The organism is Aliiglaciecola aliphaticivorans (assembly GCF_054782055.1).
In genome coordinates, this window is record NZ_BAAGTF010000002.1 from 57,672 (window position 1) to 115,342 (window position 57,671).

Annotated in this window: 45 protein-coding genes (2 of these 45 cut by a window edge); 5 read left to right on the forward strand and 40 right to left on the reverse strand. The window is 40.2% G+C overall.

Features of this window, described 5'->3' with window-relative positions:
* Positions 1–257 carry the 3' portion of a Cd(II)/Pb(II)-responsive transcriptional regulator gene (gene cadR / locus ACYVIL_RS00705; protein WP_460311215.1) on the forward strand. 169 nt of this gene lie to the left of the window's left edge, so 257 of the gene's 426 nt are visible here — the last part of the coding sequence; its start codon lies off the left edge, out of view; its stop codon occupies positions 255–257.
* An 83-nt stretch (positions 258–340) separates the two neighbouring features.
* Here the strand turns inward: cadR and ACYVIL_RS00710 are convergent, their stop codons facing one another.
* From ACYVIL_RS00710 to ACYVIL_RS00750, 9 genes are all read right to left on the reverse strand, one after another.
* Positions 341–775, reverse strand: a complete 435-nt coding sequence (locus tag ACYVIL_RS00710; protein ID WP_460311216.1) for a hypothetical protein — start codon at positions 773–775, stop codon at positions 341–343.
* Between the two features lie 83 nt (positions 776–858).
* On the reverse strand, positions 859–1,194 hold the full coding sequence (locus ACYVIL_RS00715; RefSeq protein WP_460311217.1) for a DUF6488 family protein: 336 nt from the start codon (positions 1,192–1,194) through the stop codon (positions 859–861).
* A 22-nt stretch (positions 1,195–1,216) separates the two neighbouring features.
* Entirely contained in the window at positions 1,217–1,744 is a 528-nt protein-coding gene (locus ACYVIL_RS00720) for a hypothetical protein (protein ID WP_460311218.1), read from the reverse strand.
* A gap of 18 nt (positions 1,745–1,762) precedes the next feature.
* Positions 1,763–2,458 (reverse strand): HupE/UreJ family protein, encoded by a 696-nt coding sequence (locus ACYVIL_RS00725; protein WP_460311219.1) that lies wholly within the window; start codon positions 2,456–2,458, stop codon positions 1,763–1,765.
* Positions 2,448–5,585 carry an efflux RND transporter permease subunit gene (locus ACYVIL_RS00730; protein WP_460311220.1) on the reverse strand — a complete coding sequence of 1,046 codons (3,138 nt, stop codon included), beginning with the start codon at positions 5,583–5,585 and terminating at the stop codon, positions 2,448–2,450. The genes ACYVIL_RS00725 and ACYVIL_RS00730 overlap by 11 nt, the downstream gene beginning before the upstream one ends.
* 9 nt (positions 5,586–5,594) lie before the next feature.
* Positions 5,595–6,830, reverse strand: coding sequence for an efflux RND transporter periplasmic adaptor subunit (locus tag ACYVIL_RS00735; protein WP_460311221.1), 1,236 nt, complete (start codon positions 6,828–6,830; stop codon positions 5,595–5,597).
* Between the two features lie 11 nt (positions 6,831–6,841).
* Positions 6,842–8,155: a TolC family protein gene (locus ACYVIL_RS00740; protein WP_460311222.1), complete on the reverse strand. Its 1,314-nt coding sequence runs from the start codon at positions 8,153–8,155 to the stop codon at positions 6,842–6,844.
* Between the two features lie 9 nt (positions 8,156–8,164).
* Positions 8,165–9,139 (reverse strand): M56 family metallopeptidase, encoded by a 975-nt coding sequence (locus tag ACYVIL_RS00745; protein ID WP_460311223.1) that lies wholly within the window; start codon positions 9,137–9,139, stop codon positions 8,165–8,167.
* Positions 9,126–9,524, reverse strand: coding sequence for a BlaI/MecI/CopY family transcriptional regulator (locus ACYVIL_RS00750; RefSeq protein WP_303457512.1), 399 nt, complete (start codon positions 9,522–9,524; stop codon positions 9,126–9,128). The genes ACYVIL_RS00745 and ACYVIL_RS00750 overlap by 14 nt, the downstream gene beginning before the upstream one ends.
* Before the next feature lie 87 nt (positions 9,525–9,611).
* Here ACYVIL_RS00750 and ACYVIL_RS00755 point away from each other — a divergent pair, with 87 nt between their 5' ends.
* Together ACYVIL_RS00755 and ACYVIL_RS00760 are read left to right on the forward strand one after the other, a co-directional pair.
* The gene (locus ACYVIL_RS00755; RefSeq protein ID WP_460311224.1) at positions 9,612–9,971 is read left to right on the forward strand and encodes a DUF3147 family protein; all 360 of its coding nucleotides are present in this window, start codon (positions 9,612–9,614) and stop codon (positions 9,969–9,971) included.
* A gap of 40 nt (positions 9,972–10,011) precedes the next feature.
* The gene (locus ACYVIL_RS00760; RefSeq protein ID WP_460311225.1) at positions 10,012–10,584 is read left to right on the forward strand and encodes a manganese efflux pump MntP; all 573 of its coding nucleotides are present in this window, start codon (positions 10,012–10,014) and stop codon (positions 10,582–10,584) included.
* 953 nt (positions 10,585–11,537) lie between these two features.
* Here ACYVIL_RS00760 and ACYVIL_RS00765 read toward each other — a convergent pair.
* Positions 11,538–12,335 carry a SprT-like domain-containing protein gene (locus ACYVIL_RS00765; protein WP_460311226.1) on the reverse strand — a complete coding sequence of 266 codons (798 nt, stop codon included), beginning with the start codon at positions 12,333–12,335 and terminating at the stop codon, positions 11,538–11,540.
* 198 nt (positions 12,336–12,533) lie between these two features.
* Between ACYVIL_RS00765 and ACYVIL_RS00770 the strand changes: the two genes are divergently transcribed.
* Positions 12,534–15,593: a Tn3 family transposase gene (locus tag ACYVIL_RS00770; protein ID WP_460311227.1), complete on the forward strand. Its 3,060-nt coding sequence runs from the start codon at positions 12,534–12,536 to the stop codon at positions 15,591–15,593.
* Positions 15,594–15,671: 78 nt separating this feature from the next.
* Here the strand turns inward: ACYVIL_RS00770 and ACYVIL_RS00775 are convergent, their stop codons facing one another.
* From ACYVIL_RS00775 to ACYVIL_RS00790, 4 genes are all read right to left on the reverse strand, one after another.
* A complete protein-coding gene (locus ACYVIL_RS00775; protein ID WP_460311228.1) occupies positions 15,672–17,066 on the reverse strand; it encodes a metallophosphoesterase family protein in 1,395 nt (464 codons plus the stop codon).
* Positions 17,067–17,677: 611 nt separating this feature from the next.
* Entirely contained in the window at positions 17,678–20,407 is a 2,730-nt protein-coding gene (gene acnA, locus ACYVIL_RS00780; protein ID WP_460311229.1) for an aconitate hydratase AcnA, read from the reverse strand.
* A gap of 311 nt (positions 20,408–20,718) precedes the next feature.
* A complete protein-coding gene (locus ACYVIL_RS00785) occupies positions 20,719–21,360 on the reverse strand; it encodes a substrate-binding periplasmic protein (protein ID WP_303472044.1) in 642 nt (213 codons plus the stop codon).
* Positions 21,361–21,545: 185 nt separating this feature from the next.
* Positions 21,546–21,800, reverse strand: a complete 255-nt coding sequence (locus ACYVIL_RS00790; protein WP_303472042.1) for a hypothetical protein — start codon at positions 21,798–21,800, stop codon at positions 21,546–21,548.
* Between the two features lie 136 nt (positions 21,801–21,936).
* On the opposite strand from ACYVIL_RS00790, the gene fabA reads away from it, so the two are divergent.
* Complete coding sequence (fabA, locus tag ACYVIL_RS00795) at positions 21,937–22,455, forward strand: 3-hydroxyacyl-[acyl-carrier-protein] dehydratase FabA (RefSeq protein ID WP_460311230.1); 519 nt, start codon at positions 21,937–21,939, stop codon at positions 22,453–22,455.
* A gap of 68 nt (positions 22,456–22,523) precedes the next feature.
* Here the strand turns inward: fabA and rmf are convergent, their stop codons facing one another.
* The 26 genes from rmf to tesB form a co-directional block, all read right to left on the reverse strand.
* Complete coding sequence (rmf, locus tag ACYVIL_RS00800) at positions 22,524–22,700, reverse strand: ribosome modulation factor (protein ID WP_303472038.1); 177 nt, start codon at positions 22,698–22,700, stop codon at positions 22,524–22,526.
* A 311-nt stretch (positions 22,701–23,011) separates the two neighbouring features.
* A complete protein-coding gene (locus ACYVIL_RS00805) occupies positions 23,012–24,766 on the reverse strand; it encodes a DUF3466 family protein (RefSeq protein ID WP_460311231.1) in 1,755 nt (584 codons plus the stop codon).
* A 68-nt stretch (positions 24,767–24,834) separates the two neighbouring features.
* Positions 24,835–26,724, reverse strand: a complete 1,890-nt coding sequence (uup, locus tag ACYVIL_RS00810; protein WP_303472035.1) for an ATP-binding cassette ATPase Uup — start codon at positions 26,722–26,724, stop codon at positions 24,835–24,837.
* Complete coding sequence (locus ACYVIL_RS00815) at positions 26,721–26,954, reverse strand: glutaredoxin family protein (protein ID WP_303472034.1); 234 nt, start codon at positions 26,952–26,954, stop codon at positions 26,721–26,723. Before ACYVIL_RS00815 ends, uup begins: the two co-directional genes overlap by 4 nt.
* A 19-nt stretch (positions 26,955–26,973) precedes the next feature.
* Complete coding sequence (rlmKL, locus tag ACYVIL_RS00820; RefSeq protein WP_460311232.1) at positions 26,974–29,073, reverse strand: bifunctional 23S rRNA (guanine(2069)-N(7))-methyltransferase RlmK/23S rRNA (guanine(2445)-N(2))-methyltransferase RlmL; 2,100 nt, start codon at positions 29,071–29,073, stop codon at positions 26,974–26,976.
* Between the two features lie 112 nt (positions 29,074–29,185).
* Positions 29,186–29,740, reverse strand: coding sequence for a cell division protein ZapC domain-containing protein (locus tag ACYVIL_RS00825; RefSeq protein ID WP_460311233.1), 555 nt, complete (start codon positions 29,738–29,740; stop codon positions 29,186–29,188).
* Between the two features lie 58 nt (positions 29,741–29,798).
* Positions 29,799–30,809, reverse strand: a complete 1,011-nt coding sequence (gene pyrD, locus ACYVIL_RS00830) for a quinone-dependent dihydroorotate dehydrogenase (protein ID WP_460311234.1) — start codon at positions 30,807–30,809, stop codon at positions 29,799–29,801.
* A gap of 82 nt (positions 30,810–30,891) precedes the next feature.
* Entirely contained in the window at positions 30,892–35,730 is a 4,839-nt protein-coding gene (locus ACYVIL_RS00835; RefSeq protein WP_460311235.1) for an NAD-glutamate dehydrogenase, read from the reverse strand.
* 252 nt (positions 35,731–35,982) lie between these two features.
* On the reverse strand, positions 35,983–38,298 hold the full coding sequence (locus ACYVIL_RS00840) for an efflux RND transporter permease subunit (protein WP_303472022.1): 2,316 nt from the start codon (positions 38,296–38,298) through the stop codon (positions 35,983–35,985).
* Positions 38,295–39,326: a YCF48-related protein gene (locus ACYVIL_RS00845; RefSeq protein ID WP_460311236.1), complete on the reverse strand. Its 1,032-nt coding sequence runs from the start codon at positions 39,324–39,326 to the stop codon at positions 38,295–38,297. Before ACYVIL_RS00845 ends, ACYVIL_RS00840 begins: the two co-directional genes overlap by 4 nt.
* A 60-nt stretch (positions 39,327–39,386) precedes the next feature.
* Positions 39,387–40,754: a DUF1329 domain-containing protein gene (locus ACYVIL_RS00850; RefSeq protein WP_460311237.1), complete on the reverse strand. Its 1,368-nt coding sequence runs from the start codon at positions 40,752–40,754 to the stop codon at positions 39,387–39,389.
* A gap of 12 nt (positions 40,755–40,766) precedes the next feature.
* Positions 40,767–42,845: a DUF1302 domain-containing protein gene (locus ACYVIL_RS00855; protein WP_460311238.1), complete on the reverse strand. Its 2,079-nt coding sequence runs from the start codon at positions 42,843–42,845 to the stop codon at positions 40,767–40,769.
* A 179-nt stretch (positions 42,846–43,024) separates the two neighbouring features.
* Positions 43,025–43,246 carry a DUF2835 family protein gene (locus ACYVIL_RS00860; RefSeq protein ID WP_303472014.1) on the reverse strand — a complete coding sequence of 74 codons (222 nt, stop codon included), beginning with the start codon at positions 43,244–43,246 and terminating at the stop codon, positions 43,025–43,027.
* Between the two features lie 6 nt (positions 43,247–43,252).
* Positions 43,253–45,841 (reverse strand): aminopeptidase N, encoded by a 2,589-nt coding sequence (gene pepN, locus ACYVIL_RS00865; RefSeq protein ID WP_460311239.1) that lies wholly within the window; start codon positions 45,839–45,841, stop codon positions 43,253–43,255.
* 51 nt (positions 45,842–45,892) lie between these two features.
* Positions 45,893–47,380: a Na+/H+ antiporter NhaC gene (gene nhaC / locus ACYVIL_RS00870; RefSeq protein ID WP_460311240.1), complete on the reverse strand. Its 1,488-nt coding sequence runs from the start codon at positions 47,378–47,380 to the stop codon at positions 45,893–45,895.
* Positions 47,381–47,393: 13 nt separating this feature from the next.
* On the reverse strand, positions 47,394–48,731 hold the full coding sequence (locus ACYVIL_RS00875) for a sodium-dependent transporter (RefSeq protein WP_303472009.1): 1,338 nt from the start codon (positions 48,729–48,731) through the stop codon (positions 47,394–47,396).
* A gap of 257 nt (positions 48,732–48,988) precedes the next feature.
* Complete coding sequence (prc, locus tag ACYVIL_RS00880) at positions 48,989–51,034, reverse strand: carboxy terminal-processing peptidase (RefSeq protein ID WP_460311241.1); 2,046 nt, start codon at positions 51,032–51,034, stop codon at positions 48,989–48,991.
* Positions 51,035–51,038: 4 nt separating this feature from the next.
* A complete protein-coding gene (proQ, locus tag ACYVIL_RS00885) occupies positions 51,039–51,689 on the reverse strand; it encodes an RNA chaperone ProQ (RefSeq protein WP_303472005.1) in 651 nt (216 codons plus the stop codon).
* A gap of 12 nt (positions 51,690–51,701) precedes the next feature.
* On the reverse strand, positions 51,702–52,004 hold the full coding sequence (locus tag ACYVIL_RS00890) for a hypothetical protein (RefSeq protein WP_303472003.1): 303 nt from the start codon (positions 52,002–52,004) through the stop codon (positions 51,702–51,704).
* Positions 52,001–52,471, reverse strand: coding sequence for a GAF domain-containing protein (locus ACYVIL_RS00895; protein ID WP_460311242.1), 471 nt, complete (start codon positions 52,469–52,471; stop codon positions 52,001–52,003). The genes ACYVIL_RS00890 and ACYVIL_RS00895 overlap by 4 nt, the downstream gene beginning before the upstream one ends.
* A gap of 210 nt (positions 52,472–52,681) precedes the next feature.
* Complete coding sequence (locus ACYVIL_RS00900) at positions 52,682–53,365, reverse strand: SIMPL domain-containing protein (protein WP_303471999.1); 684 nt, start codon at positions 53,363–53,365, stop codon at positions 52,682–52,684.
* 1 nt (position 53,366) lies between these two features.
* Positions 53,367–53,624, reverse strand: a complete 258-nt coding sequence (locus ACYVIL_RS00905) for a DUF3862 domain-containing protein (protein WP_460311243.1) — start codon at positions 53,622–53,624, stop codon at positions 53,367–53,369.
* A 39-nt stretch (positions 53,625–53,663) separates the two neighbouring features.
* Positions 53,664–54,893: a nucleoside recognition domain-containing protein gene (locus tag ACYVIL_RS00910; protein WP_460311244.1), complete on the reverse strand. Its 1,230-nt coding sequence runs from the start codon at positions 54,891–54,893 to the stop codon at positions 53,664–53,666.
* A 133-nt stretch (positions 54,894–55,026) separates the two neighbouring features.
* Positions 55,027–56,160 (reverse strand): pyridoxal-phosphate-dependent aminotransferase family protein, encoded by a 1,134-nt coding sequence (locus tag ACYVIL_RS00915; RefSeq protein ID WP_303471993.1) that lies wholly within the window; start codon positions 56,158–56,160, stop codon positions 55,027–55,029.
* 466 nt (positions 56,161–56,626) lie between these two features.
* On the reverse strand, positions 56,627–57,145 hold the full coding sequence (locus tag ACYVIL_RS00920; RefSeq protein ID WP_460311245.1) for a gamma carbonic anhydrase family protein: 519 nt from the start codon (positions 57,143–57,145) through the stop codon (positions 56,627–56,629).
* 21 nt (positions 57,146–57,166) lie between these two features.
* Positions 57,167–57,671, reverse strand: partial view of an acyl-CoA thioesterase II gene (tesB, locus tag ACYVIL_RS00925; protein WP_460311246.1) — the 3' portion only. Its footprint extends 356 nt past the window's final position; only the last 505 of its 861 coding nucleotides appear in the window; its start codon lies beyond the right edge, outside the window; its stop codon occupies positions 57,167–57,169.

The window sequence follows — 57,671 nt, forward strand, 5'->3', positions numbered from 1 at the left end:
ATATGACGATTGAAGAGATTAGCTTAGTTCTTGAAACACGAGCGAAACCGGACAGTAGTTGTGGAACCGTCAATGCTACGATTGACAAACACATTGACGATATCGAACAACGGATAACGGAGTTAAACGCACTGCGTCAATCTCTCGTTACCATTCGCTCGGCATGTACTGATAATAAAAAAGTCAAAGAATGCGGCGTTTTACATCAACTAGAAATCATTGCTGAAACCCGTACAACACCTAAAAATATCATTTAATAAGATTAGATGGAGATGTTCGGAACAAAAAATGTTTGCTACTTGGTCACTATTTTATCTGTTTAAATTTCATCTTGGTAAAATCATAAGTCTTTCTCAGGTTCGATGACAACTATCGTGTTCTTGGGTATCGACTGAAAAAAACAAGTAAAATAAGCAACATCAGGATGGCGGCTGCGATGAAATCTAGTTGTGCCCTTTCGCTTCTTATAGACTGCAGTTTTTTGTTCTAATAAATTTCCGTCTTCAGTCACAATCGAGATAAGTATTTGTCCGTTGGCGTCTACGTTGTGGTATTTTGAGCGCATTTCCCCCCAAACGCGCCATAACCCATTTTGTTTATTTATTGATACCCAATCAACAGACCATTGTTGGTTTGACATATCTTTTATGGTCGTCATTCTAGTAGAACTACTGCAAGAAGCGAGTACGATAGAGAGCATTAAAATAATAAATAGCATACTTATTTTAGGCTTTTCTAAATTACTAAATGGATTTATTGAGATACTCGTTTGCATATCTGCTCCTTAAAATCTAGATGAATTGAAAAAGCATTGTGATTTCATCAAGTTTGGATGTAGACATCTCTAAAGTTGTGTAGTCACGGATTAATTACATCATTTGTAACCGTTCTTATTTTGCCATTTTTTTCAATATGAAAATAAATGACGGTATCGCTAGTGATATTGGTTGCACTAATAATAAAGCTTTTATCTACTTTTTTAACCGTCTTTAAATTATGTCTTGTAACAGATTTCCAACTAGCATCGAGCTTTCCTACTTCATAACCAAAGTCCTTAAATGTATGCTGTTTGACTGATTTATTAACTATGTTAAGCGCGGTTTCTTCAGTAATATCATTGTGTCCTTCATGTGCAAATGCAGCACAGTGCCCAATCAATGTCATTATTAATATTATGTTTACAATCACTTTCATTCCGTAGGCCTCTCTTTGATTTCTATTTAAGTCCGATAACAGTGAATTGCCCTTTAACAATCATTTGGATTGCTACAGGCTTGTCAGTTGTATTCTTCCAATACCAGCCATGTGAGCCAGTAAAGGGTGCTGTGAAACTACCTTTCATCTCAGATAAAGTCGCTATTGCGTAGCTCTCAAAATATCCTGTTGCGTCGTTTTCAGGCTCACCGTGCAAATCAAAATAAAGTGGTTCACCATCAGTTAGCCACTCGTATGTCATCTTGTGGTGTTGCAACATCTTAAATTTATATTCGATGCCTTTCCCAGCAGGGACGATTACTTCAATCACCTCCTGCCCTTGTTCAGTAGCGACAGAGCTTGATCCTGTGTCTGTTAATTCATCGTCATGATGCGCTAGAGCGGTTAAACCTAGTCTATGACCGATATGTGTCGGATCGATGTTGTATTCTGCTGGCAGAATAAAACACACAAACACCACAGCTGCGATGATGGTGGCGAAAATAGTCGACTTTACTAATGTTTTTGTACTTACTACATGTTGTGTCATTTCAATCTCTCGTTCAAATTAGTATAAATAATAACCGGTTAATTGAAGCCCCATCAGCATCAATCCAGCGCTCATTAACATCGTGTTTGTAAGCGTTGAAAAGCGCTCGAATGAAGGGAGCTTTCGCCAGAAGTTAATTGCGATAACAATGAAAGCCAATGCCATGAATTGTCCTAATTCGACACCAATATTAAAGGCAATCATATTGGCAACTAGGCCCTCAGAAGGCAGTTCAAATTCTTGCAATTTGCTTGCTAAACCAAAGCCATGGAACAAGCCAAATATAAGCACCGCCAATTTAGTGCTCGGCTGCTTGCCAAATAAACGTTTAAACCCACCCAAATTATCGAAGCCTTTGTACACCACCGAGAATCCAATAATGGCATCGATTAAATAGGGATTAACTTGTATATCACCCAGCACTCCCCAAAGTAAGGTAATGCTGTGGCCTATCGTAAACATACTGACATACAGCAGTACATCGCGGCTTCGGTATAGGAAAAATATGACGCCGACCAAAAATAGAATGTGATCATAGCCTGTGAACATGTGTTTGGCACCGATATAAATAAACGGGAAAAATTGCGTCCCGGTATTTTGTTCCAAGAACAAACGGGTATCGTCATCAACGCCATGCGCTAAAGCGCCTAGTGACATACTCAACAACAGCAGCCCTAAAAACAGCGCGAAGATATACCTGATACTAGTTCGCATGAGATGGCTCCTTTTCCTCGGTTGGTATGTTGTCTTTATGTAATATTCGATAAAGGGCGGGAATGACAAATAATGTCAATAGCGTTGAGGATATGATGCCTCCGATAACAACCGAGGCTAATGGACGCTGAACTTCTGAGCCCATTCCCGTGTTTAGCGCCATGGGCACAAATCCTAATGACGCAACGAGCGCAGTCGTAATAACTGGTCGTAAACGCGTGATTGCGCCGTCAAATATCGCCTGCTCTAAGGACATATTTTGTTTTCTCAGATCGCGAATAAACGAAACCATGACCAAGCCATTCAGGATAGCTATGCCTGACAGTGCAATAAAACCGACTGCGGCTGATATTGAGAATGGAATATCTCTAAGCATTAACGCCGCTATACCGCCGGTCAGTGCAAGAGGTACGCCCGTGAATATGATCATGGCATCTTTAAATGAGCCCAGCGCTAATATTAGCAAGCCAAGGATCAATACTAGTGTAACCGGAACCACTATAGATAGACGCTGTGAGGCCGATTGTAATTTTTGATACGTGCCACCATACTCAAGCCAATAGCCTGCTGGAATGTCTACATTACTCTGAATTTGCGTTTTTATATCCGCAACAAAACTGCCTAGGTCTCTACCGCGAACGTTTGCTGTTACTACAACACGGCGTTTACCATTCTCCCTGTTAACCTGATTTGCACCTAACACCATGTCAATATTTGCTAATTCTTGCAAAGGTACATAGTGCCCATCGGGTAAGTGAATAGGTAAGCGATACAGGGCATCAACGTCGCTGCGCATAGTCTCGTGCAAACGGACCACAATATCTGCTCTAGCATCGCCTTCGTAAAATTTACCCGCTACTCGTCCGCCCAATGACGTTGCTAACTGTTCTTGAATCAACGCTTTTGAAATACCGTATTGTGCCAATTTTTCCAGCTTTGGAACAATAGTAAGCATAGGCAATCCTGTAGTTTGCTCCATCTGAATATCGGCAATACCTTCTACGCTGCCGATAGCACTTTGGATATCATTGCCTACCGAATCCAATATCTCAAAATCATCACCGAACACTTTGATTGCTAATTCTGCTCTCACCCCCGACAACAACTCATTAAAGCGCATTTGTATGGGTTGTAAGAATTCATAGCGATTACCTGGAATGGGTTCCACCAATGCTGCCAGATCTTCAACAATTTGCGCTTTTGTTTTCTTTGGATTTGGCCACTGCTCGCGTGGTTTCATAATAATGAAATTATCGGCAACACTGGGCGGAACAGCGTCTGTAGCAACATCGGCGGTACCTATTTTTGCGAACACTCTTTCAACTTCAGGCATTTCCATAATGCGCGCTTCTAAACTTTCTTGCAGGGCAACTGCTTGGCTTAAAGATGTACCGGGAATGCGAAGTGCGTGCATTGCAATATCCCCTTCATCCAAATTGGGCACAAATTCACTGCCTAGTTTGGTGGCTTGGTAACCCATTATGCTCACTAGCGTGACAGCAAAAAGCACAATAAACCATCTCGCTTTCATAACCCACTGAAGAGAAGGCCGGTAAAGAAAAGTAGCTCCCATCATGATGAAATTACGTCTTTCTTTGACCGGTTTTTTAAACAACAAAGCAGTTGCAGCAGGTACAAATGTAATGGATAACACCATGGCACATAACAAAGCGATAACGACAGTCAGTGCCATTGGGTGAAACATCTTCCCTTCCACACCTTCAAGCGCGAAAATAGGTAGATATACGGCGGTGATAATAAAAACGCCAAATAATGCAGGGCGTATTACTTCTTTCGTTACAGTAAAGACAATTTCCAATCGGTGCTTTAAAGCTAATTGTTGACCACTTGGACTGGCTTGACTTAACCTACGCAAGCAGTTCTCAACAATAATGATTGCACCATCCACAAGCAGACCAAAATCGAGTGCGCCTAAACTCATTAAATTTGCACTAACCTTAGTTTGTACCATGCCGGTGATGGTCATTAACATAGCAAAGGGGATCACCAAGGCCGTTAAAAGCGCAGCTCTAAAGTTTCCTAGCAGTAAAAACAAAATGACGATGACAAGCAAAGCACCTTCGACTAAGTTGGTCTTAACGGTGTTAAGCGTTTGGTCAACAAGCTTTGTCCGATCGTAAACAGCCGTGGCTACGATACCTTCTGGGAGTGACGTATTGATTTCTTTGAGCTTCTCACCAACCGCAAATGCGACTGTTCGGCTGTTCTCGCCAATCAACATAAACACCGTGCTCATCACTACTTCGCGGCCATCTTGCGTTGCAGCACCTGTGCGTAGTCCATGGCCTTCGACCACGCTTGCAACATCACTGATGCGCACACTCGCACCGTCTGTAGTTTTCACTACGGTATTAGCAAGCGCTTCAAGGTTTTCAATCTGACCTGGGATCCGAATTAACCATTGTGCACCGCTCTTTTCGATAAAACCGGCACCTTGGTTTATATTATTGTTTTCAATAGCGTTGACTAAATCAGCTTGCGTAACGCCGTATGTCAGCAGTTTTTCAGGGTCGAAGGCGACAACCAACTCGCGCTCAAAACCACCAATCGGGTTGACCTCAACCACCCCCGGCACACGCATTAACTGAGGGCGAATAACCCAATCGTGAACTGAGCGCAGCTCCATGGGCGTTATCAAGTTTCCATCTTTATCTGTCGCACCAGGCTTAGCATCAACAGTAAACATAAATATTTCGCCAAGTCCGGTGGCAATAGGACCCAATTGTGGCTCAAGGCCAACGGGTAGCTCTGATTTGGCACCAGAGAGTCTTTCATTTACCAGTTGACGCGCAAAGTACACATCCGTGCTGTCACTGAATACGGCCACTACTTGTGATAATCCGTATCGAGAAACTGACCGAGTGCCCTCTAAATTTGGCAAGCCTGCTAGTGCGGTTTCCAACGGATATGAAATACGCTGCTCAACTTCCAGCGGCGTATAACCTGGCGCATCAGTATTGATCATTACCTGCACGTTGGTAATGTCTGGAACAGCATCAATCGGTAACTTGGTGAAATTCCATAAGCCAAGCGCTGACACTGCCAGTACCAGCACCATAACAAGCATGCTGCGCTTAATGGAAAAGCGTAGTATAAAATCTAACATATGGCGCTCCTAGTGGTCGTGTGATGCGCCGGATTTTTCAATATCGGCTTTGATGATGTAACTATTGTTGGTGACGTATTCAGTGCCGGCATCAATGCCGCTAAGTACCTCAATCCATTCACCAGCCTCACGACCTAGCTCCAACATTCTGACTTCGTATTGCTCCCCTACTTTGGCGTAAACTACCGTAAAGTCTCTGAAAGCCTGAAGGCCAACTCGCTTAACGGCTAAGGGAACCTCAAAAGTTTCGATTTCTATTAGCGCGGTAACGAACATACCTTCTGTTAATAGCCCGCTAGAGTTGTCTACATCTGCAAGAAATAGGCGAGCTTGATCATCTCTCATTCCTAGACGATTTCCACTGATAGCAGTGTCAATTGTCGCATTGTGACCATTAACCATAACTGTAACGGGTGGCGATTGTCTTATGGAAGCCACATCCATTGGGAATACAGCAAGCTCTGCAAGCAATTTATTAGACTGAGTGATTTCAAGCAGCACTCGCTGACCCGACTGTTCGCCGGTATTCGCTTTTTGCTCGGTTATTACCCCTGCGATTGGCGCTTTAATTCGATTAGATTGTAAGCTCTCGTTACTTTCGATAGTAATTAACAATTGTCCCTTTTTGACAACATCTCCAAGAGCAACATGCACTTGTTTGATTTCCCCTTCAAAACGCGCTTGGATTCGACGCTTAGCATTAGCTGGTAATACAAGCTTGCCATACACTTTGATGGTTTTATGTAATGTTGCTGCACCGACAAATTCCGTATCAATCTCCATCGCTTCTGCTACTTTTTCTTCAATCAACGTGCGGCCTTCAAAATTGTCATATTCCCACGTATAGGTTTTTCCCCGATAACGAGCGGCCACAGAAACCACAAAAGAATGAGGTTCATAAATAACGGTATCTCCGCGCAAATAGTCACCTTCCGCTTTAAAGTTAATGTCGTCTATTTGCTCTCCTAAGCGAATTAATTTGATGTTTAATTCCACTTGCTCAGGAGGCACGGGTTTTTCTTCATTAGTTACCCACACCCTAAACTCTGGTGGAACGCCTGTTTCAAAGATGGAGAGCTCAATAGCAAAGTCATTGTCTCGCAACATTCTACCGCGATGTGGGCCTTTCTCAGGCTCGACCTCTACAGTTGTTTCAGTAGACTCAGCGAGAGCGCTGCTAGGCATTAATACACTTGCTACTCCAAGCTGACATAACAATAAAAAAATAAAGAGTCGGTTATTCATTCGTTTCTCACTTAATTAGAAAGGCTTGCACCGGTAAGGCGCTGAATTTCGATATGTTGAAGATGTATCGCCTGATAGGCATCCAGCAACTGTGCTTGTGTACTGAGTAACTCTTGTCGAATTGACGTCCATTCTAAATAACCGAGGCGACCAATATCGTATGCCTTACTGGCCTCCTCAGTTGCTTTTTCGAGCAAGGGGATCACTTGCTCGGTGAGCGTATCAATAACATGCTTGCTGTGTTTCATGTTTTGCAGCAACACAAACAGCTGCGTGTTGAGCTTTCTGGCCAAAACATCAGCTTGGCTTTGATATTCGGCTTGCTGAGCTTGAATAACTTGTACTTCGCCCAAGCTTCGTGAGTCATTGCCAAACGGAATAGAGATACCTGCGACTAATCCGTAATCATCGGTAGCTTCGTAGCGTCTTATGCCTGCTGATACTTGCCACTTGGGGCGCGCTTCAATGCGTGCTAGCTCAATCTGTGACTGGGCAATACGTTGTTTGTTAGCAAACGCTAAAAGCGCAGGATGAGCTTGTAGTTTTGCTAATTGCGAGGGTAAATCTTTGACGACAGGGACATTAAGCAATTCACCTTGAGGAACATAATCATTAACCTCACCGCCCCACTGAGCCACCAACTGATAACGACTCGCTTCTAGCTCATGCTGCAAGTCTTCTACCTCCAGACTTCGACGTACTAACTCTGCTTTTGATTGCAATTGTTCAATCGACAAGCTTTTTCCTGCTTCAACCCTACGTCTTATCGCAGATAACGCACTATCAGCCTGTTGTTCTGCCAGTTCCGCAAGTTGTAAGCGCTGCTCTAATATCAAGGATTCAATAAACAGCTTCGCCGTATATGCAGAGATATCAAGTGCCTTTATCTCAATGTCAAAATCGACTTGCGTAACCGCATTCGTTGCCGCATCTACACGTTTCTCAATTGCACGTTGTTCAAGCACCCATGCAATACTCAAGGTACTTTGTGCTGCACCAAAATTACTGTGAGTACCCGTACCCATTGCATCCTCAATGGTAAAGCCGATAGTCGGCCTTGGTAACACAGCTGCCTGTTTTACTTTTGCATCAAGCGCCTTACGCTGATGCCCAAATACACTCATTTCAGGGTGCTCTGCTAAAGCAAAGCTGATCGCTTGAGACAAATTCAACGCTTCTTTTGCTTGTACCTCTTGTGCATTAACGAAAAGTGGGAACATGGTTAGTCCAGCAATAATACATAGTCCAAACGGCCTAACATCCAGACTTAAAAACCGACCTACAATCGGTTTTAATGTCGTGAAAAAAGTGAGCGAGCGTTGCATGGGGAGTCCTTATGGATGAGTAAAGATAGATTCGACTAGGTGGTGAGTTGCATCCACAGCGAAGATGGTTAAACATAGCATTACCGACATAAATGCAATAGGCACTATGACAGGCATCGATTTTTTTGTGGGTGTTAATAGCTGCTGTACTCGGTGAGTTATATCATGTGATCCGAAATAACTAAGAGAAGTGTTTGATTGACGTTGTGGAAAAGTTTTCTGTAAGCGAGCAACCTTTACCAATGTTGCTGCTACATCCTCGGCTGCGTGCACCGTTGCAGTTGATTGGTCTGCAATAAACTCGGTCATTAGCGCATACTTTGCATTAAAACGTTGTGCCAATTTCTTTGGGTAATAGGCTGAAAGAAAAGCAATAAAGAGTTTTGACAACGGATCTTTATTGCGGGCGTGGGCAAGTTCATGCTTAACAACAATATTAAATTCGTTATCGGTAAGATTGTCTATCAGCCCTTTTGATACATAGCAAAGGGGGCTGAAGAAGCCTGATGTAAACGCAGTAGGGATATTGCTATCAATGATTTGGACGCCTGGATAGCTCTTTGAGCCATGCACATTATTTGAAAAATGGTTCAACGTTAACAGCGCATTACCTTGTCTATATAGCCCTGCTCCTCTAATCACTATTAGTGCCAGGCTGAACAACGAAAACAGAATAATGGTGACTCCATGCCAACTGTCTAACTGAAAAACGTACAAGTGATGCCAATGAGCTACGCTATCAACCCACCTATAAATAGCTGTGTTCTCGAAAAGTGGACTAAAAAAAAGCATCGTCATTAAACCCAAAATCCATGGGCCTGACACCCATATCAAAATTAACATTTTTTGTGATTGAACGGAGTAAGCATCAACAGATTTGCCTACTATTTGCCACACTACAGACAACAAAAGTGCACTCACCAAAAATCCAAGCAATGCAATCGTAATAAGGTTCATGATGACCGCAGCATCACTTATCAGCACTGGTTGTTCCTTTTTTTAATTGCTTTCGTTGAAGCTCGATTAATTTCTCTAATTGGTCCAATTGTGCTTCGTCCATTTCACTGGATACGGATGAAAAAGCTGCGACCATGCTGCTTTCACCCTTACTGACAAAATCACTGGCGACACTATCAATCAACTTAGCAATTAAATCACCTCTTTCAATCTGTGCAAAATACAAGTAGGCGTGCCCTTGCTTTTCGCGCCTCAATAGTCCCTTTTTAAAAAGGCGCTCCAGCGCGCTTTGTACCGTATTTAGAGAACTATCACGTTGTTTAGATAGTTCAGCATGCACGCGTTTAACGTCAACACCAGGCGATGTCCACAAATATTGTAACACCTGTTTTTCTAATTCACCGAGGAACATAAAGTGGCTTTCCTATTTTTCATGCAGGGTATATACTGCCAGAACAAAAACCGATAGGCAATCGGTTTTAATCTAAAAGGTCAATATATGGGTTGGTTAATTACAAAGTACCTCGTTACAGCGGGAATAATTGTAACGGTGTCTGAAGTCGCTAAGCGCAATGATAAGTTCGGCGCATTGCTTGTCGCACTGCCAACTGTCACGATCTTGGCAATAATTTGGCTCTATCTAGAGAATCAACCCAATGCAAAGATTGCTAGTCACATGCGATACACATTTTGGTATGTGCTACCTTCGCTCCCTTTGTTTTTGATTTTTCCTCTATTGATAGACCGAGTAGGTTTTTGGATGGCGCTTTTTGTTGGCTCAATAGTGTCGATTTTTTGTCTTTACGTGCTGGCGTTTATCTTAAAACGGTTTGATATTCACTTGTTGTCTTTTTCTTAAGTATAACGAATTTAATACTCTGTTTTAGGAATCATCATTTATGAGTATTTTTGCATTAATTCTGATCGCATTTGCTATGTCTAGTGATGCGTTTGCCGCTTCAATTAGTAGAGGAGCACAACTTAAAAGCCCACGTATTCTAAATGCCCTAAAAATGGGCCTAACTTTTGGTGTCATTGAGGGGATTACTCCTATCATCGGTTGGGCAATCGGTTCGGCAGGCTCTTCTTACGTTCAGGAAGTAGACCATTGGATAGCTTTTATCCTGTTGTTTTCACTGGGCCTGCATATGTTATATGTCAGTTTCCAAGCTGAAGAAACAGAGATTTCTTCTCGCTCTTTAAGTAAAAATCGCGCACTAGCTGCCACAATGTTAACTGCGTTGGGTACCAGTATTGACGCAATGACAGTGGGCGTCACGTTTGCATTTTTGGATGTAAATATTGTTGTAGCCTCCGTATTGATAGGTCTTGCAACCTCTCTAATGGTGACTATTGGGGCCTTATTAGGAAGAGGCTTGGGCGCCTTAGTTGGGAAAAGAGCTGAAGCGTTTGGAGGTATTATCCTAATAGTTATCGGTTCATGGACTTTGTATTCGCATCTGAGCGTTTAGTTGTAAAATTGAGACATTGGTTGAATTCGCAACTTGCATCGCAAATGTTGTTAATGTGGTGGTCAACAAAAATCATGGTTGAGGCACCTATTGCAACTGCGACAAAGATTGTAAGCTGTTGTACCACGTGAATGTCTCTTTTCTATTGTACAGAGAAAACTGACGTCTACTAGTTTCTATTGCTATTCAAACCTTACACTGTATTAACCAGCGGCATATTTACCAATTTCGTGGGGGCTTATGTTTTCGGCGCCCTACCTTGCTCGTTGCAGAGATAGCATTATAAAAACAGTAACCGTGCTCAAAGTTCGTCTAAACCTGGTTACATATTTCACCCTCACTAAAGTAACGCATCTTTTCATAACAAAGTCATCTTCTTTTCAGTCGCAATAACATGTCACTGTTATTGCTTATCTTAATAAATTAAAGTTTGATTTGAAGGCTTTGTGGTCACACTTAAAGCCTTAATGATAATAAATAGATGCTGTCGTCATTACTGATCATCGACAAAGCGGGTACGCAGAATACCGCCTAATTTACCTATTACATCTATTAGTGGAATTGCATAGCCTAAGGCGTGTTTAGAAAAGTAAAAACGCATTGCTGCCTTCCGGGAAAGCGCTTCAACCTTGAATGTTGTACATTAAATTCACGCTTGTATCAACCTATAGATAAATACTTATTTATCATTTAGTGTTTGAAACCGAAATGTAAGAAAAATATTTATAAAGCAGATAGTATGGTGAGATGCAGCTTGATAGTTTTGGCACACTTGAAGAAAGGTAAGACCATAATTCTAGTTTATTTGTATTGTATACACCTGAATTGTATAAGAAAATGAAATCATTATGTCTACGTTTGGATCATACAATCCAAACTATTGGTGGCATGCAAAATGAAAATAAAATAAATAGACTCGTGGCTAGAGATAACATGCTAAATCCGAGTAGCGGTTATTCCTTTATGAAAGGTAACTCGCAATCACCGCAAATAACATTTAGTGACGCTTTGCCATAAATTTTAGTGCTACACCCAGGGCACACATACTTTGATCGTGTTTGGCGTTTTGCTACTTCTGGGATTAAAAAATCCGGCATTGACGAAAAGCCCTCGCGCTGAGATGCATATGATGCAAACTGCGGTTCATCCCGAAGCGAAATGACATCTGCGTTTATGATATCACTTGCATGCGCGCAGTGTTCGACTTGCGAATTTGGTTTTAATACTGGATTATCAACAATTATCGGCTCATAAAGTTTCGGCAACGCCAAGCGGTCAACCCAGTTTAAATTGAATGTATCGTCTTGCAGAAGTGCGTTTGCCGCTTGCATAAACGCGCCTTGCTTCATAATAAAATCACTCATATTGCGCCCGACAATCGCCCCACCCGGCTCCCCCGTGTCTGACGGCATCAAGCCTACATCCATCATCTTTTGCGCCCACTCTTTATTGTGGTAATGACCTTCGCTTGGCAGACCAAAATGAAATTGCCACGCGTGTACCATCTCATGAACCAAGGTCTGAAAAACTTCTATTATTCTTGATGAAGCAAAATAGGAAGGATTGATACTCAACTCACTGCAGAGCTCACCTTGCGCATTCCCCCACCGTTTTGCGGCGAAGAACCCCATCACGTTCTTCTTACGCTGCACGGTAAAAATGACTGGCGGCAATTCGTTATTAAATAATGCGCGATTAAAGTGGTCAAATGCCTTTATCAGAGGCGCATAGAGTTCGTTAGTGGGCGACATTTTGCAGATGAATATCCGTGAATCATTGACATATTAGTCAATGTACACTACACGAAAATGACTAGTTTAGTAAGACGATACAGTTATATAAATTGCGCTTTTAATTACCATTTCATTTTATTTCAACAGTGTACACTGCACATTTTAAGAGATAACGTAATTAAGAGGCTAATTTTAATAACTAAAAGGAATGAAAAAATGGCAAAAATGAAAGTACTTTCTTCAGCGAGAAAGCGAGCGTTTGATAGCGTACCAAAACTAACGAAAGAAGCAACTATTGGCTATTTCACTTTAGATGTCGAAACTAAAAAGATTTTGAACAAAATGCAATCTGACGTTGCCAAGGTCGGTTACTTAGTGTCTAAGGCCTACTTTCAAGCAAAGGGACGGTTTTTTGAAACAAGTCGCTTTATTGACGCCGATATAAAAAGAGCAACAAAGGCACTATCACTTAAAAGCACTATTGATTTATCGACGTATTCGCCAGAAGTTGCCTCTCGGCAAAAGAAACAAATACTTGCGCAATACAACTGGAAAGCGATGACATCTAACACGACTGCACTATTAGCAGCACATGCAGACAGCTTAGTATCTATCCGCATGAACAAAGAAGATATGTTGTTTGCCCTTGTCTCGTATTGTTGGATGCGCCGCGTCGAAATCCCCTCATATAACCAGTTCATTGACATTATCTCGACTGCTTTTCATTCTTATGAAACACGGATGCTTCACTTGGTTGAAAAGTCATTATCACTCAAAAAGAAAAAGTCGCTGTTGCAGTTTTTTTCTGCGCAATCGCATCTATATAGCATCAGAGAGCTAAAAAGAATCGATCAAGGCCTTGGCCAGAGGGCCCTCAATCAAAATGCGGTAATACTACAGGTGTTTGGCGAGCACTTTTTTGAACTATCACCTGTTTACAAAAAAATGGGGCTCACAGACGAAGCGATTAAGCATTTTTCAGATGCAATTTACTTAGGGAACAACGATGAAATCCGGCGATTGAAAAATGACAACAAACAGTCGCTTTACTATTTGTCTTTTATTTATGATCAGTTTTATAAGCGCCATGACTTTGCTGCAGATGCTATTTTAAAAGTTGTTAAACAATTTACGAACAAAGCAAAAGGTAATGAGCGGAACAGACGCGAAGAGCAACGAGTCAGTACACTCGAGGCTAATAAAACGGTACTAAATAGCGCAAAAGATGCCAAGAGAGTGTTAGAGCTAGTATATTCCATCACCCAAGATGCGGATTTGTCTTTTGAAGAACGAAACGAGCGAGCACATCAACTGATAAGCGCTTTTTTCAATGCCGAAAACCCTGATTTTGAAAAGCATCTTGAACGTGTTGGGAACAGCATTACTAAACTAGCTACCCATGCTGATTATTATCGCTCGCTGTTTGAAAACAGCATCAAACTCCAGCGCACATTAGGTCCGCTTATTAAGTCTATGAGCTTTGACACGCAAAGCAAGGACCAAGGACTCTTAGATGCCATAACCTTCTACCTATCCCAACCAAAAATTATCGATGAAGACTCACCTACTGCGTTCTTAAGTAAAATCGAATTGGCTCACCTGAATGACGAAGACGATATCAATCCAATAAACAAATATCGGGCGTTCCTATTCATGGGAGTGGCGAGAGGACTAAAGAACAAGTCATTAACGTTAACTTATTCCTATCGTTACAGACAAACGCCAAGTTATATGATTAGTATCGAAGAGTGGCGTCATCATCGAAAACGGCTGTTAGCAGCAGCATCGCTTGAAAAGTTTGCAGACGGAAAAGCGTTACTTGCCGACATTGGTCAGAGCGTAACGCGAAGATTTGAAGACGTCACTAGGCGAATTAACAACAATGAAAACTCACATTTTTCGACAAAAGAAGATGGTACCTGGCGGATTAAATATCCCGACCCCGAATTTTCGATCGCGAAATACATACCCACGATATTAGGAGCATCTCGCTCAGTTACGCTTCAAGATGTCATGTTCGAAATAAACCGGCATACTGATTTTTCAAGTTGTTTTCGTAATCGTCTTCCACGCGCTGGTAAGTCTGAAGTAGACGTGCGCTTACTGTTTGCCACAATATTAAGTTTAGGGACAAACTTGGGTCATACAGAGCTTGCTAGGGCAAGTAAGTTATTTTCAGAAAAAGCGTTAAAAGATACAGAAAATTCGTGGATATCTACTCAAAACTTCCAACGAGCAAATAACCTTTTAGTCAAAACGATCCAATCTCTCTCCTTACCCACCATATATAATGAAAATGATGGCAGATTACATTCAAGTAGTGATGGTAAGAAAGTCGTGGTTAACGTGAACTCTTTGCTTGCAAATTATTCATACAAATATTACGGCAAAGAACAAGGCATAAGCGTTAATAGTTTTCTTGATGAAAAACAGTCATTTTTTCATGTCAACGTCTTAACGTCATCAGATCGCGAGGCACCTTACGTCCTTGAAGGGTTAGTATCATCAAAACATGCATTGATGCAAGACGATATAGAGGAGCACTTTCATAGCACCGACACGCATGGTTATACTGAAGCTGTGTTTGCGGGTTTGCATTTCATGGACGTGTCTTTTGCACCACGCATTAAAAATGTTCATCATCAAACTCTCTATGCTTATGAGTCTAAAACAACCAGCAAATACTCTGATTCGCCATTAGCGCCGAAGACGCAAATTAATAAGAAACTCATATTGGATAATTGGGACGATATATTAAGGCTCATGGCATCTATGAAGTTAAAGCGCTGCAGTGCTTCACAAATGTTAAAAATGTTATCCAGTAGTCAGCGAGACAACACACTATATAAAGCCTTTAAAGAATTCGGGCGATTGCTAAAGACCCACTTCATTTTAAACTATGTAGACGATGAAGCGCTCAGGCAAAATATTCAGAAGCAGCTTAACAGAGTCGAGTTAGGTCAAAAACTTGCTGACAAAGTACTGTTTGGAAGAAACGGTAAGTTACAAGTCGGTCTGCAGGACGAGATTCAATTGGTCATGGCCAGTAATACCTTGTTACGCAATATGATTATTCTATGGAACTACTTATTTTTGTCTGACTATTGTTTGTCTCTTGATTCACATGATGAACGTGCGAATGTCATTGAATCAATATCGACCGGCTCGGTTATCGCTTGGGCGCACATTAACTTTATGGGTATATATGAATTTAACCCAGTTGTACGAAGCCAATTTGGATCTACATTAAAGCAGATGAGAGATGTGTCTATTTAGTTTTTGCAATATTAAGCCACTTTAATCAATGGCTTATATTAGAATATCGAAAATCAGTGACCTAAACGGTAGTTCAGCCTAAGCAAGGCGAACCAAATCATTTAAGCTTTCAGAACGGGTAAAACCTGGTGTGAAACTCATATCACGAGTGCGGGTGTCTGTGCGATTAAACGTATCATTTGTGCCTCCTGCTAAGCGGGCATATGAGCCATCTTCGGCATAACACTCATTGCTGATGTAGTTAGGTTGTAAAACCATTACCGGGCGAGTTTCTTCGTGAATTGCATTAGGATAAACAATCATTTCACAACGGTTAGTGGTGCGTGAAAATTGATCCATGAGTTTCCATTCAGCTGTAAATGCTTGGTCTGCATCATTAGACGTTGCATTGTGAGTGGCAAAATAGGATTGGTAATCAACACGATCATTTTCGAAGGTCAATATGGATGAATTGACATCAAAACCGCTATCCTCAGCAGATGCATTGGTTTGGTTTTTCTGAGAAACGATCATTTGAACTAAATCACGTTCTCCAAAGCGGAACTCATATCCTTTGTAAGATGCATTGCCTGTCATGATTTGTGTATACATGTCCATGCGATAGTTACCACCAGTTGGTGTTGAGCTAGATGGATAAGTAGTTAATGTTGTTTTTGCGCTTATTAACGAACGTTGGTATTGATGCTCGTGACCTTGTACATATATCACGTCATATTCAGAGAAAAAGTCTCTTATTTGCGGTTGCACGTCGTAAACCCAATCATCATCTTTAGTACCATCAACAATTTGTTCGATAGTTTGACCGTATTTGGCCCCAACCAAACCGTCATGGCTGGCAACCACTATATGATCAACCTTATCTTCGTTGGCTAAAACCGTTTCTTTTATCCAGTCAAACGCTATCGGTAAATTATAATATGCTAGAGCAAATATGAGCACGTTTTCACGCACTACATAGTAATTTACCCACTCATAACTGGGCATATGAGTGGCATCTTCTGGAATAAAATGCTTCATATTATTTATCCAGTTATACGTATAGGCATAACTGGTCTCGTGATTTCCCATTAAGGGTAAAAACTCAATCCCTTGTTGAGAGTACGAGTCGGCGACTGATCGCCATTCGGCAAACTCAATATCACTGCCACCGTCGGTTAAGTCACCTACTGCGATAACCATGTCAACATCAGCAGCTGCTTGATGTTTGAGTAATTCAGACATTGGGTGCATTGATACATGGGCTTGTCCTTCGCTATCAGAGCCCCCTTGAGTATCAGGCAGTAAACCGATTTTGAATTGATTTGTCGATTTTACGATGGGTTCTGGCTCAGGCTCTTCAACGGGAACCTCAACAATGACGGGCACTTCTACTTCAACAACTTCTACTACTGTCTTCTCATCTTCACAGGCTGACAAAGCTAAAACTAACGCTAAGCAGGTCCCTGTTTTTATAAACTGATTAATTCGTTTCACCTTACACTTCCTTTTATCGTTATAGTGGATTATTGAGTTAAAAATCGCGGCTACTATATTTGTGCTTTATTGCAAATGAGTTATTGAAGTGTGTTATTTAAATGAAGCTTAGATGACAGTTAACCCTTTGATTATTGGTTTAAATGTACAAAAAGTAGAATTGAATTCACTGATTGGTAATAAAATAACTCAAAGGTAAATAGTTGAGAACAGTTGATTAATGGTAATCAATACTGTTTGACGATGTTGATTACGTCAATTGGAAAGGTATTTCCCTATGCTAATAAAGTATTCTTTATGCTTATCCCCCACCTACATAGCATTGCAAGCAGCAGCGCGAATTAATGAGCAAATTAGGTTAGAACCATATGCCTGATTGATGGGAAATGGACCACTGAAATAGTTTTAACCTAAACAGCTACTGACTGCATTTATTTTTTGTCGTGTTTCGCCGCACCTCTTTATTCATAGGTTCTTTATGAGTTACGCGTAACAATTATGCATTGGAAAAATGAGGTCAGTGTTACTGATTTACCGAAGGAAATGCTTATTTGTATCGGACCTGACCCCATTAATACCTTACATGTTGACGCTGCTAAACCCTGTTGTTGTTAAAGTAGTTTTCTGATGACAAACTGCAAAATACCGCCATGTTTGAAGTATTCAAATTCATTCGGCGTATCAATACGTATATCGGCATCAAAGCTAAAGGGTTGCTCATTAGAACGCCTTACATTAACAACAACGCTTTTTTGGTCCGCGGTAATGGCGTCAATACTAAAGGTTTCAGTACCATCTAATTTATAGGTTTGAGCACTTTGACCTGATTTGAATTGCAAGGGTAATATTCCCATTCCTATCAAATTAGAACGATGTATTCTTTCATAACTTTGAGCAATAACCGCTTTTATGCCTAACATTAATGGTCCTTTTGCAGCCCAATCTCTTGAGCTTCCAGTACCATATTCCTTACCTGCAATAACAATGGTTGGGGTCTGTCTGTTTTTATACGTTTCGGAAGCTTCAAAAACAGACATTTCATCTGATTCTGGTTGCAAACGAGTCCAACCTCCTTCCGTCCCAGGAGCAAGTTGATTTTTCAATCGTACATTTGCGAAAGTACCTCGCATCATGACTTCGTGGTTTCCGCGTCTTGAGCCGTAGGAATTAAAACTTGCTTTATCTACCCCTTGTTGTTGTAAATACTTGGCAGCCGGTGTGTCTAATCCGATGGTCCCTGCTGGCGAGATGTGATCAGTAGTCACACTATCACCTAACTTAAGTAAGCATTTTGCATCTTCAATAGGTTTGATTTCACTGGGGGTAGCGGTCATTTTCTCAAAAAATGGCGGACGCTTTACGTAGGTAGAATCAGGCCAGTCATAAATATCCGAGTCAACGGCTTCTAGGTCATCCCAAATTTGACCACCTTCATAAATTGAGCCGTACTTTTCACTAAACATGTTTTTGTTGACGACTTTTTCAACCATGGTGTGTATTTCTTCGTTACTAGGCCATATATCCCTTAAATAAACGGGCTTACCTTCTTTACTTGTACCTAAAGGATCAGAGGTTAAATCAATATTCATGTTACCGGCCAGAGCATAAGCGACGACTAAGGGAGGTGAAGCTAGGTAATTCGTTTTCACTTCAGGGTGAATGCGTCCTTCAAAGTTACGGTTCCCTGAAAGCACGGAAGAAACTGTTAAATCTCCAGTAGTGATAGCGTCAGATATGGGATCTGGAAGAGGTCCAGAATTACCAATACAGGTTGTGCAACCGTAGCCAACAAGGTTAAACCCTAATAGGTTAAGTTCATCTGTTAAGTTCGCTTCATTTAAGTACTCGGTAACCACTTGAGAGCCTGGTGCAAAGCTTGTTTTAACCCATGGGTGTACCTTTAGTCCCAAGCGGTTAGCATTTTTAGCCAGTAATCCTGCAGCAACTAATACCGAAGGGTTTGAGGTGTTTGTACAACTTGTTATCGCTGCAATGACAATGGCACCATCTTCAACATGAAAGGTTTCGCCATTATAGTGACATTCTATTTTTTTACTAATGGGCTCTTGCCCTTGCCCACCCTCATTTTCATAGCGACCTTCTGTTGTATCCTCGGGGGCCAATTTGAGATCTGATTGATCGGACACCCACTTTTTAAAACTGCTTGCTGCATCCTCTAGGGCAATGCGATCTTGAGGTCTTTTAGGACCGGCAATGGAAGGCACTATACTTGCCAAATCCAAGTGCAGCTTGGCATGGTATTGAGCTTTGCTTAGACTTTCTGAGCCCCACATATTTTGTGCTTTGTTGTATTGGGTAATGTATTCAATTTGTTCTTCGCTTCGACCGGTTAAACGCAAATAGGTAATAGTTTGTTCATCAATTGGGAACAAGCCGCAGGTTGCCCCATATTCTGGTGACATATTGGCAATAGTGGCTCTATCCGCCACGGATAAGTGTTTAATACCTTCACCAATAAACTCAACAAATTTACCTACTACACCAAATTCGCGCAATTGTTGTGTGACGGCTAACACCATATCCGTTGCAGTCACCCCGGGAGCAAGTTTACCTGTCAGCTCCATTGCAACGACTTCAGGAATTAGCATGGTGACCGGTTGTCCTAACATAGCGGCTTCGGCTTCAATACCGCCTACGCCCCAACCCATCACACCAAGGCCATTTATCATAGTCGTGTGAGAATCAGTCCCCACTAAGGTGTCTGGAAATAAAACTTTGCAGTTCTCTTGAGCAGGGTCGCTGTCTTCGGCAAACGTAACGCGAGCCAAGTATTCTAAATTCACTTGGTGTACTATGCCTTTTCCTGGCGGCACAACTTTAAAGTTGTTAAAGGCTTTTTGACCCCATTTTAAAAATTGATAACGTTCTTTGTTCCTTTTTACTTCAATAGCCGTATTGTGTTTGAACGCATCTTTACTGCCAAATTCATCCACCATAATGGAATGATCTATCACTAAATCTACAGGTTTTAGGGGATTGATTTTAGTCGGATCACCACCTAAATCATTCATTGCATCTCGCATTGCGGCTAAGTCGACTACAGCGGGAACTCCAGTGAAGTCTTGTAAAATAACTCGAGAAGGAACAAAAGCGATTTCTGTAGACGACGCGGCGTTATTGTCCCAATTGATCAAAGCATCAATGTCTCCATCTTGCACGAAATCATCTTTATGATGACGTAGCAGATTCTCAAGAAGTAGCTTAGCGGTTAACGGCAGTCGTTGCAGGCTTTCGGGAGAGCCTGCCTTATTAATATCGTAAAATAGGTAATCTTGACCATCGACAGAAAGAGTAGATTGATACTTTGAAGATAAATCCATAATGCTTCCTTTTTATATGTTATTAAAATAGGACACTGAGAGACCGCATATAAACCTAATAGACATTTGATGTGGTCTAGATGATATAAGTTCCGTGAAATAAATGGCTTTTTATAGAGCCTATAGCATTTATTTACACTTACAGGTCCAAACTAATCATTCATTAGTTAGTTTTTTAGTAAGCAATTAATTAGCCAATTACGCTAACACTATGTTTAAAAGAGGAAGATGGATAACGGATTAAAAATTTTATAGAAGTTATGCATGAATTGTAAAAATTACATTATAGGCAACCATTGGGTATAAGCTACTTAGTCGGAATAATACGCTTCTCTAATATGTTTAAAATCGCCGTTACGTTTACCTGATATGATAATTTGTTCGATTTCTGTTTGTCTTGCCGTGAATTTAGATGATTTACTCAGGCCAACAAAATAATTACGCTGCGCTTCAGGCTGGTATAAGGCGGGAACAATGGTTATTTCCGTTTGCAAAGCGTCTATTAGTTTATAGGTACTATCTGCAAAGTGGACAAACCCGTCTACTCTGCCTTTTTCTAGCAATCCAATTTTTTGTCTCAAAGTCGATACACTCACGGTCTTAGGACGTTCTTCTAAACGTAACTCTGGAAAATAGTTTCCCCTTGTAGTAACGGCAAAAGTAGATTGTTTGAAGGTTTCTAAAGAAGTTAATCTGTATTGATCTTGTTGTTTCACAAACACGGTATTTTGAATGGATTCATAACTCGGTTTTAAGATAATGAAATCATCATTCGGCGCAGCATAATGATGAATGCCTACAATTAAATCTAAGTGTCCATTTTTAAGTTCAACAACACGACGGGCAAAAGGTAAAGGTGTAATGTGCAAATCAGCATTTAGCTTTTCGGCTAAATACCTTAGGTATTGGGCGTGCAATCCATTGGGAAACTCTGGGGAAACAGAAGAATACAAAACCTCCTTAGAAGCAACATTCCCAGTTGTAATCAAGACAACTAATAAGTTGATACAAAAAAACCTAAAAACTTTAATACGAAACCCCTTACTACCCGTACATCTTCTTACTAAATAAATTACTAAAACTAGTTTACCTAAAAATGCTTTAAAAATCAGTTGATTAATATGAAATATTATTTGTATTAACGATTGTGATCTTTGAGCCATTCATTTAACAATTTAATTTGACCACATTTATAAGCCGCGTAGGTAATGCGTAATGCGTTAGACAACACTTCATTATCTGTCCAATTGGTTTTTTCACGAATGTCATCGTAACAAGCCATGGCATCTTTGCTGACATATCCGCGAACTTGCTTATGCCCCAATTCTTTTTGGCGCTGTCGGTAGCGCTTTTGTTTTTCAGCATTAGCAACTTTTTTAAGATTTTTTTGCATTTAATCAGTTTTCAATTAAGTTTGTCCTTAGAATGATTATAAAATACCAGTTTGTTGAGAAAATTTCACTGTTCAGAGTTGTTTAGCTTACAAGTGTTCGCTAAATTAGACACTTTATAAACTAGAAGAAGCCTAAATGAGTAATTTTAAATCAAGTTTTAGTCGAGAAGATCTATTAGCATGTAGTCAAGGGGAGCTTTTTGGACCAGGAAATAGTCAGTTGCCTGCTCCGAATATGCTGATGATGGATCGTATCGTAACGATAAGTGAGACTGGCGGAAAATATGACAAAGGTTATATTTTGGCTGAATTAGATATTTCTCCTGATCTTTGGTTTTTTGATTGTCATTTCCCTGGTGATCCTGTTATGCCTGGTTGTTTGGGCCTTGATGCCATGTGGCAATTAGTTGGATTTTTCTTAGGCTGGTGTGGCGGTCCTGGTAAAGGTCGCGCATTAGGTGTTGGCGAAGTTAAGTTTACTGGCCAGATACTACCTACAGCGAAAAAAGTTACTTATAAAATTAATATGAAGCGCGTAATTAATCGCAAATTGTTTATGGGCATGGCTGAGGGTGTGGTTGAAGTTGATGGTAGAGAAATTTACGCTGCTGACAACCTTAAAGTAGGTCTTTTCCAAGATACGAGCAATTTTTAAGCTAGGACTCGTTTTCGATAGTTCTAACGATCCTCCAAATATACAAAAGCCCCTCACGGGGCTCATTTTTAACGACTATTTAAACCTATGTTGCGGTCTTCGATAGCTTCTCGCCATCCTCCTAACCACTCGGAACGTGATTCCGTTGTTTGAAATGGACAGAGTTCTTTAGAACGTCCTGAAATACCTGCTTGATAGCCTTTTGAATGAGCTCGGGAAAGTTTATCGCGTTTTTGTCTTTTCATTGAGTGACCTCTTATTGAAAAAAATACTTGTGATTATTCGAACCACATAAGTGAGACTATCTTAACCACAAAAGGGTTCAATACGTAATTGCATAAAAATTTACGCTTTTTCAATAAATATATGATTATTTTAGGTTTTTATCTTTACATCAATTTTGAATATAGCGTCCCTTTTTAATTTCTAATTGATATTACAAATTTGTGACACCAATGGGTGCGCGGGTTTGGCGGTCATTTAGGGAAAAATATAAAAAAGCCCCGACATGATAGTCGAGGCTTTATACTATTTTAACTGAGGGTTAAGTGAGGATTTACCCTTTTAGTTTTTGTCTCACACGGCCACTAAAGACGAATAAAACAAGCCCTAATAAGTAATATAAACTGCCGCCTTTACGCTCTATGGTTTCATTGGTTAAGTGGCAATCATCAATGCTTCCACCGGGAATTGGCACAAGTTTTACCGCCACAGACATATTTTCAAATATGGTGTTACCACGGTCATCTAAAGCTAATTCTCCATTGATAGCGCTGCGTTCACGATAAACTACAGCCGTAGCTGTAATTTCATCATTGTCATTAATATCAACGCCTTGCACTATGGTATAGGGCGAATCACAACTCAATAGTTCATTAATATTGGTAAACTCTTCAGTATTAATATCGTAAAGAAATGCTTCGCTTCTACGGGAGCCGATTAAGTCAGTATCAACTTGTCCTTCTCCAACCACTAAGCCATTATTGTTAATCCCACGTGCTACACTTGATGAACTTTCAAAGAAGTCATCAGGGAAACTCAATACGTCACCACGATAATCATAAACGAAGAACTTATTTCGCGATGCAGAGGTGATGATTTTATTCGCATAGCCAACCACAACATCGTTATCGTTTATGTCTAAGGCTGTGCTTTCAATGTACTCTTCGTCACTAATAAAACCAATAACGTCATCGCCGTCAAAAATTGCAGCTTTATTCACTACTACGGTTTGTGAGTCTTGATAATAATCATTGGATACACCCACAGCTATACCATTATTATTGATGGCATTTGCTCGACTATCGTAAAACGTCTCATCACCTGGAGCAGGTTCAAGTAGCGTACCCAATTCTCTGCTATTGAGCAGTTCACCGCTGGAAGTGAACTCCCAAATAATAGCGCGTCGCTTAAAGGTTTGATCAACTGGATAACGATTTGACACTGAGTTAGCAAGTCTACCGCGAATATTAGACTGATATTGGTCTCTGAGTTGTCTTATACAATATTCTTTAGGAATATCACCTCTTTCGTTTTTATCGTCACAGACTTCTACTACATCTTCGAATTCTTCGAGCACATCGACGGAACCATAGCCAGCAACTTCAAAACTGTCGTTAATATCATTGGCGACACTAATACCCCCCATTAGATCTTCAATGGGGGGAACTTCAATGGTGACACCATTAATATCCATGTAACCCCGAACGAGAAAATCTTGGACGTGATATCTTAGATTCAGACCATTTTCATTACGGTAGTTTATTTTATAAAATGGAGCCTCTCCAAAACCTACTGTGGCTGAAAAGTTATTAATGCCAGTAGATAGCGTATCTGCGCTTTTGGTTAAACCTTGCAAATCTTGCTCGATGACATCGAACCCAATCTTTTCTTCCACTTCTGTATTTTCTAAAACGTAACTTTGTACCCTTGCTATTTGTTGAAAAAAGGGATTGGTTGAATCGTTACTTTGAGGGAAAAAGGTATTGGTTGTAGTGGCATCAGAGGTAATGAAACTATATAAAATTAATAAGTCATCATCGTTGATATTGCCCACAGATGCACCGTCAGCATCGCTGAGAGCATTTATCAAAATTTCGTTTTCAAAATCAATTAAGTCTACATCTATAGGCGGGTTAAAGGGGTCAGCAATAGATGCCAGAACATCCCCTTTATCATTAATTGCTCTTGCATAGCTGTTAATGCCTTTATCTCTTAAAGGTAATTCTACAACTTCATACTTTGCTGCTTGCGCGGTACAAACGGTTAGCGCACAAAGGGTTAGCCCGGAGGCCAGCCGATTTATTTTCATTACATATCCTGTAAATTACTGCTTAATTAGCTAATGTCGGTATTTTGATATTGTGAAACCATGAGGTTTTACATACCTTCTAGCTCATCCCATCTTGCATATGCTTTTTCTAGTGAACTTTCATATTCAGCAAGCTTATTAATCGCAAGATTAAAATCGTCTTGGGACTGCTTAAAAAATTCTGGATCATTTATTTTAGTTTGTAATAGCTGAACTTCGTTCTCCAGCTTTTCAATTTCTTGTGGTAAAGAATCCAGCTCTAATTGATGCTTATAAGACAATTTCTTTGTCTTTTTTATTACCGGTTGAGACTTAGGACTCGCTGATTTTACAGAAGTTTCGTCTTCTGTGGGTTTTTTTTCTGCCTGATACCAGTTTTCTATATCAGTATACCCACCTACAAACTCTTTCAGCTCACCATTGCCTTCAAAAAACAGGCTAGATGTTACGACATTATCAACAAATTCTCTATCATGACTTACTAAAATAACGGTCCCTTGGTAATTTGAGATTAGATCCTCAAGTAATTCCAGGGTTTCAACATCCAAATCATTTGTTGGTTCATCGAGGATTAGAATGTTAGAAGGTTTCAGTAATAACTTGGCCAGCAACAGACGATTTTTCTCACCACCAGAAAGGGACCGTACTGGGGCATTAACCCGATCGGGAGTGAATAAATAATCCTGTAAATAACTCATAACGTGCTTATATTGGCCATTTACCAATAAATCACGCTTACCATCACCCACTACATCAATCACACTTTTGTCAAGATCAAGAGCTAAACGGTGTTGGTCGAAATAGGCAACGTTTAAATTTGCTCCTTGTTTTACATAGCCAGATTGGGGTTCTAAATCACCCAAAAGTAATCGGATAAGGGTACTTTTTCCGCAACCATTAGGACCAATTAAAGCGAGTTTATCGCCCCTAAATACGCTTAATTCTAAATTATTAACAATCGTTTTATTATCGATTTCATAGTGTAGATCTAAGGCTTCAAACACAATTTTACCTGAAGAACTACTACTACTAACGGTCGCTTTTGCTCTGCCTTGTAATTTGTTGCGTTGTGAGTGCTCTTGTCGTAACGCTTTGAGGGCTCTCACCCGACCTTCATTACGGGTGCGTCGTGCTTTAATCCCTTGCCTAATCCACTGTTCTTCTTGAGATAATTTTTTATCAAACTCAGCGTTAGCATTTTCTTCATTCTTAAGATCTTCGGCTTTTTTATCTAAATAGGTTTGATAATTACCTGGATAACTAGTGAGGTTACTGCGATCTAAATCTACGATCCTTGATGCAACGGCGCGAATAAACGCCCTGTCATGGCTAACAAAGACGACCGCACCTTTATAATCCTTTACGATGCCTTCAAGCCATTTGATCATATGGATGTCTAAATGGTTGGTTGGCTCATCAAGCAATAAAATGTCTGGATTACCAACTAAAGCCCGAGCTAATGCAGCTTTGCGTCGCCAACCACCAGATAAAGAGGATAATTGTTGGTTACCATCCAATCCCAACAAGGTGAGCACTTGGCTTATTTGTTGTTCAAACTGCCATGCATCTTGGTGTTCCAATTTATGTTGCAGTTGCTCTAAAAGGTTTAGATTTTTTTCAGATGGGTCCGTCGTTACTAAATTAATTTGATGAAAATAAGCTTTTAATAGTTCACCGGTTTCCGCCATCCCTTCAGCGACATAATCAAACAAAGTTGACTCTACACTCTCTGGTGGATCTTGAGGTAAACGGGATATCTTCACATTAGGTGAAATAATACGTTGACCATCATCTAATGGTTGTTCACCTTCTAATACTTTTAATAATGTAGACTTTCCGCAACCGTTACGACCTACTAGACAGATCCTTTCTCCTGGATGAACAACCAGCTCACCTTTGTTCAAAATAGCAGGGTGTCCAAACGACAGTTGAGCATTTTTTAGTTGTAACAAGCTCAATCTAAAAACTCCTTTAACTGGATTAAATTAAACGGCCAGCCAAGTTCTTGTTGGTTATCTTCACGTTTAATAACAGGGATACGCGCCCCGTATAAATGGAATAGTTGGTGATCTGTTTTGACGTCTACCTTAGTCAGGTGTATGTCGTAATTTGATCCTAGCTGTGTCAGTAAAGACATGGCTAAATCACATAGGTGGCAATCTTTACCAGAATAGAATATTAACTGCATTTTGTACTCTTCTTGTATTCTATGCTTGTTTAGTCAATAACCAACAGTGGTGGATTTTTGGATTGCGTTTGAAGTCTTCAGGTAAGGTCTTCTGACTTATATTTTCCACTGATAATCCAAGATCATTAACGCTATTAGTATCTAACTTAAAACTACGTAAATTGTTAGAGAAAATAATTTCACCATTATTATTCAAACGCTTAGCGGCATGCTCAATAAGTTGTAAGTAATCTCGTTGCACATCCCAAGTTGAATCCATACGTTTAGAGTTGGAAAACGAAGGCGGATCAATAAAAATCAAATCATAGGTTTGTTGGTGATCAGCTAACCAATTGATGCAATCGGCTTGAATAAACTCATTGGCACATTGGATGTTGTTCAACTGTACATTTTGTTTTGCCCAGTTTATGTAGGTTTTAGACATATCTACTGTGGTGACCGACTTCGCTCCCCCCAAACCTGCGTGCACAGAAACACTGCCAGTATAGGCAAAAAGGTTCAATACGTCTTTATTGCGTGATCGTTGCTGTACGATTTCACGGGTAATGCGGTGATCTAAGAATAAGCCGGTATCAAGGTAATCAGACAAGTTCACTAAGAACTTAGCACCATTTTCATACACTTCTAATGTGACTTTCTTTTCGGCCACCTTTTGGTATTGTTCGCTACCCTTTTGCTTTTGCCGAGTTTTAACCACGATTTGCGCAGAATTTACGCCAGTTACTTCGGGCAAGGCCAACAGTACATCGTGCAAACGTTTGCGTGTCTTTTGTTCTGGAATGTCTTTAGGTGCAGCGTATTCTTGTACCACTAACCAATCATCGTAGCGATCAATTGCAACATTATATTCAGGCAAATCAGCATCATACAGTCGGTAACAATTGGTGTTTTGTTTCTTTAACCAACGCGACAAAGACTTGATGTTTTTGGCAAGTCGATTGGCAAAATCTGAATCGGGTCTAATGGTTTGTTTTACTACACAATTTTTTTCATCTAACACATAATTAACTAACTGGCAGTCAATTGCCCCATTCATTAGTTTGTAATCTTTGTTGGCAATTAACTTGAGTTGTTTGAATAAATCTCTATTTGCAGTAAGTAAACTGACTCGCCAGCCTTGGAAGTGTTGCTTTAAATGTTCCCCCCAAGATTGAAACACTGGGAGCAGTTCGGTGAGCTCGTTTAATCTCTCTCCATACGGTGGATTAGAAACAATGTATCCCGGCTCACAGTCCACTTGTAATTTAGTGGCATCAGAATTAAAAAAGGTAATGTGCTCAAGCATTCTCGCAGAATCCGCATTTTGTTTGGCACTGTTGAGTACCCTTCTATCGAGATCATTGGCAAAGATTTTTGCTTGAGGTAGCGTTTGTGCGTTATGGGCATCTGCTACTAAGGTTTCCCAAAGCTCAGGAAGGTGTAATTTCCAATTGCTGAATCCCCAATGCTGTCTACCTAATCCTGGCGCAATATTGCAGGCCATGAGCGCCGCTTCAATGACTATGGTCCCTGAACCGCACATTGGGTCAAAAAGCGGTTTTGTAGGTTCATTATACCAGCCACTACGTAGTAACATCGCGCACGCCAGATGTTCTTTTAAAGGAGCTTGTCCTGTATTTTGGCGGTAATGACGTTGGTGTAAACTACGACCAGAAATATCCACATACACTGCAAAATTTTCTCTGCGTACTCGGGCATGTATACGAATGTTAGGCTGAACTTTGCTAATTGAAGGCCTTTCTCCAAAATGATGAGTAAACGTATCAACAATTGCATCTTTTACTTTGAGTGCACCGAATTGGGTATTATTAATAGTTCTATTGGTACCCACAAAATCAACTACAAAGGTATTCGTAACATCAAAATGCTCTTGCCAGGGTACTGAGGCGACAATATCGTAAAGTTCTTCTGCGCTATCTATTTTACCTTCTGCCAATTGCACAAGTACCCGGTTGGCCAAACGGGACCAAAGACAAACTTGGTAGACGTCTTTAAGCTCTCCGCTGAAATAGACCTGTCCCGGTCGCATTTTTAAGCTGCAATTGGGTAATAAAGACGTTAACTCGTCAAGTAATAGCCCGTCGAGTCCCCTCGAGGTAGTAACTAGAATTTCAAACATGTATTTACCAGAAAATAAAATCTCGGCGATTATACGGGATAACGGCTGTGGGTATAAGGGGTATTATTGATTAGCGGAATAAAATTATCTAAGAACTACCCAATTTCAAAGCTTAAAAGTGAGTTCGATTATCGGGGGTTTCGTCGATGTCGTCTGCTAATTGCTCCAAGGCCGTTAGACGGTCTGAGAAGACGTTAATTAATGAAAACTGACGGTGAATCTTGTTATCTGAAGTTTGAAAGTCGTCGGATAAATTTAAACACAACACCGAATTGCCTTCTGCGCTCAAGGTGAGCATAAGGTAACTCTCACCGTTGCAGGTTAGCCAAGCCAGTTGTTGCTCATTACCTTGCAAACTATAAGGATGCTTACTGTATAGCCAGCTTTTATTTAAAACTGGTTTATGGAAGCTTTTAGCCGCGGTGGCGTTTAATGCAATTTGGGTTTTTACACTATTTTCAAAAGGAACATTGGAATCATTTATCGCTTCAAGTGATTCGATGTAATGCTGAGAATGTTGGATTTCAAAGTATAAATTCTCAGGGATTAACTTTAGCTGAGAATCTAAATAAGCCGTTTGAAAGGATAACCCAGCATCCATTTCAATCATCAAAAAATGCGATTGTTTATCTATAAACCACTTCCAATGACCTGACGGCAACAACATAGATTAAGCTCTTTTTTAAAGGCAATTATATGCAGATAAATTTATCACAATGGCAATCTTATTTTAGACCTTTCACTATTTGTTTGATGAGTGATGGGCCCTGGTAAATAAAACTGGAATAAATTTGTACTAAACTCGCCCCCGCTTCTATTCGATCATTAGCGGTCGCGCTAGAATGAATGCCACCTACGCCAATAATTGGCATCGCACCGTCTAAGTATTGAGCTAATTTTTTGGTAATATGTAGGCTTTTATCGGTTAACACCTCACCACTTAAGCCACCCGCCTCCTTGGCATATCGTAGACCATCAACAGCACTGCGATCTAAGGTGGTATTCGTCGCAATGACTCCGTCAATTTTAGTTTTTACTAATGATTCAGCAATATCCTTAACCTCTTCATCGGTTAAATCAGGCGCTATCTTAACCACCAATGGTACATATTTACCATGTATTTGAGCTAGTTGAGTTTGTTCAGTTTTTAATCCTAAAAGCAAATGTTCTAAGGCTTCTCCGTACTGCAAAGAACGTAATCCAGGTGTATTAGGAGAAGAGATATTAACTGTTACATAATCAGCATACGCATATACTTTCTTTAAACAAATTAAATAGTCATCAAGGGCATTTTGTTCTTCGGTGAGTTTATTTTTACCAATATTAATCCCCAAAATACCATCATATTGTGATTGTTTAACTTGCTCAACTAAGTAGTCGACACCTTTATTGTTAAACCCCATACGGTTAATAAGCGCTTTGGCATCCGGTAACCTAAACATTCTTGGTTTATCATTGCCTGGTTGAGCAAGCGGCGTCACTGTACCCACTTCGATAAACCCAAATCCCATTGCCGAAAATGCATCAATACACTCCCCATTTTTATCTAAGCCTGCTGCTAATCCAACGGGGTTCTTAAAGGTTAGACCTAAACACTGTACAGGATGGTCGGCCACACTTTGTTGATAGGTTAGTTTCAATACATTATGTTGAGTACGTTTTAAATAATCTAACGTGAAGTCATGACTCCATTCGGGATCACATTGGAACAGTGCTTTTTGCACAATTGGATACATACTATAAAGACCTCAACAAAAAGCCCTGATTAGCAGGGCTTTTATCTGTAAAATTATTGAATATTAGCTTGCTAATATTCCACTAACTGCTCGCATTTATACTAAGCAACATTAATTCTCGCAACGCCACAGAGAATTTTGCAAATTCATGTGAGTTACTGGTTTTGAATTCTGACATCATATGATACCAGCGTTCCAACAATATGGTATTGTTGTCCATCCATTTATTCAAAATATCTTCAGGATCATTGTTATCTGGCGCGCCAGATAACAAAACGGTCGTCAAAGAACGTTGTTGCCAGTCTAACTCTTCTCGATAAGAAGCTCTAGCCAATGCCTGCCAATGATTACTCACTGTTTGATTGTTAATTTGATCAAGGAACCAATGTAACTGCAACTTCGAACCTAAATTGAAGTATAAACTCGCTGCAACATCTAGCTTTCTATTTTCTGACTTGATCATTTGTGCTAAATCTAAGGCGCAGAACATATTGCTCAAACTCGCCACTTTATACGCAATTGATTTTGGCACACCTTCAGATACATAGTCCGTAGTGGATTTTTCTAATTGACTATATTCTGTGTCAACTAAGTAATTTTCTAAATTCTCACTTAAGGTTTCAAAGGTTGAAACGTACAAGTCAACGGAATCGGCAATAGTTAGGTTCTTTTCACCATGACGGAGGAACCAGCGAGAGGCCCTTCGCATGGTTCTGCGCATTAAATCCAGCATGCCTAATTGGGTTTTTGCAGATACTTTGTTATCTAAACTTTCAATTTCTTGCCACAAAGAATCGATACCAAATACCGCTTTAACCACAGAATAGGCGTTAGCCACTTCTTCAACTGCAGCGCCTGTTTCCTCTTGCATCCTAAAGACAAAGTTGAGCCCCATATCATTAACCATGTTATTGGTTAATTTAGTTGCGATAATCTCTGCACGTAATGGATGGAATTCCATTTGCGGAACAAATTTTTCCTGTAGTTGCTTAGGAAATGCACTGACCAATAATTGTGCATAATATGGATTGTTGGTGATCTGCTCGATATTCAGCTTCTCTTTCAATACCATTTTACCGTAAGCAATCATTACCGAAAGTTCTGGTCGTGTTAGACCTTTACCTAATGCTTGTCGGTCAGATAATTCATCGTCTGATGGAATAAACTCAAGCTCGCGATTTAACGCTCCTTCTCTTTCTAGGCCGTGTATAAAGCGCAGCTGCTCTTTGAGCAAGGTAGGACCACCAAACTCAGTGATAGATATAGATTGAGTTTGACGATAACAATCTTGAATAACTAAATCGGCAACATCATCGGTCATTGAATACAATAGTTCGTTACGTTGCTTGTTGGTGAGATCCCCTGCTCTCACCAATGCATTGAGTAAGATTTTTATATTCACTTCGTTATCTGAGCAATCAACGCCACCAACATTGTCAATAAAATCGGTATTAACCCGACCACCTTGTGCAGCATATTCAATACGGCCTAATTGTGTTAAGCCTAAGTTGCCTCCTTCACCAATTATTTTAGCGCGGACCTCTTTGCCGTTTACGCGAGTATCATCATTGGCGCGATCGCCAACTTCACTGTGGGTTTCTTTGCTACCTTTCACATAGGTGCCAATACCACCGTTCCAAATCAGATCAACCTGCATTTTTAATGCATTATGAATGAGTTCATTGGGCGTCATCGCAGCTTGGGTTGTGCCTAACCACTTTTTCATTTCATTGGTGAGTTTAATCGACTTGGCAGCACGGCTAAAAATACCACCTCCTTTGGAGATCAATGATTTGTCGTAGTCATCCCAGGTTAGCGACGGGTTTTCGAATAAACGTTGTCTTTCACTATAACTTTTTTCAGTATTGGGGTTAGGGTCGAAAAAGATATGCAAATGGTTAAAAGCACAGATGAGTCGAGTATGTTTTGATAGCAACATGCCATTTCCAAACACATCACCAGCCATATCACCTACGGCAACACAGGTGAAATCAGTGGTTTGGCAATCAACCCCTATCTCGCGGAAGTGGCGTTTGACCGACTCCCAAGCTCCCCGTGCTGTAATGCCCATTTTCTTATGGTCATAACCAATACTTCCGCCTGATGCAAAGGCATCTCCTAACCAAAAGTTAAAGTCATCGGAGATACTATTTGCAATGTCAGAGAAGGTTGCCGTTCCTTTATCAGCTGCAACGACTAAATAGGGGTCATCTTCGTCAATTCTCACCACATTTTTCGGAGGTACTACCTCGCCGTTAATAATATTATCGGTAATATCCAATAGACTGCGGATAAAAATCCGGTAACAGGCTTGGCCTTCTTTTTGAATTGCCTCCCGGCCTTGATCAATAGGTAAATTTTTACAAACGAACCCGCCTTTTGCACCAACAGGCACTATTACAGTGTTTTTAACTTGTTGGGCTTTTACCAATCCTAATACTTCTGTTCTAAAATCTTCTCGTCTATCTGACCAACGCAAGCCGCCCCGAGCGACTTTACCGCCGCGTAAATGTACCCCTTCGATTCGCGGTGAATACACAAAAATTTCGTATTTAGGTAAGGGAAGCGGCATATCCGGAATTAATTCCGGCAATAATTTGAAAGACATATAGGGCTTTTCATTGCCCTCTTCATCTGGTTGATAGAAGTTAGTGCGTAAGGTAGCCAAAATCATATCTAAATAACGACGAATAATTCTATCGTCGTCTAGATTGGAGACCTGATCGAGACGCTCTTTAATGTCACTTAAAATACTTTCGTTTTTCTTCTCACTTCGTCTTTTCTTGGGATCGAAGCGATTGGCAAATAATTCAATTAACTTTTTCGCAATATTAGGATAATTAGCTAGCGTATTTGCCATATAGGTCAAACTAAATGAACTACCGGTTTGACGCATGTATTTAGCATAAGCACGTAAAATGGTGACATTTCTACCGGTTAACCCTGCCCCTAAGACTAATCGGTTGAAAGGGTCATCTTCAAGGGTGTTATGCCATACTCTAGCGAATGCATCTTGAAATAGAGCTTGAGCGGCTTCCATGTCCAAATTTTGGCTGTTGCTATGCAGCATGGAAAAATCCATGATCCAATGTACATCACCATTCTGACAATTGATTTTATAAGGGCTCTCATCAATTACACGCAGACCAAAATGTTCCAACATTGGCAATACGGCAGACAAATGAATTGGCTCTTTGCGATGAAATAATTTGAGTTTTACTGCTTTGGAGTCATGAGCTTCTTCTTGGGGACGATAAAACAACATATCCAAAGTATGAGATTCTGTTAATTGTTCAAGCTTGCTGATATCAACTAACGCGACGCTGGGTAAATTTTGCTCCGTATAACTACGGGAAAAAGCATTGCCATACTTCTGTTCAATTTCTTTTCCGGCTGCTTCACCATAAGTCGCGCTAATGGAAGCGGCTAACCTGTCACTCCAGTTTTTGGTTAACTCTACAATATTCTTTTCAATTTCCTTCACATTAAATTCCGCATTATTATCTTGCACCCGAGCAATATAGTGAGTTCGCGCATAAACTGACTCAGAAAAATAAGTCGTAAACTCTACCTGTTCTGTACTGTTAAAAGACTTTTGCAATAATTCCTGTGTTTCTTTACGTAACTGAGTGTTGTAGCGTTCCCGTGGCACATAAACCATGCAACTAATAAATCGCCCAAATGCGTCTTTACGAACAAATAACTTAGATATACCACGCTCTTGCATCTGGAAAATACCTAAAATGATATTTCCTAACTCTTCATCATCGCCCTGAAGCAATTCATCTCGAGGGTAAGTTTCGATAATATTGACGAACGCTTTGTATGCATGGGAGTTTTTATCAAAACCAGAATATTCACAAATTCGTTCAATCTTTTTCTGTAAGACAGGCAGTTGGGTGGCACTGCTATTGTAAAATGAAGCCGCATACAACCCTAAAAATCGATGTTCCCCAGTGACATTACCTTCCTTGTCAAAGCACTTGATGCCGACATAATCCATGTAAGCCGGACGACTCACCCTGGAACGACTATTTGTTTTGGTTAAAATAAGTGGGTTTTTACTTAACGCTTCTTTTTGTGCCGATTGCGGCATATTGGATAATATTCTATCGCGGTCACTGATGGAATTTTTCATCAACCCTAAACTGGTTTCGTTTTTGGGCGTCCAGCGGTGATCTCCTTCAATTGCGTTTACATCGTAGTAACGATAACCCATTAGGGTAAAATTATGATCATTTAACCAGGTTAAAAACGCGATAGCTTGCGATTGTAGTTCTTTGCTAACGGGACAATTGGTAGACGGGAAACTATCAATAATACTGGTTAACTTATCACTCATAGATTGCCAATCAGATACCGCCAGAGATACTTCATCAACCACTGACAAGAGTTCACTGGTTAAATTATTTAGTGCTTCTTTAGTTACCTGCCTATCCACTTCAATTAAGAAAACAGTTTCGCGAAGTTTTTGTTTCACTCGGCTTTTACTAGTTAAAAAAGAGTGTACTTCACCTTTATCATTGCGTTTCAGAGTTATAGGGCTATGCAATAATAAATGAGCAGTGATATTAAGCCGGTTCAATGTCATTCTGACTGAGTCAACCAAAAATGGCATATCTCGGACAATGATTTCTACGATAGTATGGGAAGATTGCCAGCCGTGTTTTGATATTTCAGGGTTAAACACGCGGATCTTTGGTTGTTGACCATTATACTTAACGAATTCATTCCAGAGACTTAACGTCGCGCCATATAAATCACTGTCATTTCGATTTTCCAAGTCATCGCCAGAAATATTCTTAAATAATAGACGAGAAAACTGTTCTACCAATTCTGCATTGGATTCATCGAGCTTTTTATTAATGAGTTTAAATACATTTTCTAGCAGTACTGAATGTTGGCTATTAGCAACCGTCATTTTATTACCTTGTTTTAATAAATGTGCTGATTTTTACTCAACACCATAAGTAAGTTCTTTTTAGATTAGTCAAAATGCTGAGATATATACAGTTTTTGATAATTTAGTTGGGCTATTTTCGCTAAAAATTGGCGCCTTTTAAAGGACTAAATTAACTATAAATTTACAAAAAATATAAATATGCAGGGAATCTAATTAAAAAAGGGCCGAACGGCCCTTTCATTGAAGTTTAAGCAAATAATTATGCAAAAATTATTTTTGTTTGCGCCAGAATACTGCTGCTAACGCAGGTAATACAACTATAGCGCCTAACATGTTTACCACAAACATGAAGGTTAAGAGTATACCCATATCCATTTGAAACTTGAGAGAAGAAAACACCCACGTACTCACACCAACTGCGAGGGTAATTCCCGTGAACAGCACTGCACTGCCTCTTTCTTTCAAAGCCTCAAAATAAGCTTGCCGGACAGGCATGCCTGATTTTAGTTTAATATTCATCGTCGATAGAATATAAATACCGTAATCCACGCCAATACCCACGCCTAGCGCAATTACCGGTAACGTAGAAACGGTTAGGCCTATTTCTAAATAAGTCATTAAGGCCTGTGCTAGAACTGAAACCACGTACAATGGAATAACCACTGACATGGTCGCGCGCAATGAACGGAAACTAAGCAGGCATAAAATAATCACAGCACCAAACACGTACATCATCATCGGATTTTGTGCATCATCTACCGCTTCATTTTTCGCCGCCATAACGCCAACTGGACCCGACGCCAGATTAAATTTAAGTTCATCTGTTTCGTAATCTTGTCTGAAAACTTTTACCGCTTCTACCACTCGCTGAATGGTTTCTGCTTTGTGATCTTCCATAAACAAAATGATTGGCATCACAGAACAATTGGTATTGAGCAAGCCTGAAGACGTTGGGACTTGCGCAATAGCTTGAACTAAGGTTTGTTGGTTACGCGGTATTACTCGCCACTTAGGGTTTCCTTCGTTATAACCAGCGTTCACTAGTTTCGCGACTGAAGGAAGACTCACCGTCGATTGAACGCCCTCTACATTGCCCATTTTCCATTGCAATTCATCAATGGCATTCATCACTTCATAAGAGGTACATGCTTCAGGTGTTGCTTCCACTAGAATAGAAAGGTAATCCACACTGATCGCATACTTGTCGGTAATTAAAAAGGTATCTTGATTGTAGCGACTACTTTCATGCAGTGACGGTGTTCCAGCCTGAAGATCGCCAATTTTCATTTTTGAAGATTGTATCCAACCTAACACGAATAGTATTGCAGTAACCAACAGGATGACATAAGCAACTTTAGGTGTTGAACAGTGAGCTATGGTATTCCAAAAGTTATCTGACCGGTTTTCCTTGTTTTTAAATTTGTTCTTATATGACTCACTAAATTTCACATAAGACATCAGTACGGGTAACAGAACTAAGTTAGTTAAAATAATAACCGCGACACCTAAACTTGCGGTTATCGCTAACTCTCTAATAATACCGATATCGATCACCAGGAGGGTCATAAAACCCACGGTATCAGACAACAATGCAATACCACCAGGAATGAGCAAACTTCTGAACGCACTCTGGGCCGCAAACAAGGCAGTTCCGCCTTCAACCACTCGCTTACCAACCGCATTGATCATCTGTACACCATGACTAACTCCGATGGCAAAGACTAAAAACGGCACTAATATAGACATGGGGTCAAGACCAAAGCCTAAAATGGTCAATAAACCGAGTTGCCAAACAACCGCTATTACGGAACATAACAGTGGCAATATCGTTAGCATGATAGATTTGGAAAAGAAATAAACCATCACAGCGGTAATGGCCAATGCGATGGCAAAAAACATTACAACGTCTTTCGCACCATTCGCCACATCACCGATCATTTTAGCAAAACCAATTATGTGAATACTGGTATTTTCGTTTTCAAATTGACCACGTAACTGCTCTTCCAACTCAGCCGCTAGTACTAAGGTATCAAGCTTTTCGCCAGTGGTTGGATCAATATTTAACAGCTGGGCAGATACCATTGCACATTCAAAGTCGTCTGACACTAATTGCCCAACGATGCCAGCCTTGTCTACATTTTGAGCCACTAAAGCTAGCGCATCTGGGTTGCTTGAATCAAAGTCTGCAGGAATGACGGGACCACCTGAAAATCCCCCTTCTACAATCTCTGTGAAACGAGTAGAAGAAGAAAATAGTGATTTAACAAGGGAACGTTCAACGCCATTAATAAAAAATAATTGGTCGTGAACATTTTTCAATGTATCGAAAAATTCAGTATTGTAAATATTACTGTCTTTGTCACAAACAGATACCAAAATACTATTGGCACCACCAAAGTCTTTGGCGTGCTTCATATAATTGACCATGTATTCATGGTTCAAGGGGATATTTTTAGTGAAGCCAGCGTCTAATTTAAGTTGTGAGGATTGATAGCCCAAGAATGCTGTCGTTAAGACAAACAATAAAACAACAATAATCCGATTTCGAAAAATTATACTGACACAAAAATCAATCAATTTATTCATAACTCTTTATTCATTCCTTCACAAACGGATAGATCATCACTATACGAAACGCTTTTTATTCCTTTGGCCGTAGCTAACAGAATTTTATCTTTATGTAGAACACCCGCATTGATAGCTTTACCGTCGTCGAAATGGGCATCTACCACTTGCTCGTCGTTGACACAAACCACATTGCCACTATTTCCCATTGCTATAAATTTTGAATTAGGCAGGGGGATAACCATATTTAACGACGACGTTATGCCTGATTGTATGGCCATCCACTCGTTTTCGTTTGCGGATAATTTGAAAATATTTCCACGTAAACCAACAGCAATGATGTCACCATTACTTAATTTTTGAATATCAAAGAAGGAACCATAGTAGTCAACATCCATGCGTTGCCATGTTATGCCTTTGTCTTGACTCATCGCCAGTAAACCAGCCTCACCGGCTATGTATAAAATATCGTCTACCAGTAGAATTTTGTTCAGGTGAGGTAAAATCGATACTAGTTCGGATTGATAAAATTCTTCATCTTCTAAACGAAGTTCTTCCAGATACTCAATATCATCTGGGTGAAGAAAACCTTGATGAACTTCAGTGTCCCAACTCTCGCCGCCGTTTACCGTACGCACAAAGGTACCGTATGCCCCAACAGCTATGCCTTCATTGATATCTAAAAACGCCACATCTAAAAGGGGTTTTTCAAGTTCAGGGGCGAACATTTGCACTTCCCAAGGTTTGCCTTGAGCCTGCTGGTGTAAAATTACCGCATCATGTCCCACGGCCCATAACTGGTTCTCGAGCGCAGTGACTGCCGTGAGTGTTGATAAAGTGGGAACCTCTTGTTGTTGCCAATTTTCACCATCTTTAGACACTAGCACATGACCCCGCTCGCCCACGGTGATTATGTGTTGATTACTTTTTACCACATCCAGTAACAGTGATTCTTTCGCTAAAGGAGCCATATAAGACTCTTCAGAAGACGCTGAGAATGCACTGAAAGAACTGATAAACAAAATTGTCAAAATTTTACTTCGATTCATTTTCTTCTTTTCATCTTCAATTACAAAAACGGTTGGCATAGCCAACCGTTTTTTTGCTAGTTAGCGTATCCCTTCTCGCCTTAAGGCTTGGGCTGTAAATTCTTTTTCTTCTGGTCTAACTGAGAAATCATAGACTTTATCTTCGTTATCTAAACCAAGGGCTAAATAACGTCTTGAATTTAAATCATGATATACATCTAGAGTAGACCAATGTGCAGGAACATCGTAAAAATTTAATCCATGAGCAACGGCAACTTTGTACAGTTCTCCACGATTATCATACATATCAGCAACTTGTACTTGCCAGCTATCTTCATCAATGAAGAATACTCGTTTGGAGTAAACGTGGCGGAAGCCCTCTTTTAACGTCGCTTCAACTACCCAAACACGATGCTTTTCATATCGCGTCAAATCTGGATTTATGTGCCCTGGGGTAAGTATGTCTTCGTATTTTACCTTATCACTGTGCAAAGCATAGCTATTGTAGGCAACATACATTTCTTTTTTACCCTTCAATTCCCAATTGTAACGATCAGGAGCACCATTAAACATATCGAAATCATCGGTAGTACGCAATCCATCAGATGCTGTTCCTGGTGCATCATAAGCAATGTTAGGCGCACGTCTAACTCGACGTTGCCCCGTATTATACGTCCAAGCCTGACGTGGCTCGCGAACCTGATCCATGGTTTCGTGCACTAATAATGCGGTACCCGCTAAACGTGCTGGGGAAGTAATCTTTTGTTTAAACTTCATGAGCATATTGTTTTCGAGTAATTGTTCAGGGGTTGCATCGCGTTTTGCATATTCAACTAATAGAATTTCATCAAATCCTATAACTGTATAATCACCCGACGCAGTGGGTGCAGCCTGCCCACCAAAGCGTTTAATTCCTTCACCTCGGTAACGTAAGATATGATTCCAAATTGCCTCTACACCTGATTGTGGTATAGGGAAAGGAACGCCAACTGCCGCATTTTTAATGCCGTTACCGCCTTGAACTAACTCAGCGCGAGTCGCATTCGCCTTTGCTGCGTCATATACATATTGTGGATTGGAAGCCGTTCTACGTGACTGATAAACAGGCATTTCATAAGTATCAGGATAGGTTTCAAAAAGTTTAACTTGTCCTGCACTTAATGAGTCTGCATATTCCTTATAGTTTTTACCGGTTATGGTAAATAATACTTTGTCGCCAGGAAATGGATCAGGGTGAAAATCACCGGGTTGGTAACCTTCTGGAGGCGTGGTGATCCCACCATTCCAAGCCGGAATACTGCCATCGGCATTAGCGGCTTTTTCTCCACCAAGTGGAGTGAGTTCATTTCCGAGTTTCGCTGCTTGCTCTTGAGATACTTTCGCATGAGCAAACGAAACACTTAGTGCCAATGCTAAAGCAGTGGTTGTTACTACTAAATTCTTTATCATTTCGTTTTTCTCTTAAATCGAATATTTAAAGTTAACTGATACAAAGTCGCGATCTGAAAGTGCATTCGAGTTACCAATACCACCCCAGTAACTACTGTAGCCCACTGCGGCTGAAAATTTGCTTAAATAGTCAAACTCGAAGGTTAAATTCGCTGATTTCACATCTTCTGTAAATAAGAACAATGGATCAGGTGTTGTTCCTTCTACATCGTGAGAGAAGGTTGCTCGTGTTCTGAGGTTTACACCAGAAAACACATTGTTAAAGTCGGCTTCTGCTAAAATACGATAACCCCAAGCATAATCAGTTGGGAATGGGTTCGTTTCAGGTCCATTAGATAAACCAATGTGTAACCCTTCTCGTGTGGAAATAATATTACCACTTTCATCGCGTAAAGGCTCTAAAGAAGCAGTCCTAGATGTACCAGGGCCATTTAACCTAATCACGTTAGGATCAGGCATATCTTCGATACTTACATACCCTACTTCGCCAAGTAAGATTAAATTATCCGTTCCCCATGTAGGACCAAATACGTGGGTGGTGGTTAATTGCATCTGTATGGTATCTGACACCACAAAGCCTTCGGCAGTTTCCCCGGGGCCTACTGAACGACCTATGTTACCCATTTGCGAAATACCAGCAAAGTCGGGACGTATACCCGCATTTGCTAGTTGCTCAGGCATTGCGGTATAGAGCAGTTCTACATCATCAATTTGTAAAGGCTCGTCAACACGATAGGCGATTTCCCCGGCTAGGGCTGTTTCACCTACATTGGTGTTAAAGCTAAAACCGTACAATTTAATGTCTTCAGGATACATAAACTGACTTTCCGTAAACGCTTCTAAAGACGTAATATTGTCGCGGTCAATTTCATTTGCGGCTAAAAAAGCCATATCTTGGGCAATACCAGCAGCAGTAAAATCTGACGTAGTTCCTGATATAAGCGGACGCTGACTATGGTAATTAATATGATAAATACTGAATTCCGTATCATTTAAATCAGCAGCATAATAAGACATCTTAATTCCGTACTGACCTTGGTCATCCGCATCCGTATGGGCGGCATCGCTATACCCTCTTACGACTACCTTGGTAGGATAGGCTAAATAAGCCGCTGCAATATCTGATGGGTTCGCTCCGGCTAACAATGCGGAACGCAATCCATTTAAACTATCGAGTAAGAAGTCTAAATTAATATCTGGGTTACCGGTGAATCCCAACTGGATATTTTGTGCCTGACCGCCCTCGCCTGCAAAATCATTGGTGGCGAAGTAACTCCCTGCTTGTGGCAATCTGCTGCGTTCCCACTCATATTGATAATATGCGGATAAACTGAGATTTTCTGTTAATCCCAAAGACGCAAACACCATTCCGACAGGAATGAATACTTCTTTTAGCTCTGCACCAGGCGCTAGTGCTCGGGTGACATCCACAGGGTTAGTGGTGTTGATACCATGTTGAATGAAGGTACTTTCGCCCCAACTAACAACCTGATCACCGATGCGTATGGTTACCGGTACATCACCAATATCAAAATCGGCATAGAAAAAAGCATCTAGCAGTCTTACATCTGAGCATAACTCATCAGATGCTTGAGATGCTGCACAAGGATCTTGAGTTTGTCCTGTAATCGGATTCGCCCAGTCTCGTGTGCCATCTTTTAATTCAAAATCATAAAAATACAAGCCACGGGCAAAAAAGCCCATGTTGTCATAACGGATATCTAATTCATGGGTACCTTTGAAAACCGTTGAAAAAGCTTCGCCTTTATCAAAGTTTAAGTTTCCTAAGTCTCCATTTGTTGAATAAGCGCCATCTGCGTTTGCCCATACATCAGCAGAAGCATAAGTAACGTTGGTCGCTGCATTGTAACCACTCCAGTCAAAATTGGGATGGTTACTGTTTCCTATTAATGAAAAATCACGTTCTTCAACTCGAATGCTTGTTCCTAGCGAGAAGTTTGAGTCAAAGTTTATCGACCAATCTCCTTTCTCCCAGGATGCAGCATTTAGATTTACGGAAGTCATAACAGACACGGCAGCTATGCTAAGTGCAAGCGGTGACTTTTTAAACTTCAAAGGTCCACACTTCATATTTTAGTTCTCCCTAGTCGCCGAAAAATGCAGGCGACTTTTATTTAGTATCAAAATATTCACAAAATGATTACATCATTTAGGCTCGATAGCAAGAAGAAATCGTACCAGTTAAAAAAAATGTAAAAACTCACCATTATCAATAGGTTAAAATTCAAACAATTGATAACTGCGTATTATTAGGTTATTTTTTCAAATGAAAAGACTTTGTTTTCAGAGGTAATTATAAGACGAAAACGGCCATTTAACCCGAGCCTAGTAACAAAAGGCCGTAAATTAAAGGTAGGGAGTTGGATACGTTCACCACTCTCAGAATATAAAATAACTGAGTTATTTGTAGACAAATAAAGCTTCTCACACATTTCGTAAGAAGCGTTTAAATTAAAGTAGTAGGTTCGCATAGCTTTTTAGAAACTGAGGCTTTTACTTACTTTTTCGTATACATCTTTACTTAAATTGGGAACAGCTAACAAACGTGTTAGTTGGTATTTCATTAAATCAGCACGAATTTCATCCATTTTTTGCCATTGTGTTAAGGGAGTCACAATTCGCGCAGCAACTTGCGGGTTTCTGGCATCTAATTTTAACAGATAATCGGTCACGTATTTATAACCTGAACCATCAATAGCATGAAAACCCATGGCATTGTAAAACGCAAAAGTACCTATAACGGAACGTACCCTGTTAGGATTATCATGATTAAACTGTTTATGGCTCATGAGTAAATCTAGACGCGATAAAATATCAGGAATTTCGCAACTTGCATGTAATGCAAACCATTTGTCTAAAACTAACGGATCATCGGCCCATTTTTGTTCAAACTTGGCCATTAATATTTCGAAACAAGGTAACACAGCAGCTTGCGCCGCTTTTAAGGCCCCGAGGGAGTCCGTCATGTTGTCTGATGAATCAAATTGTTTACTAACAAGGGAATTGCCCTGCTCTGTTTTGGCTAAGTAATACAAACATAAATTTCTTAGTTTACGTTTATTCACTTGCTCAGATTGATAAGCATAACCAGAGTGTTGAGTAGACTCATATACTTTTAAAAATAACTCAGAAAATGTTTCTGCGATATAGCTTTCTAATTCCTTTCTAGCTTGGTTGAGTTCAACCACATAATAACGAGTGACTTGTTGGGCAAGGGTTTCGATACTCGGTAAGGTTAACATTTCAGCGATTAACGCTAAGTCAGAAGAAGGTTCTATTTGGCTGAGTAATCCATCGATTAGCTTGTCGATGGATTTCGAACTAACACTGAGCTTTGAGCTGGCTGGGGTTTTACCGTGGAGATATTCGCTAAACAGGGTTTGTGTGGCATCCCAACGAGAAAAGCCATCTTGGGCAGACAAGGCAATTTCTAATAAAGCCTCAACAGTATAATCAAACTCAAGTTTCACCGGTGCAGAGAAGTCCGTCAATAGTGCCACCGTAGGTTTTTCTTTGAACCCAGATTTAACCATTGTTTGCTGTTTTTGTTTGAGATTGAAAAGTTCAACGGCGCTTTCTCCGCTTTTATCAAGCAGTTCTAATCGGACTGGGATATGCAAGTCTTGCTTCTGTTTCTGATCCGCTGTTGCGTTGTTTACTTGCTCAAATTCAAGACTATAGGTACCGTCTTGCTCATTAAAACTTTCTCTAACTTTAACTATGGGCGTTCCGGATTGCCCATACCAACGTTTGAATTGTGCTAAGTCTATTTGGTTTGCATCCTGCATTGCACTGACAAAGTCATCACAGGTCACTGCTTGTCCATCATGGCGTTTAAAGTACAAATCTATCCCATTCTTAAACCCTTGGTGACCGAGTAACGTGTGCATCATGCGAATCACTTCAGCGCCCTTGTCGTAGACAGTTACCGTATAAAAGTTATTCATCTCTATGACTTCATCGGGACGTATGGGATGAGACATGGCACTGGCATCTTCGGCAAATTGATGTTCACGCATCACTTTGACATTTTTAATTCGATTAACCACTGGAGAGCTCATATCTGCGCTAAATTGCTGATCACGGAAAACCGTTAAACCTTCTTTTAAGCTGAGTTGAAACCAATCCCTACAGGTGACGCGATTGCCTGTCCAATTATGAAAATATTCGTGAGCGATAACAGATTCAATATTGAAAAAATCTTCATCGGTTGCAGAGGCACTATCGGCTAAAACATATTTACTGTTAAATACATTCAGTCCCTTATTTTCCATGGCCCCCATATTGAAAAAGTCTACTGCTACAATCATGTAAATATCCAGATCGTATTCCAGGTCAAAAACTTGTTCATCCCATTCCATGGCTTTTTTGAGAGAGGCTAAGGCGTGATGACCTCTGTTTGCTTTTTCTTTATCTACAAATAGCTGCAACAAAACCTTACGGCCTGATGTGGTTTTATAATGATCTTCGAGCAAATCAAAGTCACCAGCAACTAACGCAAACAAATAACACGGCTTTTTAAACGGGTCGTGCCATTTTACCCAATGACGACCATCTTCTAGTTTACCACTATCAATTTTGTTGCCGTTTGATAATAAATACGGATACTCTTTTTGATCTGCGTAAATAGTTACAGTGTATTCAGCTAATACATCTGGTCGGTCAATAAAATAGGTGATTTTTCGGAAACCTTCAGCTTCACATTGGGTACAGTAAGCATTAGCCGTTTTATACAGGCCTTCCAGAGAACTATTTTCAGCGGGATTAAGTTCTGTATAAATTTCTAAATAAAAATCTTCAGGTACATTTTCAATGATTAAGGATGTTGCAGTTTGCTCATACTTTGTAAGGCTATTACCATTTAATTTTACATCAATTAAAGTTAACTCTTCACCATCTAATACCAATGGATGCTGATGCTCACCATTACGCTTGATGCGCAATTGACTTTTAATTTGCGTTTTTGGTTCTTCGAGTTTAACGGACAAATCCACCGTTGAAATGAAAAAATGGGGCGCTTGGTAATCTAAACGGCGCTTAGCTTTAATAACACGATTATCGGACATACTTAGACCTAATTAAGAAGACAAAAATATCAGCTATCTGAGGTACTTAAACTAACCTTTGTTGATAGCCGATTCTGCGTATGCAGGCATTGGAACTCTGAGAATTTTAATGCCTAAATAGGCATACACAATAGCTAAAACTGGATTAATAAGATTGAAAAAAGCATAAAAAAGATAGTCTAACGCACTTACCCCTAAAACGCCGCTCATATAAGCACCACAGGTATTCCAAGGGATCAGCGGTGAGGTTAAGGTTCCACCATCTTCTAAACTTCTAGATAGGTTTAATTGGTGCAACCCTCGTTTTTCGTATTCATTTTTATACATTCGACCAGGCATCACAATTGCCATGTACTGATCTGCGGTGATCACATTGGTTGCAAAACAAGTTAAAATTGTTCTGGATATCATGTCACCGGCAGATTTAGCGCCGACTAAAATAGCACTTACAATTCGCTTTAACAGTCCTACTTTCTCTAAAACAGCACCAAAAGTCAGTGCACACATGATTAACCAGATTGTATTTAGCATACTGGACATGCCACCACGACTTAATAAGTCATTTAGTACATCACTTTGTGTACTAAAGTTTACTCCAGCATACAAAGCCGTCCAAACAACGGTGATACTAGCAACGATGCCATCACGGCCATCTGTGGCAAAGTCTTGTACTACTTCAGGTTGAAATACTGCTGCCCATATACCACCCAAAATAGCGCCTATAGACACGGCTGGGAAAGCGGGAACCTTTTTCAACGCCAACCCCAACAGAACGAGCAATGGAATAAGCAAATGTATGCCTAAATTAAACTCCGAAGCCAATAGATTTTGCATATCCAAAATACTTTGCGCTGAAGATTCTTGACTAGAATTGAAGCCTAAGAAAGTAAAGATTATTAATGTTAGTACTATGCTCGGTACCACTGTCCACAACATGTACTGAATATGTTCGAATAAGTTTGTACCAGCAATTGCTGGTGCTAGGTTTGTGGTTTCTGATAAAGGCGATATTTTATCACCAAAATAAGCGCCAGACACCGCAGCCCCAGCAGCTATGGCCTCAGACATGCCCATGCCATTGGCTACCCCCATTAAGGCAACACCTACAGTAGCAGCTGTGGTCCAACTGCTGCCAATGCTCATTGCCACAACAGCACAAATTAAACAGGTGGCAGTATAAAATAATGAGGGGTTAAGTAATTCTAGGCCATAATAAATTAACGTCGGCACTGTACCGGATAGCATCCAAGAACCAATTAATGCCCCCACGGCTAAGAGAATGAGTATGGCACCAAGGGATAGGGATATCCCGCTAACAATCCCCTCCTCAATTTCTTTCCACGTGTAACCATTTTTAATACCAACGGCAGAGGCGATAAACATCGCAAATATCAATGCTATTTGGTTTGGTCCGTAGGATGAATCACTTCCATACCAATATACAGACGAACATAATAGACAGACTAAAATGACGATTGGAATGAGCGCATCAAGAATAGTTGCCTCTTTAACGACTTTTGGTTTAGTGTTCTTGTCCATTTAATTGATATCCCTATCCGGTAACTGAGCGATAAAACATGATGAAAATAACCACAGGGCAAACAAATTTTACGTACCAAGGCCAAATTTTCCAGAATAAAGAATGCTCCGCATTGTCATACCCATGCTTTAGTTCAGCTAAAATCTGATCCCGTCTCCAGACCCACCCAGCAAAAAGACATAAGGCTAAGCCTAATAAGGGTTGACTGTATTTCGTGGTCAAACTAATCACTAAGCCAAATAGGCTAGCAAAGTTAAACACAATTATTGAACTTGCCACAAAGACACAAAGGGCTAATAACCAAACCGCTTTAGTACGCTTGACTCCCTTACTTTCAACTACATAGGCCACAGGTACTTCAAGCATTGAAATAGACGAAGTTAGAGCGGCAATTACCATAAGAGCAAAAAATGCAAAAGCGACAAAAATGCCAACAGAGCCCATAGTGTCGAACAACGCAGGCAACACAGTGAATATTAAGCTGTCACCTTCTATGAGCGCCCCACTATCGGAAAAAATTTGTACACCGTTATTTAGGGCGACGTACATTGAAGGGATTATTAGCATGCCAGCAAGCACAGCAACACCAATATCAACGAGTGCCACCGACGCCCCAAGGGACGGTAAGCGTTCATTTTTACTGACATATGATCCATACACCAGCATAGTGCCCACGCCAAGGGACATAGAGAAAAACGCTTGCCCCATGGCATTAATTAATAAGGCTGGATCCATAATACGACTGAAGTCGGGTACTAAGTATGCTTTCCAGCCCTCAATCGCGCCTTCTTGCAGGGATACATATACAATTAGAAGCACAATGATAATCATTAAAGTCGGCATTAAACGTACAGACCAGCGCTCTATTCCCTTACTAACGCCTCCGGTTACTATTGCCGCCGTTAATATTAAAAATATACCTGAAAATAATAAGTTACGGAGAATAGACTGATTAGTTAACCAACTAGATAAGTCATCTAACCCTAATAAGTGGGTTATGGTTTCAAGAAAAAATGCCAACATCCAACCTGCAACAATGGCATAAAATGCAAGAATTAATGAGACTGTAACAAAACCCCACGCACCCGTTGCACGGCCTAGTTTACTGCCGGATATTTGTCCCAATGCGTCGACCATATTTGCCCTAGTGGCACGACCGATTATCAATTCAGCCATTAAAACTGGATAGGCCAATAGAAAAGCTAAAACAACGTAAACTAATACAAATGCTGCTCCTCCATTACTAGCGACTTGAGTTGGGAAACCCCAAATATTACCTAACCCTACAGCTGAACCAGCTGCAGCGAGGATAAATCCAAGTCGAGAAGAAAACTCTCCACGTGCGTTCATTCCGTACCCTTTTATTATTATTGTATTTAGCTAATTTTTTTAGCCATTTTAGGAATACTATACTAAACCGTCTCGACCTCAAAATAATCCTATTTTGAGTTTAACTGACTGGTTTAAAACTAGCCTGTTGTCGTGTTTGACGATTCATCCAAAATATGTATTTTTGTTAAGTTTCAAAGCCTGCGAATTAAAAACTCACGGTATTGATGTTATAAAAAAAGGGCTATTAAAAATAGCCCTCATCATAAAATCTTAGATCACTTGGTTTCTGAATGAGACGCATACATTCCTGTAGAAACTAGATCGAACGTAATACTCGCGGCTTCATCAAGGAATGGATCAATTTCCGCCATGTCTTCCGGCAAATCATCAAGTTTTTCAACTTTTTCTTTTCCTGCTCTGACTAAGCGTTCATTTGCTCGTTTAAGACGCAATGCTTCTTGCTCTTCTTTTTCTTTGATACGCTCAGATTCAACCAAAGAAATTGTCTTTTTATCTTTTTCTTTTTGATAGCGTTGAATATCTTCGAAAATATACGCAAATTCAGGATCATTTTTAATACGTTTTAAGTGATTCTGTTCCATCACGGTCAATGCACTTGAGGTATCACTAAAGGTTGAGTAATTCACTCGTTCAATGCTATCCCATGGGAGTGCATTCTCTTCTTGGCTTTCACCCCAATCATCAGGGTCTATTGCTGATGGAAATTTAATGTCAGGAACGACACCTAAGTTTTGTGTACTACCACCGTTGATACGATAGAACTTAGCAATAGTATACTGAATACTGCCCAATGGATTGCTGTAAAGGTCGTAAATACGACCTAATGGACGGTGACGTTGCACAGTCCCTTTACCAAAGGTTTGTTCGCCTAGCACTACTGCACGCCCATAATCTTGCATAGCGGCTGCAAAGATTTCTGAAGCTGAAGCACTGTAACGATCAACAAGCACTGTTAACGGGCCATCATAATAGGTGATGCCATCTGTATCTTTTTCGGTTCTGGTGCGACCTGATGCATCATGAATCTGCACTACGGGTCCTTGATCAAAGAACAGACCCGACAGTAATGTAGCTTCGGTTAACGAGCCGCCGCCATTACCACGTAAATCAACTACAATACCTCGAACTCCCTTTTCTTTTAAATCAGCAAGTTCTTTTTTAACATCTGTATGCAAATTATTGTAAAAAGAAGGGATGGTAATGACACCGAGTTTTTCGCCAGCGTGCGTGCCCTTTTCCGGTATATATACTTCTGACTTGGCAGCTCTATCTTCTAACTTGATTTTATCTCGAGTTAAACTCACCACTTCAGGTACATTAGATTCTGACGCGCCTTTTAAGACTTGCAGCTTAACTACACTTCCTTTGGGGCCTTTGATTAAGTCAACCACTTCATCTAAACGCCATCCGATAATATCGACAAAATCATCTTTTCCTTGGGCTACACCGACAATTTTATCTTCTGGTTTGATTTTTTTCGATAATTCAGCAGGGCCGCCAGGCACTACACTGCGTATTACCGTATAGTCATCTTCACTTTGCAAAACAGCGCCTATTCCTTCAAAGGAAAGGTTCATTTCCATATCAAAGCGGTCTGTACTTTGCGGTGACAAATAACTTGTATGAGCATCAACACTGCGCGCAAATGAGTGCATTACAGTTTGAAAAACGTCTTCACTTTTAGTCTGTGAAAGGCGTTTAATCGCGCGCTCATAGCGTTTGGTTAATAGATCTTTAATCTCTTCCGCCGTTTTCCCTGCCAATTTTAAATTTAACGCATCGTATTTTACACGCTGACGCCACAACTCATTTATTTCTGCAGTCGACGCTGCCCAAGGAGCATCTTCACGATCAAACTCTAATGAATCGCCTTTTTTCTCAAAATCGAAAGGTTTATCAAGTAAGGTAATCGCGTATTCAAAGCGTTCTAATCGACGGGTTAAATTTAAAGAATAAATACTGTACGCGTCGTTTAAGTTGCCTTGGGCAATGGCCTCATCAAAATTTAATCGATACTTTTCCATTGCTTCGATATCGGATTTCAAAAAGAAATTACGATTGAAATCTAATGTTCTGACATAACGGTCGAATGTTTTCGCAGACAAGTTATCGTCAATTTTAATCGGCTTATAATGGGAACGTAACAAATGCGAACTTATTCGCTTAGCTGATGCAGAATGCTGAGATTCTTGCACTAGACTAGGAATGTCAACAGCTTCGCTTGAGGAATTAACTGCGATAGCGCCAGCGCTTAAACAAAACAATGCGCTATAAACTGAAGCGCGTACAAATTTATTCATTTTACTACCTCTTAGGTCGAGCTAAGCGCAAGTTATCAGCTTGCACTTTCACTATCATACCGGTTTGCAGTTGGACGTGAACTTCATCTTTTGAGATATCGGTAATGGTCGCAGGAAGTGGGCTCTTTCCAACCTTAACGGTAACTTCGGTCCCTACCACTAAATGTGATTCTGTCAATTTTTCAGGTGGTGGTTGTTTAATTTGTTTGTGTTTTGCGGATTTAGTTCCCTTGAATTGCCCTTGATTTTGCTTATCACGCTTTTCCTTGGCCCCTTTTTTCTCAGGTTTTGCTTTAGAAGCGTTGTTTAATTTACGCTTTTCAGCCACTTTAGCTTTGCTTTCAGTTAGCTGCTTTAATGCGTGATCAGCATGTTCTTTCTCAATGGCATCTCCTTGATTACCATCAAGATCTATTCGAAAACTCCCCTCTTTTACACTATGCAGATAGCGCCAGCTATTGGTGTAATGTCGGAGTGAGGCTCGCAATAACGTTTTACTTATCCGCTCGTCTTCTTTTAAACGTTCAGAAAGTTCTTGAAATATACCTATTTTTAAGGGTTTCGCTTCACCTTCTAATGAGAAACATTTAGGGAACGTTTGCGCTAAAAAAGTGATAACTTCTTTGCTATTCGAAAATTTTTGTTGGTTTTCCATTCAATCTACTAATTAATAATTTTGTTCATAATCTTCTTCGTGTTCTGCATCATCCCAAGTTGCCAACAATTGGTCAACCCAGTCGTGCAAATCCGCGTCGTCGATTTCCAAAAGGTAACTGTCTTCATGCCAGTTTACCCATATGTGATGTAGTATTTTTTCCAAACGGCTTGTGTCTATGTCTTCATCGGCAAGATCATAAGCCATGTGTAAAATTGTGTTTAATCGTTCTGCCGCTTCTTCAGCTTCGTCATCCCAATTTTCAAGATCAGCGGGGGTTGCTAAAACAACATGAACATCTACAAGACTTTTCACACTATTGTCTCTTGCAAAAGATCGACAATCTTTTGTAAGCCCAAGCCATCTATAGAGTCAAAACGCGCCAACGATGGACTATCAATATCTAATACACCGATTAATCGCCTCCCTGATAGAATGGGAATGACGATTTCAGAGTTGCTCGCTGCATCACAAGCAATATGTCCTTCAAACTGATGAACATCGGTTACAATTTGAGTGGTTCGATGGGCTGCAGCACTTCCACAGACTCCTGCTCCCATTGGAATTCGAATGCAAGCAGGTTTGCCCTGAAACGGACCTAATACTAATTCGTCACCATCAACTAAATAGAATCCAGCCCAATTAATGTCCTCTAAACTCATGAACATTAATGCACTTAAGTTTGCTAAATTAGCAATTAAGTTACGCTCATCTTCTATTAGCGCTTGTGCTTGCTTTGCAAGGCTTTGATAAAAATCAGCTTTTTCTTGATCTGTAGTCATCTTTACCTTCAGGCTATTCGCCTTTGTTTGTGACAAGTCTATATTTAACTGGATTTTAACCTTCAATCATTAGAATTTCAGTGATTTTTTTACGATTTATCTTTTTTCGGCAGATTAAAATGATTTTTTGGAGAGATTAAGTCACTTAATCTCTCCAAAAGTAGATTGATGAACTCAAGTCGTCCTAACGAAAAAATAAGTACAAAAGCGTTACTTAAGTATTCTAAAAGACAGGGTCACAGTCGCATTTATTTCGTTTAAACCAGGTAAATATTGTGCTGCTTCATTAAATACAGAGAGTGAACGTGCGGACGGCTGCGGTGTAGGTTGATAACTCGATGTTTCTTCAACATTCACTACGCTACCTAATTGAATACCTAGGTTTTTAGATAAATGCTTAGCACGTTGATGACCATCTGAAATCGCCGCTTCTAGGGCATTTAGATAAGCCTGCTGCTGATCTTCAACTTCATAGCGAAATCCGTCGATTCTGTTGACTTTTAAGGTGAACAGCTCTTCTAAAATGGCTGGATAATTTTCAAATTTTCGCAAGGTCACATTAATATTGCGACTAAATACAAAACCTTTTTGAATATTTGATTGTCGTTCCCGTTCATACCAGGGATACAAACTTAATGACATAGCTTGAATGTCTTGCTTAGCCACTTTGTGTTTAGCAAGGACAGACAATATTTTGTTGGTTTTAGCGTTGACCAATTCATTTAACACCGACGAATTGTCACCTTTTTCCTCAACGGCAATGGTGAACTTTAAGATATCGGGTGCTTGAAAAATACTTCCTTGCCCTCTCACCGTAATAATATCACTGCGAGACTCATGGGCCGATAACATAACGCTGTTAAGCATTAATAGACAAATTAGTAATTTACGCATTTTAATCTAATCCTTTTTTGGTGATAATTGCGGCTCTATCCATTATAAAACTGACTTTAATATACTTTTCTTCTTCATTGCCCCAAATACAAGAATAGGTGCCAATCACTTCTTCGCAATTATCAGCTTTTCCCAAAATCATCTCTACATCAGATTTCACCATCCCCATTTCAACCCTATCGTAGTTTTCCAGGGTTACTTTTGAACAGCTTACAAGCAAAATACTAATACTTGAAAACATGACTAATTTACGCAACATATCTTTACCTTCCAAAATCTCTAAAGCATAACCCTTAGTTTAACCAAAAAACCAATAAGCCACCAAAATTGCTGTAACAATTCCCGCCAAATCAGCAGCAAGACAACATGCAACAGCATACCGACTATGTTTAATCCCAACCGCTCCTAAATATACAGCTAAAATGTAGAACGTGGTTTCTGTTGAACCTTGCAACACCGATGCTAGGCGACCTGCAAATGAGTCGGCGCCATGATGTTGCATAGTTTCAATCATTAATGCTCTGGCACCAGAACCGCTCAAAGGTTTCATTAATGCGTTGGGAATTGCATCAACAAATCGATTATCTATCCCAATAAAATTTACACCGTTGGCGATAATTCCCATTACCATGTCCAGTAAACCGCTGGCTCTGAGCATACCAATGGCAAACAACATTGCAATTAAATAAGGGATCAGCGAAATAGCCAATTCAAATCCTTTTTTAGCTCCTTCAACAAATAATTCATAGCAATTTAGTTTCTTTTGAGCACCAACACTTAACACTATGATAATAAAAGTGAGTAATAATCCATTGGCCGCAATAGATGATTGATTTGCCATTTGCTGAGCAGTTAAAGTGGAAAAGTAAATAATCAGCGCACCTAAAATCGAAATCACCCCAGCGGCATAAAGAAACACCACACGGTTAAATAAATTAATTTTTTGCACCCACGATGTCACTAATAATCCTATAAAGGTCGATGCAAATGTAGACAAAAGAATCGGGATAAATACGTCTGTTGGATTCGCTGCGCCTTGCTCTGCTCGATATAAGAATACGGCAATGGGAAACAGTGTCACAGAAGATGTATTCATGACCAAAAAGATTATTTGCCCATTGGTAAGAGTGGATTTCGCTGTATTTAAGCTTTGCATGTCTTGCATTGCCTTTATGCCAAAAGGCGTTGCAGCGTTATCTAGTCCCAGCACATTTGCCGATATGTTCATAGTAATACTGCCAATGGCGGGATGCCCTTTGGGTATTTCAGGCATGAGACGGCGTAAAAGTGGTTCTAACACTATGGATAATTTGGTGACTAAGCCTGAACGTTCTGCAACTTGGAAAATACCTAACCAAAAAGCTAATACGCCAATTAAACCAATGGAGATATCGACACTTAACTTGGCCATAGCATAAATGGCATCCATCACCTCTTTAAAGCTACCTATATTATTATTAAAGATAACCTGCCAGAGTGTGGCGATAAATGCCGACAAAATGAATGCTAACCAAATTCGATGTAACATATTGACTTATGAGGTTGATTGAAAGTAAGTAAATTACCATAGAATCAATATGATGAAAGAAAATCCTGCCTATTGTTCGGTAATAGACAGGATTTTTATCGTTTTCGTGGGCAAGGTTTAAATCAGCTCGAAATTAACTAACTGATTTTAAAACGGCTTGTAAACTTTCAATACAGTAATTAACGTTTTTCAGATTCGAACCATAGCCCATCAGACCAATTCGCCAAACCTTTCCAGCTAATGAACCTAATCCTGCACCTATTTCTAAATTATATTCATTGAGTAAGATTTCCCTTACTTTGGCATCATCGACGCCATCAGGGATACGAACGGTATTTAATTGAGGCAGGCGATATTTTTCTTCAACAATAAATTCAAGACCTAACGCTTCAAGGCCTTCCCTTAATTTATTGTGCATGTCTTGATGACGTTGCCAAGCGGCCTCTAAGCCTTCTTCTTTAAGAATGATAAGGGATTCATGTAACGCGTACAGGCTGTTCACAGGCGCGGTATGGTGATATGCACGCTTAGTTCCTGCTCCCCAATACCCCATTACTAAATCCATGTCGAGAAACCAACTTTGAATGGGAGTTTTTCTGGCTTTAATGGCATCAATGGCTAATTGACTGAAAGACACCGGAGACAAACCTGGCACGCAGGATAAGCATTTTTGAGTACCTGAATAAATGGCGTCGATTTGCCATTCATCAACTCTTAATTCGCATCCTCCCAGGGAGGTAACCGCATCCACTAAGGTTAGACAGTTGTATTTTTTAGCCAGTTTACACAAAGCTTGAGCATCATTTTTAACTCCTGTAGAGGTTTCTGCGTGAACAAAGGCGACAATTTTAGTGTCTTTGTTTTCTTCCAAGGCTCGCTCTAGCTTTTGAATATCAGTGGGTTTACCCCACTCATCTTCCACCATGACCGCAGTGCCACCACAACGAATGACATTTTCTTTCATGCGGCCACCAAACACACCATTTTGGCAGACTATCACTTTGTCACCGGGCTCCACTAAATTTGCAAAGCAGGCTTCCATACCTGCAGAACCTGGTGCAGAAACAGGCATGGTGAGTTGATTTTTTGTTTGAAAGGCATATTGAAGGAGCGATTTAATCTCATCCATCAAGTCAATAAACTGTGGATCTAGATGCCCTATTGTCGGTCTAGATAAGGCCGTCAGAATTTTTGGATCAACATCTGAAGGACCAGGCCCCATGAGAGTACGAACCGTCGGGATAAATGATGTAGCATTTGAAGTCATAAAATAGATTCTCATTAGGTTAAAACGGCCATAGTGTTACAGTTGATTTAAGAAACAACAAGATCAGCATATCCAACATTCACAAAAAGAATGCAATCACCGCTCTTCATTTCCTAAATTACTTTAAACGACGGTAAGACTAGAGATTATTTTTTACCCCCCCTTGTGGATAACCTGTATACAAGGAAGGTATAAGGTGTGGGTTAAGTGATAATTATGAACTACTGACTATGAAAAATGGACGACTAAATCACTGATATTAAGCTATTTTTAAATTTAGTTGGTAAATTTGTTTAATATTTCGGCAAAGTTGTTCTAAACTAAATATTCAAATCAAATATTTTGATTTTTGAAGACTTCTCCCTGAAGAAGTTTAGTTAGCGCAAGGCTCTTTTGAAGAGCCATTCCCCTAAGCCCGGCACTAGAGATAGTACCGGGCCTTTTTTAAATGCCAATCTTAACCACGCTATTCTTTAATCAGATTGCTTATATAGTGCTTTGCGTTATTGACGTAATGTTCCGCAGAACCTTTTAGCATTGCCTGTTGTTTTTCACTCAACGTTTTAACAACTTTTGCTGGACTGCCCATAACCAGCGAACCGTCGGGTATTTCCATGTTTTCGGTGACCAAGCTATTTGCGCCAATTAAGCAGTAGCGACCAATTTTTGCTCCATTTAGTACCACAGCATTAATACCAATTAAACTGTAGTCGCCAATTTCACACCCATGCAACATCACTTTGTGGCCAACCGTTACACCTTTACCTATTGTTAAAGGGATATCGTAATCTGTGTGTAATACGGAACCGTCTTGGATATTCGTATCTGGACCAACAGTTATTTGATCGCAATCACCACGAATGACTACGTTGAACCAAATACTGCTATTTTCTGCCAAATTAACAGACCCAATTACATGGCTGCCGGGCGCAATAAACGCACTTTCTGCAACGACGGCTTTGCGTTCGCCTAATGAGTAAATCACATTGACTCTCCTATTGTGTTTTTATTTCTCTACTTGTCGCATCAAACCTTCTTGCATGGTTGAAGCTACCAACACGCCTTGTTGATTGAAAAATTGACCACGAACTAGACCACGTACTCCGCCGGTAAACGGACTTTCAGCCACGTACAATAACCACTCATCGAATTTAAAAGGCTGATGGAACCACATAGAGTGGTCGATAGTTGCCATCCTAAGTTGTGTGTTCCTAACTGAAATACCATGGGGTTGCAAACAGGTCGCCAGAAAATGGTAATCTGACGCATAGGCCAACATGGCATGATTTAAATTTAAATTATTCTCAACCACTTCTTGAGCTCGCATCCATATATATCTCTCAGGTTCTGTTTTAACAGGTTGCAATGGATCAATGGTTTGTACGGTTCTGCTGTCTATGGGCTTATGATAACTAATTGCTTCTTGCATGCGCTCTGAAATCTTGTCTAATGCACTTTTAAAAAAGGTTAAGTCAGATTTCACTTCCTCTGGTGGAGGCACATCTGGCATA

What these genes read in the sequence shown, in the direction of transcription:
- ACYVIL_RS00790 (WP_303472042.1), bottom strand. Translation starts at nt 21,800, where the DNA reads ATGCAAAAAAATCTTAAAAAAGTTGCTAATGCTGAAAAACAAAAGCGC.
- ACYVIL_RS00915 (WP_303471993.1), bottom strand. Translation starts at nt 56,160, where the DNA reads ATGACTTCAAATGCTACATCATTTATCCCGACGGTTCGTACTCTCATG.
- pyrD (WP_460311234.1), bottom strand. Translation starts at nt 30,809, where the DNA reads ATGTATCCAATTGTGCAAAAAGCACTGTTCCAATGTGATCCCGAATGG.
- ACYVIL_RS00875 (WP_303472009.1), bottom strand. Translation starts at nt 48,731, where the DNA reads ATGAACGCACGTGGAGAGTTTTCTTCTCGACTTGGATTTATCCTCGCT.
- ACYVIL_RS00845 (WP_460311236.1), bottom strand. Translation starts at nt 39,326, where the DNA reads ATGAATCGAAGTAAAATTTTGACAATTTTGTTTATCAGTTCTTTCAGT.
- ACYVIL_RS00805 (WP_460311231.1), bottom strand. Translation starts at nt 24,766, where the DNA reads ATGAAAATAAATCGGCTGGCCTCCGGGCTAACCCTTTGTGCGCTAACC.
- ACYVIL_RS00715 (WP_460311217.1), bottom strand. Translation starts at nt 1,194, where the DNA reads ATGAAAGTGATTGTAAACATAATATTAATAATGACATTGATTGGGCAC.
- ACYVIL_RS00910 (WP_460311244.1), bottom strand. Translation starts at nt 54,893, where the DNA reads ATGTTACATCGAATTTGGTTAGCATTCATTTTGTCGGCATTTATCGCC.
- ACYVIL_RS00740 (WP_460311222.1), bottom strand. Translation starts at nt 8,155, where the DNA reads ATGCAACGCTCGCTCACTTTTTTCACGACATTAAAACCGATTGTAGGT.
- ACYVIL_RS00850 (WP_460311237.1), bottom strand. Translation starts at nt 40,754, where the DNA reads ATGATAAAGAATTTAGTAGTAACAACCACTGCTTTAGCATTGGCACTA.
- ACYVIL_RS00825 (WP_460311233.1), bottom strand. Translation starts at nt 29,740, where the DNA reads ATGTTGTTGCCGTCAGGTCATTGGAAGTGGTTTATAGATAAACAATCG.
- rlmKL (WP_460311232.1), bottom strand. Translation starts at nt 29,073, where the DNA reads ATGTTTGAAATTCTAGTTACTACCTCGAGGGGACTCGACGGGCTATTA.
- ACYVIL_RS00765 (WP_460311226.1), bottom strand. Translation starts at nt 12,335, where the DNA reads ATGTCGCCCACTAACGAACTCTATGCGCCTCTGATAAAGGCATTTGAC.
- ACYVIL_RS00840 (WP_303472022.1), bottom strand. Translation starts at nt 38,298, where the DNA reads ATGAATAAATTGATTGATTTTTGTGTCAGTATAATTTTTCGAAATCGG.
- ACYVIL_RS00730 (WP_460311220.1), bottom strand. Translation starts at nt 5,585, where the DNA reads ATGTTAGATTTTATACTACGCTTTTCCATTAAGCGCAGCATGCTTGTT.
- ACYVIL_RS00710 (WP_460311216.1), bottom strand. Translation starts at nt 775, where the DNA reads ATGCAAACGAGTATCTCAATAAATCCATTTAGTAATTTAGAAAAGCCT.
- acnA (WP_460311229.1), bottom strand. Translation starts at nt 20,407, where the DNA reads ATGGATTTATCTTCAAAGTATCAATCTACTCTTTCTGTCGATGGTCAA.
- ACYVIL_RS00770 (WP_460311227.1), top strand. Translation starts at nt 12,534, where the DNA reads ATGGCAAAAATGAAAGTACTTTCTTCAGCGAGAAAGCGAGCGTTTGAT.
- ACYVIL_RS00905 (WP_460311243.1), bottom strand. Translation starts at nt 53,624, where the DNA reads ATGTTGCGTAAATTAGTCATGTTTTCAAGTATTAGTATTTTGCTTGTA.
- rmf (WP_303472038.1), bottom strand. Translation starts at nt 22,700, where the DNA reads ATGAAAAGACAAAAACGCGATAAACTTTCCCGAGCTCATTCAAAAGGC.
- ACYVIL_RS00725 (WP_460311219.1), bottom strand. Translation starts at nt 2,458, where the DNA reads ATGCGAACTAGTATCAGGTATATCTTCGCGCTGTTTTTAGGGCTGCTG.
- ACYVIL_RS00755 (WP_460311224.1), top strand. Translation starts at nt 9,612, where the DNA reads ATGGGTTGGTTAATTACAAAGTACCTCGTTACAGCGGGAATAATTGTA.
- ACYVIL_RS00735 (WP_460311221.1), bottom strand. Translation starts at nt 6,830, where the DNA reads ATGAATAACCGACTCTTTATTTTTTTATTGTTATGTCAGCTTGGAGTA.
- ACYVIL_RS00815 (WP_303472034.1), bottom strand. Translation starts at nt 26,954, where the DNA reads ATGCAGTTAATATTCTATTCTGGTAAAGATTGCCACCTATGTGATTTA.
- fabA (WP_460311230.1), top strand. Translation starts at nt 21,937, where the DNA reads ATGAGTAATTTTAAATCAAGTTTTAGTCGAGAAGATCTATTAGCATGT.
- ACYVIL_RS00895 (WP_460311242.1), bottom strand. Translation starts at nt 52,471, where the DNA reads ATGACTACAGATCAAGAAAAAGCTGATTTTTATCAAAGCCTTGCAAAG.
- pepN (WP_460311239.1), bottom strand. Translation starts at nt 45,841, where the DNA reads ATGTCCGATAATCGTGTTATTAAAGCTAAGCGCCGTTTAGATTACCAA.
- prc (WP_460311241.1), bottom strand. Translation starts at nt 51,034, where the DNA reads ATGAATAAATTTGTACGCGCTTCAGTTTATAGCGCATTGTTTTGTTTA.
- ACYVIL_RS00900 (WP_303471999.1), bottom strand. Translation starts at nt 53,365, where the DNA reads ATGCGTAAATTACTAATTTGTCTATTAATGCTTAACAGCGTTATGTTA.
- nhaC (WP_460311240.1), bottom strand. Translation starts at nt 47,380, where the DNA reads ATGGACAAGAACACTAAACCAAAAGTCGTTAAAGAGGCAACTATTCTT.
- ACYVIL_RS00860 (WP_303472014.1), bottom strand. Translation starts at nt 43,246, where the DNA reads ATGCGAACCTACTACTTTAATTTAAACGCTTCTTACGAAATGTGTGAG.
- proQ (WP_303472005.1), bottom strand. Translation starts at nt 51,689, where the DNA reads ATGGAAAACCAACAAAAATTTTCGAATAGCAAAGAAGTTATCACTTTT.
- ACYVIL_RS00835 (WP_460311235.1), bottom strand. Translation starts at nt 35,730, where the DNA reads ATGACGGTTGCTAATAGCCAACATTCAGTACTGCTAGAAAATGTATTT.
- ACYVIL_RS00760 (WP_460311225.1), top strand. Translation starts at nt 10,012, where the DNA reads ATGAGTATTTTTGCATTAATTCTGATCGCATTTGCTATGTCTAGTGAT.
- ACYVIL_RS00750 (WP_303457512.1), bottom strand. Translation starts at nt 9,524, where the DNA reads ATGTTCCTCGGTGAATTAGAAAAACAGGTGTTACAATATTTGTGGACA.
- ACYVIL_RS00720 (WP_460311218.1), bottom strand. Translation starts at nt 1,744, where the DNA reads ATGACACAACATGTAGTAAGTACAAAAACATTAGTAAAGTCGACTATT.
- ACYVIL_RS00855 (WP_460311238.1), bottom strand. Translation starts at nt 42,845, where the DNA reads ATGAAGTGTGGACCTTTGAAGTTTAAAAAGTCACCGCTTGCACTTAGC.